51 protein-coding genes, 1 tRNA gene and 2 pseudogenes (1 of these 54 running past the window's edge) are annotated in these 57,041 nt (G+C 60.0%); 34 read left to right on the forward strand and 20 right to left on the reverse strand.

Features of this window, described 5'->3' with window-relative positions:
- Positions 1-247: 247 nt before the first annotated feature.
- Entirely contained in the window at positions 248-937 is a 690-nt protein-coding gene (locus AO064_RS03470) for a tellurite resistance TerB family protein (RefSeq protein WP_064052389.1), read from the reverse strand.
- 125 nt (positions 938-1,062) lie between these two features.
- Between AO064_RS03470 and AO064_RS03475 the strand changes: the two genes are divergently transcribed.
- The 3 genes from AO064_RS03475 to AO064_RS31630 all read left to right on the forward strand — a co-directional run bounded on the left by AO064_RS03475 (position 1,063) and on the right by AO064_RS31630 (position 2,500).
- The gene (locus AO064_RS03475) at positions 1,063-1,590 is read left to right on the forward strand and encodes a DinB family protein (RefSeq protein ID WP_064052390.1); all 528 of its coding nucleotides are present in this window, start codon (positions 1,063-1,065) and stop codon (positions 1,588-1,590) included.
- Positions 1,591-1,785: 195 nt separating this feature from the next.
- Positions 1,786-2,067: a hypothetical protein gene (locus AO064_RS03480; RefSeq protein ID WP_043205329.1), complete on the forward strand. Its 282-nt coding sequence runs from the start codon at positions 1,786-1,788 to the stop codon at positions 2,065-2,067.
- 214 nt (positions 2,068-2,281) lie between these two features.
- Entirely contained in the window at positions 2,282-2,500 is a 219-nt protein-coding gene (locus AO064_RS31630; RefSeq protein ID WP_064052391.1) for a hypothetical protein, read from the forward strand.
- Positions 2,501-3,079: 579 nt separating this feature from the next.
- Here the strand turns inward: AO064_RS31630 and AO064_RS03490 are convergent.
- Positions 3,080-3,502 carry an RDD family protein gene (locus AO064_RS03490; RefSeq protein ID WP_064052392.1) on the reverse strand — a complete coding sequence of 141 codons (423 nt, stop codon included), beginning with the start codon at positions 3,500-3,502 and terminating at the stop codon, positions 3,080-3,082.
- A 71-nt stretch (positions 3,503-3,573) separates the two neighbouring features.
- Positions 3,574-3,999 carry a hypothetical protein gene (locus AO064_RS03495; RefSeq protein ID WP_147469659.1) on the reverse strand — a complete coding sequence of 142 codons (426 nt, stop codon included), beginning with the start codon at positions 3,997-3,999 and terminating at the stop codon, positions 3,574-3,576.
- Positions 4,000-4,448: 449 nt separating this feature from the next.
- On the opposite strand from AO064_RS03495, the gene AO064_RS03500 reads away from it, so the two are divergent.
- A complete protein-coding gene (locus AO064_RS03500; RefSeq protein ID WP_064052394.1) occupies positions 4,449-4,775 on the forward strand; it encodes a DUF2388 domain-containing protein in 327 nt (108 codons plus the stop codon).
- Between the two features lie 148 nt (positions 4,776-4,923).
- On the opposite strand, the pseudogene AO064_RS03505 reads toward AO064_RS03500, so the two are convergent.
- Positions 4,924-5,340 (reverse strand): annotated as a pseudogene (locus AO064_RS03505) (putative metallopeptidase); the annotation flags it as partial.
- Between the two features lie 76 nt (positions 5,341-5,416).
- On the opposite strand from AO064_RS03505, the gene AO064_RS03510 reads away from it, so the two are divergent.
- Both AO064_RS03510 and AO064_RS03515 read left to right on the forward strand, forming a co-directional pair.
- Positions 5,417-5,863: a hypothetical protein gene (locus tag AO064_RS03510; RefSeq protein ID WP_064052395.1), complete on the forward strand. Its 447-nt coding sequence runs from the start codon at positions 5,417-5,419 to the stop codon at positions 5,861-5,863.
- Positions 5,864-5,923: 60 nt separating this feature from the next.
- On the forward strand, positions 5,924-6,271 hold the full coding sequence (locus AO064_RS03515; RefSeq protein WP_064052396.1) for a hypothetical protein: 348 nt from the start codon (positions 5,924-5,926) through the stop codon (positions 6,269-6,271).
- Here AO064_RS03515 and AO064_RS03520 read toward each other — a convergent pair.
- From AO064_RS03520 to AO064_RS03530, 3 genes are all read right to left on the reverse strand, one after another.
- On the reverse strand, positions 6,264-6,674 hold the full coding sequence (locus tag AO064_RS03520; RefSeq protein WP_064052397.1) for a hypothetical protein: 411 nt from the start codon (positions 6,672-6,674) through the stop codon (positions 6,264-6,266). The two genes, AO064_RS03515 and AO064_RS03520, sit on opposite strands and share 8 nt — an antisense overlap.
- 558 nt (positions 6,675-7,232) lie before the next feature.
- A complete protein-coding gene (locus AO064_RS31120; RefSeq protein ID WP_082893868.1) occupies positions 7,233-7,412 on the reverse strand; it encodes a hypothetical protein in 180 nt (59 codons plus the stop codon).
- A gap of 115 nt (positions 7,413-7,527) precedes the next feature.
- Entirely contained in the window at positions 7,528-7,725 is a 198-nt protein-coding gene (locus tag AO064_RS03530) for a hypothetical protein (RefSeq protein WP_043205324.1), read from the reverse strand.
- Between the two features lie 191 nt (positions 7,726-7,916).
- On the opposite strand from AO064_RS03530, the gene AO064_RS03535 reads away from it, so the two are divergent.
- Entirely contained in the window at positions 7,917-8,417 is a 501-nt protein-coding gene (locus AO064_RS03535; protein WP_244159469.1) for a hypothetical protein, read from the forward strand.
- 23 nt (positions 8,418-8,440) lie between these two features.
- Here AO064_RS03535 and AO064_RS03540 read toward each other — a convergent pair whose 3' ends face one another.
- Complete coding sequence (locus AO064_RS03540) at positions 8,441-8,620, reverse strand: hypothetical protein (protein ID WP_064052399.1); 180 nt, start codon at positions 8,618-8,620, stop codon at positions 8,441-8,443.
- 113 nt (positions 8,621-8,733) lie between these two features.
- On the opposite strand from AO064_RS03540, the gene AO064_RS03545 reads away from it, so the two are divergent.
- The gene (locus AO064_RS03545) at positions 8,734-9,309 is read left to right on the forward strand and encodes a hypothetical protein (protein ID WP_064052400.1); all 576 of its coding nucleotides are present in this window, start codon (positions 8,734-8,736) and stop codon (positions 9,307-9,309) included.
- Between the two features lie 6 nt (positions 9,310-9,315).
- Here AO064_RS03545 and AO064_RS03550 read toward each other — a convergent pair whose 3' ends face one another.
- Positions 9,316-9,528: a hypothetical protein gene (locus tag AO064_RS03550; protein ID WP_064052401.1), complete on the reverse strand. Its 213-nt coding sequence runs from the start codon at positions 9,526-9,528 to the stop codon at positions 9,316-9,318.
- A gap of 373 nt (positions 9,529-9,901) precedes the next feature.
- On the opposite strand from AO064_RS03550, the pseudogene AO064_RS03560 reads away from it, so the two are divergent.
- Positions 9,902-10,417: pseudogene (locus AO064_RS03560) on the forward strand (hypothetical protein); the annotation flags it as partial.
- A 110-nt stretch (positions 10,418-10,527) separates the two neighbouring features.
- Here AO064_RS03560 and AO064_RS03565 read toward each other — a convergent pair.
- Both AO064_RS03565 and AO064_RS03570 read right to left on the reverse strand, forming a co-directional pair.
- Positions 10,528-11,148, reverse strand: a complete 621-nt coding sequence (locus AO064_RS03565; RefSeq protein WP_244159471.1) for a hypothetical protein — start codon at positions 11,146-11,148, stop codon at positions 10,528-10,530.
- Between the two features lie 237 nt (positions 11,149-11,385).
- Positions 11,386-11,472: transfer RNA gene (locus AO064_RS03570), tRNA-Leu, on the reverse strand.
- Positions 11,473-11,688: 216 nt separating this feature from the next.
- Between AO064_RS03570 and AO064_RS03575 the strand changes: the two genes are divergently transcribed.
- From AO064_RS03575 to AO064_RS03600, 6 genes are all read left to right on the forward strand, one after another.
- Positions 11,689-12,015: a DUF2388 domain-containing protein gene (locus AO064_RS03575; protein ID WP_064052405.1), complete on the forward strand. Its 327-nt coding sequence runs from the start codon at positions 11,689-11,691 to the stop codon at positions 12,013-12,015.
- Between the two features lie 281 nt (positions 12,016-12,296).
- Positions 12,297-14,729 carry a TonB-dependent receptor plug domain-containing protein gene (locus tag AO064_RS03580; RefSeq protein ID WP_064052406.1) on the forward strand — a complete coding sequence of 811 codons (2,433 nt, stop codon included), beginning with the start codon at positions 12,297-12,299 and terminating at the stop codon, positions 14,727-14,729.
- A gap of 62 nt (positions 14,730-14,791) precedes the next feature.
- Complete coding sequence (locus tag AO064_RS03585) at positions 14,792-16,402, forward strand: ABC transporter substrate-binding protein (RefSeq protein WP_064052454.1); 1,611 nt, start codon at positions 14,792-14,794, stop codon at positions 16,400-16,402.
- Positions 16,399-17,349: an ABC transporter permease gene (locus AO064_RS03590; protein WP_064052407.1), complete on the forward strand. Its 951-nt coding sequence runs from the start codon at positions 16,399-16,401 to the stop codon at positions 17,347-17,349. The genes AO064_RS03585 and AO064_RS03590 overlap by 4 nt, the downstream gene beginning before the upstream one ends.
- Before the next feature lie 3 nt (positions 17,350-17,352).
- Positions 17,353-18,252, forward strand: a complete 900-nt coding sequence (locus AO064_RS03595; RefSeq protein WP_064052408.1) for an ABC transporter permease — start codon at positions 17,353-17,355, stop codon at positions 18,250-18,252.
- Positions 18,249-19,871 carry a dipeptide ABC transporter ATP-binding protein gene (locus tag AO064_RS03600; RefSeq protein ID WP_064052409.1) on the forward strand — a complete coding sequence of 541 codons (1,623 nt, stop codon included), beginning with the start codon at positions 18,249-18,251 and terminating at the stop codon, positions 19,869-19,871. The genes AO064_RS03595 and AO064_RS03600 overlap by 4 nt, the downstream gene beginning before the upstream one ends.
- Before the next feature lie 3 nt (positions 19,872-19,874).
- On the opposite strand, the gene AO064_RS03605 is transcribed toward AO064_RS03600, so the two are convergent.
- Positions 19,875-21,215 (reverse strand): ABC transporter substrate-binding protein, encoded by a 1,341-nt coding sequence (locus AO064_RS03605; protein WP_064052410.1) that lies wholly within the window; start codon positions 21,213-21,215, stop codon positions 19,875-19,877.
- Between the two features lie 283 nt (positions 21,216-21,498).
- On the opposite strand from AO064_RS03605, the gene AO064_RS03610 reads away from it, so the two are divergent.
- Positions 21,499-21,888, forward strand: a complete 390-nt coding sequence (locus tag AO064_RS03610; RefSeq protein WP_012724123.1) for a DUF2946 family protein — start codon at positions 21,499-21,501, stop codon at positions 21,886-21,888.
- Positions 21,889-21,939: 51 nt separating this feature from the next.
- A complete protein-coding gene (locus tag AO064_RS03615; protein WP_122256324.1) occupies positions 21,940-24,015 on the forward strand; it encodes a TonB-dependent receptor in 2,076 nt (691 codons plus the stop codon).
- A gap of 5 nt (positions 24,016-24,020) precedes the next feature.
- Here the strand turns inward: AO064_RS03615 and AO064_RS03620 are convergent, their stop codons facing one another.
- A complete protein-coding gene (locus AO064_RS03620) occupies positions 24,021-27,176 on the reverse strand; it encodes an efflux RND transporter permease subunit (RefSeq protein ID WP_064052411.1) in 3,156 nt (1,051 codons plus the stop codon).
- 306 nt (positions 27,177-27,482) lie between these two features.
- Here AO064_RS03620 and AO064_RS03625 point away from each other — a divergent pair, with 306 nt between their 5' ends.
- Positions 27,483-28,475 carry an aldo/keto reductase gene (locus AO064_RS03625; RefSeq protein WP_064052412.1) on the forward strand — a complete coding sequence of 331 codons (993 nt, stop codon included), beginning with the start codon at positions 27,483-27,485 and terminating at the stop codon, positions 28,473-28,475.
- Between the two features lie 43 nt (positions 28,476-28,518).
- Here the strand turns inward: AO064_RS03625 and AO064_RS03630 are convergent, their stop codons facing one another.
- Positions 28,519-29,265 carry a YkgJ family cysteine cluster protein gene (locus AO064_RS03630; protein ID WP_064052413.1) on the reverse strand — a complete coding sequence of 249 codons (747 nt, stop codon included), beginning with the start codon at positions 29,263-29,265 and terminating at the stop codon, positions 28,519-28,521.
- A 254-nt stretch (positions 29,266-29,519) separates the two neighbouring features.
- On the opposite strand from AO064_RS03630, the gene AO064_RS03635 reads away from it, so the two are divergent.
- The 5 genes from AO064_RS03635 to AO064_RS03655 all read left to right on the forward strand — a co-directional run bounded on the left by AO064_RS03635 (position 29,520) and on the right by AO064_RS03655 (position 34,592).
- Positions 29,520-30,617 (forward strand): alpha/beta hydrolase, encoded by a 1,098-nt coding sequence (locus AO064_RS03635; RefSeq protein ID WP_064052414.1) that lies wholly within the window; start codon positions 29,520-29,522, stop codon positions 30,615-30,617.
- A 13-nt stretch (positions 30,618-30,630) separates the two neighbouring features.
- Entirely contained in the window at positions 30,631-31,353 is a 723-nt protein-coding gene (locus AO064_RS03640; protein WP_082893869.1) for an NADPH-dependent F420 reductase, read from the forward strand.
- Between the two features lie 79 nt (positions 31,354-31,432).
- Complete coding sequence (locus AO064_RS03645; protein WP_064052415.1) at positions 31,433-31,906, forward strand: (2Fe-2S)-binding protein; 474 nt, start codon at positions 31,433-31,435, stop codon at positions 31,904-31,906.
- A gap of 13 nt (positions 31,907-31,919) precedes the next feature.
- Positions 31,920-34,160, forward strand: coding sequence for a xanthine dehydrogenase family protein molybdopterin-binding subunit (locus tag AO064_RS03650; RefSeq protein WP_064052416.1), 2,241 nt, complete (start codon positions 31,920-31,922; stop codon positions 34,158-34,160).
- A 123-nt stretch (positions 34,161-34,283) separates the two neighbouring features.
- Positions 34,284-34,592, forward strand: a complete 309-nt coding sequence (locus AO064_RS03655; RefSeq protein WP_064052417.1) for a c-type cytochrome — start codon at positions 34,284-34,286, stop codon at positions 34,590-34,592.
- 5 nt (positions 34,593-34,597) lie between these two features.
- Here the strand turns inward: AO064_RS03655 and AO064_RS03660 are convergent, their stop codons facing one another.
- From AO064_RS03660 to AO064_RS03670, 3 genes are all read right to left on the reverse strand, one after another.
- Entirely contained in the window at positions 34,598-35,884 is a 1,287-nt protein-coding gene (locus AO064_RS03660; protein ID WP_064052418.1) for an NTP/NDP exchange transporter, read from the reverse strand.
- Positions 35,881-36,237: a hypothetical protein gene (locus AO064_RS03665; RefSeq protein ID WP_064052419.1), complete on the reverse strand. Its 357-nt coding sequence runs from the start codon at positions 36,235-36,237 to the stop codon at positions 35,881-35,883. Before AO064_RS03665 ends, AO064_RS03660 begins: the two co-directional genes overlap by 4 nt.
- 176 nt (positions 36,238-36,413) lie before the next feature.
- Positions 36,414-36,932 carry an SgcJ/EcaC family oxidoreductase gene (locus tag AO064_RS03670; RefSeq protein ID WP_064052420.1) on the reverse strand — a complete coding sequence of 173 codons (519 nt, stop codon included), beginning with the start codon at positions 36,930-36,932 and terminating at the stop codon, positions 36,414-36,416.
- A 167-nt stretch (positions 36,933-37,099) separates the two neighbouring features.
- Here AO064_RS03670 and AO064_RS03675 point away from each other — a divergent pair, with 167 nt between their 5' ends.
- The 4 genes from AO064_RS03675 to AO064_RS03690 are packed head-to-tail and all read left to right on the forward strand — an operon-like array spanning position 37,100 to position 41,755.
- A complete protein-coding gene (locus AO064_RS03675; protein ID WP_064052421.1) occupies positions 37,100-38,284 on the forward strand; it encodes a sensor histidine kinase in 1,185 nt (394 codons plus the stop codon).
- The gene (locus tag AO064_RS03680; protein ID WP_064052422.1) at positions 38,281-38,934 is read left to right on the forward strand and encodes a response regulator; all 654 of its coding nucleotides are present in this window, start codon (positions 38,281-38,283) and stop codon (positions 38,932-38,934) included. Before AO064_RS03675 ends, AO064_RS03680 begins: the two co-directional genes overlap by 4 nt.
- A complete protein-coding gene (locus tag AO064_RS03685; protein ID WP_064052423.1) occupies positions 38,931-41,249 on the forward strand; it encodes an ATP-binding protein in 2,319 nt (772 codons plus the stop codon). Before AO064_RS03680 ends, AO064_RS03685 begins: the two co-directional genes overlap by 4 nt.
- Positions 41,246-41,755, forward strand: coding sequence for a response regulator (locus AO064_RS03690; RefSeq protein WP_064052424.1), 510 nt, complete (start codon positions 41,246-41,248; stop codon positions 41,753-41,755). The genes AO064_RS03685 and AO064_RS03690 overlap by 4 nt, the downstream gene beginning before the upstream one ends.
- Here the strand turns inward: AO064_RS03690 and AO064_RS03695 are convergent.
- Positions 41,752-42,645 (reverse strand): AraC family transcriptional regulator, encoded by an 894-nt coding sequence (locus tag AO064_RS03695; RefSeq protein WP_064052457.1) that lies wholly within the window; start codon positions 42,643-42,645, stop codon positions 41,752-41,754. The genes AO064_RS03690 and AO064_RS03695 overlap by 4 nt on opposite strands.
- A 40-nt stretch (positions 42,646-42,685) precedes the next feature.
- Complete coding sequence (locus tag AO064_RS03700; protein ID WP_064052425.1) at positions 42,686-43,654, reverse strand: XdhC family protein; 969 nt, start codon at positions 43,652-43,654, stop codon at positions 42,686-42,688.
- A 452-nt stretch (positions 43,655-44,106) separates the two neighbouring features.
- Here AO064_RS03700 and mexE point away from each other — a divergent pair, with 452 nt between their 5' ends.
- The 4 genes from mexE (at position 44,107) to AO064_RS03720 (ending at position 52,276) form a co-directional block, all read left to right on the forward strand.
- Complete coding sequence (mexE, locus tag AO064_RS03705) at positions 44,107-45,348, forward strand: multidrug efflux RND transporter periplasmic adaptor subunit MexE (protein WP_064052426.1); 1,242 nt, start codon at positions 44,107-44,109, stop codon at positions 45,346-45,348.
- Between the two features lie 15 nt (positions 45,349-45,363).
- Positions 45,364-48,543, forward strand: a complete 3,180-nt coding sequence (locus AO064_RS03710) for an efflux RND transporter permease subunit (RefSeq protein WP_064052427.1) — start codon at positions 45,364-45,366, stop codon at positions 48,541-48,543.
- Positions 48,540-49,955, forward strand: coding sequence for an efflux transporter outer membrane subunit (locus tag AO064_RS03715; RefSeq protein WP_064052428.1), 1,416 nt, complete (start codon positions 48,540-48,542; stop codon positions 49,953-49,955). The genes AO064_RS03710 and AO064_RS03715 overlap by 4 nt, the downstream gene beginning before the upstream one ends.
- A gap of 1,073 nt (positions 49,956-51,028) precedes the next feature.
- Positions 51,029-52,276, forward strand: a complete 1,248-nt coding sequence (locus AO064_RS03720) for an MFS transporter (RefSeq protein ID WP_064052429.1) — start codon at positions 51,029-51,031, stop codon at positions 52,274-52,276.
- Between the two features lie 140 nt (positions 52,277-52,416).
- On the opposite strand, the gene AO064_RS03725 is transcribed toward AO064_RS03720, so the two are convergent.
- On the reverse strand, positions 52,417-53,433 hold the full coding sequence (locus AO064_RS03725) for an AraC family transcriptional regulator (RefSeq protein ID WP_064052430.1): 1,017 nt from the start codon (positions 53,431-53,433) through the stop codon (positions 52,417-52,419).
- A 130-nt stretch (positions 53,434-53,563) separates the two neighbouring features.
- On the opposite strand from AO064_RS03725, the gene AO064_RS03730 reads away from it, so the two are divergent.
- From AO064_RS03730 to efeO, 3 genes are all read left to right on the forward strand, one after another.
- The gene (locus AO064_RS03730) at positions 53,564-54,958 is read left to right on the forward strand and encodes a J domain-containing protein (RefSeq protein WP_064052431.1); all 1,395 of its coding nucleotides are present in this window, start codon (positions 53,564-53,566) and stop codon (positions 54,956-54,958) included.
- A 114-nt stretch (positions 54,959-55,072) separates the two neighbouring features.
- Entirely contained in the window at positions 55,073-55,918 is an 846-nt protein-coding gene (gene efeU, locus AO064_RS03735; RefSeq protein ID WP_064052432.1) for an iron uptake transporter permease EfeU, read from the forward strand.
- Between the two features lie 10 nt (positions 55,919-55,928).
- A protein-coding gene (gene efeO / locus AO064_RS03740) for an iron uptake system protein EfeO (protein WP_064052433.1) crosses the window boundary here: on the forward strand, positions 55,929-57,041 show its 5' portion. Its footprint extends 90 nt past the window's final position; 1,113 of the gene's 1,203 nt are visible here — the first part of the coding sequence; the start codon lies at positions 55,929-55,931; the stop codon falls past the right edge of the window.

Consider the following 57,041-nt stretch of genomic DNA (forward strand, 5'->3'; position numbering starts at 1 on the left):
TCGCAGCCTCGCTAAAGCTCGACAGCTCCCACAGGGGATCGGCTGTGTAAGTGGGATTTCGGTCGTACCGGCGTGCGCAATTTGAGCCACGACGAAGATCAAATGTGGGAGCTGTCGAGCCCCAGCGAGGCTGCGAAGGCGGCGGTACTGCCAACATTTTCAGCGCCTGACACACCGCTTTCGCAGCCTCGCTAAAGCTCGACAGCTCCCACAGGGGATTTGCTTTAGCCTGGAATTCCGTTTTCCCTCAGGCCTTGGCCTGTTGTTCCAGGTGCAGCTGTAATTGCGGGTCGATCTGCAGTTGCCCGGCCAAGTCGTCCAGGTAGTTGCGTTCGGCGTCCTGCTGATCATCCACCATCATCACACTGGCCAGGTAAACCTCTGCCGCAACAGCCGGGTCACTGGCGAATTCGGCGAAGTCCGCCGCGTCCAGAGGCTTGGCAACCTCAGCGTCAAGCCACTGCTGCAATTGCGGGTCGTCGGTATGCCGGCCCAGTTCACTGGAAATCAGTTGCTGCTCTTTTTCATCAATGCGGCCGTCGGCTTTGGCGGCAGCAATCAAGGCACGCAACACCGCATGGCTATGGGCCTCGGCTTCGGCGCCGTCAAGCTGGTCCACAGTCTGCAAGGCTTGCTGCGGGGCATTGGCTTGCTGGCGCTGCCAGGCTTGGTAGGCCTGGAATGCCGCCATGCCCAGGGAAGCCAGCGCTGCATAGTTCATCCCGCCAGAGCGTCCTTGAGCCGGACGCGCGCCAGTGGCACCTCCCAACAGACCGCCCAGGCCGCCCAACAGACCACCCAAACCACCACCGGCCGAAGCATTGCCAGTGCTGGTACCTTTCAATAAACCGCCGAGCAGCCCACCCAGGCCGCCCGAGGAAGCACTCCCCCCTTGCCCGGCGCGCAAGAGTTGCTCCAGTAAGTCGCTGGTGTTCATGGTGTCACCCTCCCAGGGCGCAGTGTTGGCGTCTACCAACCATAGCCCGCCGCTGTCGGAACACCATGACCGCCGGGCGGGCACGGCCTATCATGGCGTCACCGTGCCTGTGAGAGAAAACCCAAGTGAACCGGATTGAGCACCTCGCATTGATGGCGAGCTATAACCAGTGGATGAACCGCAAGCTCTATGACGCGGCCGGCACGCTGTCGAACGCGGCGTTACTCATGGACCGCAAGGCGTTTTTCGGCTCGATCCTCGGCACGCTGAACCATCTGGCCTTGGGCGACACGGTCTGGCTCAAGCGTTTTGCCGAGCATCCCGCAGGCTACGCGGCATTGGCTCCGTTGAGTGCGATCACAGCCCCTGCCGATCTCAAGCAACTGGCCTTTGCCGATATCCGTGAGCTGTCAGCCCATCGCGCCTGGCTGGATCAGCTGATCGTCGACTGGGCTCACACGGTGCAGGACCCCGATCTGGACCATCGCCTGCACTACCACAACATGCGAGGTGTCGCCGCCGATAAAGACTTCTTCAGCCTGCTGGTGCATTTCTTCAATCACCAGACCCACCACCGGGGCCAGGCAACCACCCTATTGAGCCAAGCAGGGCTGGATGTGGGCACTACGGATTTGCTGGCGCTGATCGACTGAATTCTGCTTCAAACGCGGGAACGCACACGTTCACCGCGGCAGCAGCCCTGGGGTTGAACAGCCCCGCAAACAAAACCGAACGCTGCCTCGCCAATGGGGTCGAAATCCCAGGTGCCGGGATTTTTTACCGCCCCGCCCTCCCCGCGTGCATTGTGGGTCTACCGATGCGCGTACCCCCAAGAAGGAGACGCTTACATGGTCATTCACTTCAAGGTCGCAGGTCACTTAGCCTGTGGCCACCACGGCACCAACCTCCCTTCCAGCACCGAGCTGAACCGAGTCAAATGCCGTACCTGCCGCAATACCGAAGCCTACAAGGACGCGCGCCGCACCCAGCGCAACGCCGCCCGCCGCGCCAACCGCAAGGCCAAGACCCCTACCGCCGTTGATTGGCGCAGTGCATGGACACAACGCCTCACCGACCTGCCCGGTTTGCAGCGTTTGCCACGCGGTTTCAGTGGTCAGCCTTTCGTTTAAGCCACCGATGCAAAAAAACCCCGGATGTTCCGGGGCTTTTTTGCACCCTCCATTAACTTGCTAACGCACCTGTCCTACATCCTATAATTCGTGCCTTAGGGGGCGAGCCTGGTGCCTCTTACGACGAAACTTACTCCGAGGCCAGAGCCCTTCAACGTCGCGCGACCGCGATGAAGTGCAATTAACGTGAATCAACGGACTGCGGGATAGCCCCATGACTGCATGGAGAGAACAGAGCTTCTGGAGCAAGGTTGGAGTGTGGGCTTGGGTAATTTTTGTAACGACGCTCTCCGGCTATGGCGGATCGACGGGATTGGACGCAGACCCACACGGCCGCAAGCGGGTCTTCAGCCCTGGCTTCGTGGTTCTGTGCTTTTTCGTGGGTGTGATTGAGCTGATAGCCCTGAGCTATTTCTATGGTCGGCGCGCATGACATAAGGCGGGACAACTCACAACGCCGTCATCCTCCCTAAAAACACTCATTTGCTCCTGGTATTGGCAAATGAACCTCCCGCCCGCCTTATGCTGCGCATTGGCGCTTGCCAAGACAGTCTCACGATCGTCTCAGCCGAATACGTTTTATCGTGTTGGGTCATAGGCACTGACTGCTGCGTCCCACTGCATTTCATGGTCTTCGACCTGAACATTCCATTCACAACCAGACACCGCGATGCGAATTTCCGATAAACATTTACACCAATGCTGTACGCCAATCCATGTCGCGTCTTCTTGGTTATCGGGGAGCTTGGTAGAGCCCGAAAACACGAGGCCCTTCTTTAGAAAACGGCCCGGCTCTACGTTTATTGAAAAATCGAATGACTCCCAGTTTAGGCCGGAGCCGAAAGAAATAAATCGTTCGATTTGATCGTCTACGCAGTGGCGATGGACAATCGACTCAACGACAGTTATCTCGCTCAAGCTGAGCGGTGCTTTTCGCCGAGCAGTGTAATAGATGGATAGTGCCAAGGTGCGCCCTCAGAGCTGTAACGTTGCGCCGATGTAGCGGTTACAGCTACTTGAACCGGACCACTACCGTGGATGCGAGCATGTCTCCTAGCCGTTTCCGTGAACCAAAGAAAATAAATATCCAGTCAAAAATGCTCAGGATGGGCGTCGTGATGTTTCGCATGAAAGATTGATATAGATTGCAATTCAGGTGGCTGCGCTCGTCAATTACTGACATCCCCAGCAGCTTTTTACCCACGCTTTGACCGTTGGGCATTGCGTCTGAAAATAGGTAATACGCCGCGGCGGAGCCAACAGCCAGAATACCGACCGCGTCTGGAGACACACCCACAAACTCAGCCGTTCTTCCTACGGCAAATAAAACAAAAAGGGTGGTCAAGGAGTCAATCCATTGCCCTCCCAGCCGCCGCCCCAGTCCAGCCAGGTTGGCTGGCTTGCGGTACTCAGTTTGAGTAGTACTCACTTCCATGCGTTGACGCTCCAATTGTATTAAATTTCAAACAAAGCCTAGCGCGGCTCCGGGGTCTGAACTTGTTTGGATTACTTGAGGTAGCCCGTTTTACGCATCTGCAGGCTATAGATCCAAATGGCAACCAGCAGGACTGCTTGCAGGGTTGCCGGCAGCACGAACCAGGCAACCTTCAGGTATAGGCTGGACGTTATCAGGAAAATTTCCGGCAGCACCAACGGAATCAGCGCCGGCCCGAACAGTAATGCGCCCAATAGAAACCACGAGGATTTCGCACTGCGCCGACAAAGCAGCACGCCACTTACGGCCAACAGAATGCAGGTCAGTACCGCCGGGAGCATCAGGATTACCGGAATATCACCCATTCTGGCCTTATCCCAGCCATCGCCGACGAGCCAGTAGCCAATTTTAAGTGTCAGAAAAAAGCAATAGACCGCCGATAACGTAACCACTGCCGGGCTTGAGGGGTTTCGTACCTGAGATGTACTTCTGTCCATAACTGCTAGATCTAGCGAAAGGCCGGACAATCCAGCCAACCATCGCAGTCTACAGGACGCTCAGCGGATCATGAAGTTACCGGTAAACAACTAAATGAACGTGATTCAGCACACGGAAGCATTCAGCGAGCCCTTTGCGAAGCTCAGGGGAAAACAGAGGTTTTATTGCGGACCGAAAAAACAAGGGCTTCCCTTTTATATGTCCAGCCATCACGCCTCGCGTCATTAAACCGGCGACCACTTATGCGGCAGCAATTGATCGATTTCACTCGCCCAACTGGCTTTTATTCGCCACGCCATCATGCACTAGCACCTTCATGCGGTTGGCCCGCTGGTTGGCAAAAAGGTAGGTGTGTTCGCCATCCGCTTACCCTAGTTCCTCCTCCCCGTGCGGGAACTCACTCTGCTAAGGTATCGCCCCAATCGACAGCAAATGGAATCAACGAAGAATGGACTCATGGAAGATTCTGGCGTTAGCCCTACTGGCATCGGTCAACACTCAGGCCGTGTCAGGTGACAACGTCAACCCTGTCGCTGCAGGACTATTTATCACAATTTCCTTCCCAACCATCTTAATTGGAGCAACCACATCGCTCACAACCGAGCCTCCAAAGATTTTCAAGTCAGCCAAGACCGATGCTCTGGCATTCATCGGTTCGGACAGCGAGATTCGTGGTGCAGAGTTTGAGCAGGCGGTGCGCTTTTATCGCACGACTTACACGCCACCGTTGATGACTGACCAGCAACTGGCCCAGGCACTCGCGGCTTCATTCTGAGGTCGGCCGTCAAGCTGTCAGCAGTGCCGAGCTTCTTGGCTTGACGACCCCACAAAACTAATCATCGGGCCCCGCCCACAATGCCTTCCCTAATCCACGCGAATGAGTTCGATATATGCGTATCAATGTTCGATTTAGTGTCTTGGATATCGTTGGCGTGAGCGATGTGGTAAAGCTCATGCTCTACCACGGCGCAGAAGTCGGTGTCACTGCACTGAGCGTAGCAGTCAGCAGCAAAAGTGATGACGTAGGCCAGGACCTCGCCGAACCAATCACGCATCTGTTGCTCCATACGGGCCTTCTGCCAACCCCCAGCGCGAAACGCTGCCTGTTCGGCCTGGCCCAAAACTGTGCGCCCCTGCTTCTCGAAGCTCGACGACGCCCACATGATCCGGATGTCTGCATCCGGTAGGTAGCCGTGGTCTTCGTTGTGAATGCTGCCGGTGTCGGCAAGGATCTCGGCTTGGAGCCATTCCCACAATTCGGTGGCTGGTGTCAGGCGGACACCGAAATCGGAGAGGTCAGACAGCTCAAGAAGTGACGATGGAGGGTTTGGCCTATCCATAAGTTACCTTGAGCTTGAAATAGTGGCGCGTTGCCGGTATTGATGGCGACTTCCCTAAGTAAGGAAGCTCACCTTCATGTCTTTTGCTCTTGTTCGCGCTGCTGCAACCTGCCTATTGGCAGCTACAACTCTCCTCGGATGCGCCTCTGCCCCGAAGGAAACCTGGACCAATAAAGGTCCATCCGAAATTGCCACAGAGCGTGGGCAAAGAGCCTGCTACGCAGACGCCAACATCATTGGCGGCGAACGGGTTTTCGGAATGCTATGTGCGGCGCCAATCAATGGACTTCTTACTGATGGCGATCCAGTGATCATGGCTGGCCCCGCTTATCACCGCCTCTTCAAAGTGCACCTAAGTGAGACGACAAAAGGGATTAATGTGCCGCTCGGCGACAAGACTGGGCTACTTCAATGCGACCCCCTCAAGACCCACGCCGATAAGTCAGCCCCTGAGACCGCCTGCAAAATTACCGTTGATGGGAAGATGGTCGTCAGCACAAAGATTACCTTCGCCGACAAATAATTAAGGCCGTGCCGCACCCACCTGCGGCACACCCTACATAACAACGGCTGGAGATCGGAAATGAGTAATCACCATCTTCCCCACCACCTCTGGGTGGGAGCAATGCACTATGTCGCTGCAAAGCTCGTTCTTTCAGCTCCGGAGTTCAGCCAAGCAGATAAAGACAAGGCGTCAATCGTTGTCGAATACACCGACGACAAGCTGTCTTCGGCTGGCTTTGCACCTAACGAGGGGGCCTGGCTCCCGCCGGAAGAACTGGCCGTAGAGAACGTGAGCGGACCAGTCTACGGAATCCCAATGGCTGATGGTGACCCTGTGGTCCGTGTTACCAGTGACTCGTATCGCAAGGCGATCCAGATTGCGTACAGCTGCCCTCTGATCTCCGACCCATCGAAAACTATCACGTAGCCCGGACAGCCATTGCAGTCTGGCTATACACATCCGACAGGACTACCAGCATTCGAACCTGCCCGCCAGTGCATGTGTCGCGCTTCTGGGCCATCTCAATAACTTCGACAGCGGTTGCCCCCATGTCCATTGCAGTAAGCGCAAACGGCGACCGATTGCCAATGGCGTCGACACGATCAAGCCTGATTCTGTTCTTCCAGAAGCCCGTCTTATCGTCGTGAGCGATCAGCCAGAGCGTGCCGCCATCTACCGCGTATCCGGATGCCTCGACGGGCGCCGACGCAGTAGTACCGAAATAGGCTGCGATCAATGCGTCGAAATCGCACGTCCCACCGGTACGAAAGAAATGCATACCGTTCACCGTCTCCAACTTTTCGCAGTCGTCATCAGTAATGGTCGTCATCGATGTGCTACCCCGCCTTGAATGGGTGAATGGTTCCCGGTATTGATAGTTGTCAAATCACAAGGACGTCCACATGAGTGAAACGCAACAAGCTGGCCCTCTCCGCCCCAAACTAACAATTGCATTTTGGTCATTCGCATTGGGGGTCGCTACAACGATAGCTGGAGCAGCCGCTCACTACGGTCGTCAGGACAGCGACCTAACAAACGTAAGGGAGCGAGTCGAAGACTTCAGAAAGGCAAACGACAGCCTAAATACTTCACTCAACCAATGGATAGGGGCGTACAACAAACAGGCCGCGACCCTCGCAGCTTCAGAAGAGAGAGTGCGTCAGTTGGAAAACGATCGGTGCACGCCCATCAAATCGGATGTCGACGATATAAGGTCCGATATCAGCTCGGCAATGAAGTACTACCCCGAGAGGGTTGGCTCCCTTAAAGAAATGATGGACCAATATCAACAGACTTTGCGCGCTTGCTATGCCGCGTCATCTAGTCCCACTCATACACCGTAAAAATCCAGCGCTGCGATTTTGCACATTCTAAACCGTGGCGTGGATCACTTGACCCGGCGCTCGACGCCACCAGGCGCCTTGTCACAGTGCAGGCAGTGCTCGCAGTGCAGCGTCCGGCACAGCCAGACCTTTACCCCGTCCCTCACCTTCCCGCTCAGTACGCACAAGGTCGCCCAAAACGCGATAAGGCCGCAGGCGATGGAGTTGATCAGCTCAAGATTCAGGGTGGGTTACCGCATCTGAATTCTTTCAACATCTGCACATTCCTTTTGCTGAATCGACCTTTCCATGGGCAATAAAAAACCCGACTCAAAGGCCGGGTTTGCAGGCTGATTTTACTCAGTTGTCAGGATGCTCGCTTGCTACCGAATCAGCGGCGTCTACATCCGACATGTCCTCTTCGAGCGGCGCGTCATCGTCTGGCGGCAACGGGATACCGTCCTCATCGCGCTTCGGGTCGTGCCCTGTCTCGTTGTCAGTGCCGCGAGTTACATCCTGCTGGGAAATATTCCCTGGTGCATTTTCATTGATTTCCATGCTGGCTCTCCGTTCTAACGCTCGGGATATCCGCGCTTAAACATGGGAGTCGGCAGGTCACAGCGAGTGCCGAGCACTGGACGAACGGCAGAAAACGAAAACGCCCCGCACAAGGCGAGGCTTTCATAATTCCTTTCGCTCTACTTTGGGATCAGTAGTGCGGATCAAATGTGCTGGAAACTACCCATCCAATGACCGCGCCAATTACTGTCCAGACGACATCCGCGACAACAGGCTGGCCGTCAAACAAGGCAAGACGAACGCAAAAACAGGAATTGCGTCACACGGCCCCGTACGGCACTCGGCAGATGCTCGATGCGCTGATGCGCTGGCATGAGATAGAGGAAGTCAGTGAGGCAGTACAGCTACTAGTGCTGAATGGCCGGGCCGAGGATCTGCCGCCGGCGCCACCTAAGGTCAAAGGGCCGTCCGAAATCATCCGTCACTACTTTCGTCAGGGAATGCGTGACCGGCTGGCAGCGCTCACCGCTGAGCTTGGCGAGACGAAAGATCGGACGACCATCTGGCGACTGATCGCACAAGCCCATTCACTGGGCGCTGAGAATTCCGCCTCGATGCTCGAAATTAAGCGCCACGAAATCGACATACCGCAAAACGTGGCGCGCAAATTAAGGCAAGCAGGTTTGGCCGAATCCATTCAAATGAACGCCGAAGACGACGCCGACAAATAACCCACTCTGCTCGCTGCATCCGGTTACTTTCGACCGCTCGCACCGAAGAAAGGAAGCACCAGCAAAAAGAGCCCCCCTGCAAGAATGCCAACACCAAAGGTATGCACAAAACCTTCTGAGTTGGTGGAGATGATGGCCGCGCCAGCGATCGCCCCGGCGCAGCCCACTATCCGTATGTTTTTGCTCGGCGACTTCAGTTCCATTGCAGTGATGCTCCCTATTAAGAATGCGCTGAGTTTATCGCAGCGACCTTCAAATAAGAATCTTTCTCGCCGCATCCGGTAACCGGAGGTCGGCGCCTGACTGGAGATAATCCATGGACGATCAGTTCTACCTGCAAGACAGTCGCAGCCACGCCTACGTCGGCAACGGGTTGTCGTACTGGGGCTTTCGCGGATCTGGATATGTCACCGATCTGGCCAAGGCCCAGGTGTTCACCCGGGACGGCGCTTGCGATCACCGCGACACTGACATTGCGTGGCCCAAGGCCTATGTCGATGCCCGGGCGCGTATTGGTGTCGACTGCCAGTATGCGACGTTGAGCGAAGCCCTGGACCAGAACCCCGACGCAGCCGAGTTTTACATCCAGAAGCCGCAGCACTGGAAAGGCAACAACCTGATTTGGCTTTGTGAGGACGGAGTATTCACCAGCGATCTGTCGAAGGCTGTCGTGGTCTGGCCCAGGCCCTACATCGACGCGCATAGCCGCCGGTTGGTCGAGCGCGATGACGTGAGCATCAAGGAAGCCCTGCGCGGCACCGGAATCAAGTTGGCCAAGCCGATAAGGCCGAAAATGATGATGTTGAATTGCGATGGCTGCGGCAGGTTCATCAGTGACGCCCAGCGCTATCGGGAAGACTGTCGGAACTGCGGAACAAGCAACACGCCTTGAGGAGCATCAACGTGAACGCTTGGCGCTGCCCTGCTGGGTGAATTGTTCAAACTCGGCGAGCATGACAACCGCCGTGAACTGCAGCTCCTCGTACTGAGCGGATATATCGTCAGTCTGGAACGGCCAGTTTTTCTCGTAGAAGTCTTCCGCCGCTACCACCGCTTCATCCTTTGCGATTTGAAGCTCGCGAAGGTCTGCTTCGTATTTGTCATCACGCACCTATGCCTCCTTGGTCCGGCTCCATGCCGGTCACCCGTAATACCCCATATCACTAAGCAGTGCCAGCCAGCAGCGCCCTATCGACTTCCTTTCGTATCAGGAATAAAGCCACCCAAAAAAAAGACAGTCGCAGGACCTACGAGCCAAGCGACCGTCGTACCGGGGCTGGCAATGGCCACGGCAATAGCAATTGTAAACAGAACTATTCCTGACCACAGCCGCCTACGCGGCGTGAACCACTCGCGAAGCGCTTCAATCTTTTTACCCGCCATAACCACCTCCTTGTTTGATCAGCAGCAAAGCATATCACCCACTCAAACGAATCACGCCAGCCGGCGAGGCGAAGCGATGCCCATTACCCCGGAATACCTGAAGTCCGATCATCGCCCCGGCAACGCACCAGGGCAGCGATCGCATCAATGACCCGCTCGACCATCCGCCCACGGTGACGTGCGCGAATCGCGGTGAGCTGACGCTGATCAGCCCTTTGATGGTTGGGGTCGGCGGCCCCGAGTATTCCGGCAAGCCGGTCGGCATGGACCAGCCGGTGGGCACGCTGATGACTCAGAACCACCGCGCGCAGGCTTCCGCCTGCATCGTTCAGGCCGGGCACGGAGAGCGCTCTGGCGCAAAGAAGCGCCGCTCCCACGGGGTGAACGACATCTGCGGCCCGATCGGCACCGTCACCGAAGCCGGCGCCCTCCGGGTCGCTGTGTTCTTGATCAGCGACTACGGCACCGAGAACACCAGCGCCTGCGATTCGCCAACACCGGCCATCACCCAGCAAGTGCACATGTGCGGGGATAGCGTGAGCCCTCCGCCAATGGCAGCCATCGCAGAAGCAAACGACCCGTGGCGCGCCGAGCAATGCCAAGCGCACGCCGCATAGATCCCCCGCTCCACCGCCCGGGCATGGCCCGGCAAGGAATGCCGTATGACTAATGAATACCTGATGGGGCCGACCAATAGTGCGGTAACTCAGACTGGCTTACGCTGCTTTCATTTGTCGAGATCTAGCAGCTCGCCCATTCGCCCTCCTAACATTCCACGCAACCACGCACCATGAAACTCAATATTTTCGAGAGAAGTACCGTCCCCTAGACGATGCTCAAAAACCTTGCCCTTCGCTGCGCGATACACGACGCGAAAATGTCCATCATGCGCAGACGATGTCATCACATAAGGGCGGATGGAGATGATTTCGCTGAACGGTACGTGTACTTCAACGGGGCTTCGACAACGACGAGTTAGGGTGAGGGTCAACAGCTGCTGGGTTTCGTCGAACGTGAAGGCCTGCACTTGAGGCTCAGAGACAACCCAGGCAAAGAACGCACCAATGAACACTGCACTGGCCAGCATTATCAGAATGAAGGATGACGCTGTGAGGCTCTCACCCTGGTTAGGCTGCACACCCTGAATGACGTCCGGCCCTGTGAAAAGGAACGTCGCAAGCCCGTAGCCCGGTAAAAGCAGAAGCAGCGCAAGAGAGAAGCCAAAAACACCCATACCATTGCTTCCGATAATTGGTATTTCGGGGCCGTAATACCAAATAGGCGGGTGGGCAGTACTTAGCCCGCCAGCATTGGTTGCTGTGGCGCTAGCGGGTCTTTGATGATTCATCTGGCCGTCTCCAGGGATTGCAGCGCAGACGTTATCACTACTACCGGACAGTCTGGAAACGGATCACAGGGCTTTCTCTGGGCATACCACTGTCGTGATGACCGAGCATTACATCCGCAAACGGATCGGCAAAAAGGTCACGCCAACTAAGTGAGTTGCGGAGCAACATTTGAAATTGCGGAGCGGAAACAAACAAGGGCTTGCATCAGCTTTCGCCCGCAAACCCTTGATTTTAGATGGTGCCCGAACCCGGAATCGAACCGGGACGCCCTTACGAGCGGGGGATTTTAAGTCCCATGCGTCTACCAGTTTCGCCATTCGGGCGGTAGCGCGTGTTGCAGGGTTGGGAATATATAGATCCAGCCGCTTCGACGCAAGTTCGCGGGGCAGCTTTCTTGCACAACGGGAAGGCTGAAAAAGCTTGGTAGATCAGTGATCTAGATACGCGAATAAAGGCAAAGCAACAGGTTTCCGGCTCGAAGAGCCTCCCGCTACTCTGTTAAAGTCACGCCCACCCAAAACGCATGGAAGCGCTGCAGAATGGATTCATTCAAGGTTATCGCAATCGCCAGCCTGGCATTGCTCGGCACTCCGGTCGTAGCGGCCGAAAACAACAACCCGGTTCAAGGCGCGCTGATGCTCACGTCGGTCGCGCCCTTTTTGCTTGTCTCAGGGGCCACAGCCCTGACCTCCGCCATTCCAGAGCAGTTCAAATCGTCCAAGAGTGATGCGCTGGCGTTTATCGGTTCAGGCGGTGAGATCCGTGGGGCACGGTTTGAACAAGCATCACGATTTTATCGTTCCACCTACAACACGCCGCTCATGTCTGACATGCAGTTGGCCCAAGCAATTGCCACGGCGTTCTGACCCACAGCCCCGACATCCGACGCGGGCTGCTTGAGTGAGCCAGCCTCCGCGCGCCTCTTATTCAACGATTCAACTGCCGTTGAATGCCAACCACAATAATAAAAATAGGTAATCTTAAAAATAATATAAATAACATTATCTGATAATTAGCTTATTCCAAAAAAGACTTTCACTCAGATTTTTTATAGGATTATCTTCGCTTCACAGACCGACCCCATACCTGGTGGAGGACGTACCTCCGACCATCAGGAGCCTACCAGGCTTAAGGGATCCTTCTCGCTATGCCACACATCGCCTCTCCCGCCGCGCTCAACAACTTTCACTTGTCGCTGCTGACCAGCTCCCTGCTCCTGGCGGTCGCGCCCACTTTCGCCGAGGCGGCAACCGAGGACGCCAAGCTCGGCACTGTGACGGTGATCTCCACCGGCCTGCGTGGCCAGGAACGCACCGTGGCTGACAGCCCGGCGCCGATCGATGTGATCAACAGCGACCAGTTGCTCAAGACCGGCCGCGCCGAGTTGTCCGAGGCGATTGCCAAGCTGTTGCCGTCCTTCAACTTCGGCACCAACATCGCCGGCTACAACTCGGTGACCCGCCCGCTGAGCAACCGCAGCCTGGGGCCTGCCTACACGTTGGTGCTGGTCAACGGCAAGCGCCGGCACAACGGTGCCACCGGCCAGCGCGGCTCCATCGACAACAGCGGCGCGAACGCGGTGGACATCGACCTGATCCCGGTCAGCGCGGTGGACCATATCGAGGTACTCAAAGACAGCGCGGCCGCGCAATACGGTTCGGACGCGGTGGCCGGGGTGATCAATATCATCCTCAAGTCCACCCATGACGGCGGGCACCTGGAAACCAGTTATGGGCAGCTGTATACCGGCCAGGGCGAAACCATCAAGGTCGCGGGCGACCAGGGTTTCAAGTGGGGTGATGGCGGCTTCTTCCACCTTTCGGCTGATGCGCGCAAACGCGGCAGCGCCTCCTGGAACGACAAGGCCGACAACAGCGTGCGGGCCTTCAATGACCCGGCCAAGGAAGCGGCTTGGGATCGGGTGGCGATCAAGAACGGCGACCCCGACCTGAAGGCCTTCAACCTGGCCTACAACGCCGAACTGCCCCTGGAAGACCTCACGCTGTACTCGTTCTCTACCTACGGTGAGCGTGACGCCGAAGCCGCCAACTACTTCCGCCTGCCCACCGGCACGGCGGCGGTGCCTGAGGTGTTCCCCGACGGTTACTTCCCGCTGAACAACATCAAGGACCGTGACTACCAGTTCCTGTTCGGCGGTAAGGGCCTGGTGGCCGACTGGAACTGGGACCTGAGCACCACCTACGGGCGCAACAACGTGCACCACTCCAGCGACCTGAACATCAACCCGTCGCTGGGCACCGCATCACCGACCCAGTTCGACAACCTGGCAACCTTCCGCTTCGAGCAGTGGGTCAACAACCTGGACTTCACCCGCCGCTACGACAGCCTGTTCAAGCTGACGCCGCCGGTGCAGGTGTCGGCGGGCCTGGAGCATCGCTGGGAGCATTTCAGTACGTTCGCCGGCGACCCCGAGGCTTATCTCACCGGCACCTACCCCGCCGCTTCCGGCGCGCAGGCCGCCGTGACGATTCGTCCGGAAGATGAAGTGAGCCTGATCCGCAACAACTACGCGGGTTACCTGGACCTCGGTTTCGACCTGACCGAGCGTTGGTTTCTCGACGTGGCCGGTCGCGTCGAGCATTACGACGATGACTCCGGCAATACCTTCGGCCTGAAAGTGAATTCGCGCTACGAACTGACCGACACCGTGGCCGTGCGCGGCACCGTGGGCACTGGTTTCCGTGCACCCTCCCTGACGCAAATTGGCTACACCGTGGCCGACAACCGGGTGGCGGTGGATGTGAACGGCAATGTGGTGCCGGCCGTGACGCGCCTGACGCCGTCGGGCAGCAACCTGGCCAAGGCCCTCGGTGGCGATGACCTCAAGCCGGAGAAGTCGCGCAACTTAGGGCTGGGCCTGACCTGGCAACCGGCACCACGCACGAGCATCACCGCCGATGCCTACCTGATCGACATCGACGACCGTATCGCCCTGACCAGCAATATCTACGACCGCGGCAATGGCGCGATCAACGCCATCCTCGCCGCGCAAGGCGTGCCCACCGGTACCTGGGTCAACTATTACACCAACGCCTTTGACACGCGCACCAAGGGCCTGGATGTGGTGGCTGACCACACCACCCCGCTGGACGCCTGGGGCGAAGTGCGCTGGAGCCTGGGCTTCAACTGGAACAAGACCACCATCGAAGGCACCCGCGACACGCCGAGTGCGCTGGCCGGTTCCGGCGTGACCCTGGTGGGCCGCGACCGCGAAGGCGACCTCACCGACGCTTCACCCAAGACCAAGTGGATCCTGGGCGCCAACTGGAAGGTCGAGGACCTGGCCGTCAACCTGCAAACCGCCCGCTATGGCGCGGTCAAGACCCTGGCCGTCAACCCCAGCGGCGACCGCAGCTTCGGCGCCAAATGGATCACCGACCTGGACATCAGCTACACCTTCGTCGACAGCGTCACCGTCAGCATCGGCGGTACCAACATCTTCGACGTACGTCCCGACAAAAACGCCGTGTACAGCAACCTCGGCCTGGCGGCCTACGGCAACCCGCCGTTCTACCCAGGCGGCGGCTATTGGTACACCAAGCTGGCCTACGACTTCTGATCCACACCGTGCATGCACCCGAAACGCCACATGAGGGCACCCCATTGAATACCTCCAACTTGATGAGCCGTCTGCTGGCCCCGTGCGCCTTGGCGCTAAGCCTCGCCGCTTGCTCGCCCGGGAATGACACCCAGGCCGGCAAAACCCTGAACATCGCGTTCTTCGGCGACAACACCACCCTGGTCAGTGTCGACCCGTTCCAGGTCTATTGGCTGGAACACCGCGTGCTGCTGCGCAATGTCGCCGAGTCCCTGACCGACCAGGACCCGCAGACCGGCAAAATCATTCCCTGGCTGGCCAAACGCTGGGAAGTGAGTGACGACGCGCTGACCTACACCTTCCACCTGCGCGATAACGTCACGTTCAGCAATGGCGAGCGCTTCGATGCCAAGGCGGTGAAGATCGCCTTCGACAGTGACAAGGCCCTGGCGACCGAGCTGCCGGCGACCTTCGGCGCCACCTACCTGGCGGGCTATGACCATGCCGAAGTGGTGGACGACTTCACCGTCAAACTGGTGCTCTCGAAACCCAACGCCGGCTTCTTGCAAGCCACGTCGACGACCAACCTGGCGATCCTCGCGCCCGCCTCCTACGCCCTGACCGTCAAGGAGCGCTCCCTGGGCAAGATCATCGGCACCGGGCCCTTCGTGCTGGCCAGCTACACCCCGGAAGTCGGTGCGCACCTGACCAAGCGCAAGGGTTACGCCTGGGCCTCGGCCAACATGAAAAACCAGGGCGAAGCGCACCTGGACGCCGTGGACATCAGCTATATCCCCGAAGAAAGCGTGCGCAACGGCCTGTTCCTGCAAGGCAAGGCCGACATCCTGTGGCCGCGCAACCCGTTCTCGGAAGTCGACCTGAAACTGTTCCAGTCCAAGGGCGCAACCATCCAGAGCCGCTCGCTGCCAGGGCCTGCGCTCAACCTGTACCCCAACACCCGTGGCGAACGCATCCTCGCGGACCCGCACGTGCGCCTGGCCGTGCAAAAGGCGCTCGACCGCAAGAGCTACGCCAGCACCGTCTACAACGCCGAGTTCCCGGTGGTGGACGGCATTTTCGACGTGACCACGCCTTACTTCAAAAGCCAGGGCAATAAGCTCGCCTACGACCCGGCGGGCGCCGAGCAACTGCTGGATCAAGCCGGCTGGACCAAGGGTGCGGACGGTTACCGGCACAAGAACGGCAAGCGCCTGAGCCTGAGCTACAACATCAGCCCAGCGGAAACCGCGGGCGACGTGCTGATCCAGGACCAACTGCGCAAGGTCGGGATCGAGCTGAAACTCAGCGTGGTCACCCGCGCCGAATGGGTCGCCAACAACTCCGCGGGCAATTACGACCTGACGATCAACTACATGACCCGCGCCGACCCGTTCATCCTGCAAACCATCCTGGACCCGCGTAGCGCCAACAGCTCGACCCTGGCCACCAACACCTACGAGCCGGCGGCGCTGGACAAAGCCAAAGCCTTGTTTGATGCCGGTATCACCGCGACCCAAAGCCAACAGCGCGCCGCGGCCTACGGTGACCTGCAAGACCTGCTGATTGATGAAAGCTCGGCATTCCCGGTGTATGAACGCGTGTGGCAGGCGGCGACGTCGCCCAAGGTGAAGAACTTCCGCTGGACCGCCGAAGGCTTTGCGCTGCTGGGTGATATCGAGATCGGCACGCCATGAGCCGTTACCTGATCGGTCGGGTGGGCCAAGCGCTGCTGGTGCTGTGGGGCGCCTACAGCATCACGTATTTCATCCTTTATCTGCTGCCGGGCGACACGCTGTCGATCATGCTCAGCGCCTCGGGCATGGAAGCCGACTCGTTGTCGGTGCAAGACCTGGCCAAAGCGCGGGCTTACTACGGCCTGGACAAGGGCCTGTTCGAACAGTATTTCGACCTGCTGCTGGGCGCACTGCGGGGCGACTTTGGCCAGTCACTCTCGCTTAACCGCCCGGTAGCCGAGCTGCTCGCCGAACGCCTGCCGCAAACCTTGTCCCTGGCAGGCCTGGCCATCGTGCTGTCGCTACTGGGTGGCATCGGCCTGGCCTACCTCACCGCCTATATCCGCTGGCAACCGTTGAAAAAAGCCCTGGCGCGCCTGCCGTCCCTGGGCTTTTCGGTGCCGGTGTTCTGGATGGGCCTGCTGTTGATCCAGGTGTTCGCCTTCGGCCTCGGCTGGTTCCCCGCCACCGGCAGCCGGGGCGTTGAAAGCCTGGTGCTGCCCGCCATTACCCTGGCGATTCCGAGCGCGGCGGTGTACGCCCAGGTGCTGCAACGCAGTTTCCAGGGGGTCTGGAAAGAGTCCTACATCACCACCGCCTACGCCAAGGGCCTTAGCCGTGGCCAGGTGCAGGCGCGCCACGGGTTCAAGAATGCCGCGCTGCCGATCCTCACGCTGATCGGCCTGCAGGTCGGCAACACGGTGTCCGGCGCGGTGCTGGTGGAAACCATCTTCGCCCGCTCCGGCATTGGCCGCCTGGCCCAGGAGGCGGTGTTGCGCCAGGACATTCCAGTGGTGCTGGCGATTGTCGCGGTGTCGGCGGCGGCGTTTGTCCTGGTCAACCTGTTGGTCGACCTGCTCTACCCGTGGCTCGACCCGCGTATCTCCCACACGCCAAAGGTGTCCTAGACCATGACCATCCTTGAGCAGAACCTGGGCCGCAAGGCCATCCCGGCCAGCCCCGCACTCTGGCGGCGCCGCAGCCGCCTTCAACGCGCGACGGCGGTGGTGTTGCCGCTGCTGCGCCGCCCGGGGTTCAGCCTGGCGCTGTTGGTGGTGGTGTTTTCCCTGGTGGCGGCCATCGCGCCGCACCTGTTGAGCAACTTTGACCCTTACGCCACGTCCCCCCTCGACAAGCTGCGCGCCCCCAACCTGAGCCACTGGTTCGGCACCGATGAGCTGGGCCGCGACCTGTACACCCGCGTGGTATACGGCGCCAGCCTGTCGGTACTCGCGGCGTTCCTGGCCGTCGGTATCGCGCTGTTGGGCGGCCTGGGCCTGGGCATCCTGTCGGGCTTTGCCGGCGGCCGCACTGATGCCGTGATCATGCGCTTCGTCGATGTGCTGCTGGCCCTGCCCGGCCTGCTGCTGGCCCTGGCAATCGTCACGGCCATCGGTTTCGGTACCGTGCCAGTGGCCATCGCCGTGGGCATCGGCATTATTCCAGGGTTCGCCCGCACCACCCGTGCCGAAGTGCTGCGGGTCAAGACCCTGCCCTACGTCGAGGCCGCGCGCCTGGGCGGCGCCAGCTGGGCACGCACCTTGCTGCGGCACATCTTGCCCAACGCCTGGGGACCGGTGGCGGTACTCGCGACCCTGGACTTTGGCGCGGCCATCCTGGCCACTGCCGGCCTGAGCTTCCTCGGTTTTGGCGCCGCGCCACCGGCCGCCGAATGGGGCACCTTGATCGCCAACGGCCGGCACTTTCTGATCACCGCCCCATGGGTGTCGCTGCTGCCCGGCCTGTTCCTGGTCGCCGTGGTGTTCAGCCTCAACCATATCGCCCGTACCTTTGAGGAGATCCAGCGATGAGCGCTTTAGTGGATGTTCGCCAACTCAGTGTCACCTACCGTTCCGGCGGGCAAGTCAACCAAGCGGTGCGCACGCTGTCGTTCGCCATCGCCCAAGGCGAGACCGTGGCGATTGCCGGCGAGTCCGGTTCGGGCAAGTCGACCCTGGCCAACGCCATCCTCGGCCTGCTGCCCGACACTGCACAGATCAGCGCCGGGCAATTATGGGTCGACGGCAACGACCTGACCCACGCCAGCGAGCGGCAGAAACGCACCCTGCGCGGCCGCACCGTCGGCCTGGTGCCACAGGACCCAATGGTCAGCCTCAACCCGACCCTGCGCGTCGGCCAGCAAATCGCCGAGGCGCTGATATTGGCCAAGGGCAAACGCTACCCCGCGGTGGATGCGGACATTGTCGAGTTGCTGCAACAGGTCGGCATCGACAAACCGGTGCTGCGCGCCCGCCAATACCCCCATGAGCTGTCCGGCGGCATGCGCCAGCGCGTGCTGATCGCCATCGCCCTGGCCGGCAACCCGCGCCTGATCATCGCCGACGAGCCCACCAGCGCGTTGGACGTCACCGTGCAGCGCAAGATTCTCGACCACTTGCAACGCCTGGTCAGTGAACGCGGGATTTCGCTGCTGATCATTACCCACGACCTGGGCGTGGCCACCGACCGCGCCGACCGGATCCTGGTGATGCAACAAGGCCAAGTGGTCGAGCAAGGCCCGCCACGGCAGATCCTGAACGCACCGCAGCATGACTACACGCGCGCATTGATTGCCGCCGCACCGGCGTTCGCCAAGCGTCGCGAACCCTTGATCAAGATTGACCCGCTGCAAGCGCCGATCCTGCGCCTGCAAAACGTCGGCAAGACGTTCACCTTGCCCAAGGTCAAGGGTGAGGACTCGACCTTTGTGGCCCTGGAAGACCTGAGCCTGCAGGTGTTTCCCGGCCAGACGTTGGCCATCGTCGGCGAGTCGGGCTCGGGCAAGAGCACCGCGCTGCGCATCGCCCTGGGCCTGGAACAACCCACACGGGGTCGGGTCTGGTTCGAACAGCAGGACGTCACTCACCTGAGCTGGCGCGAATTCCGCCCGCTGCGCCAACGCCTGCAACTGGTGCAGCAAAACCCGTTTGCCGCCCTCGACCCGCGCTTCAGCGTGTTCGACAGCATCGTCGAGCCGCTGGTGTCGTTCGGTGTGCTCAAGGGGCCGGCCCTGGAGCAGGCGGCACGGGAGTTGATCAGCCGCGTGCACTTGCCGGTGAGTTTTCTGGATCGTCTGCCGCGCGAACTCTCCGGCGGCCAGTGCCAACGGGTCGCCATCGCCCGCGCCCTGGCATTGAAACCCGACCTGCTGCTGCTCGACGAGCCGGTCAGCGCCCTGGATGTGTCGGTGCAGGCGCACATTCTCGACCTGCTGGAAGAGCTGCAACGGGAGATGGGGATTGCCTATGTGCTGGTGTCCCACGACCTGTCGGTGGTGGCTAACTTTGCGCATGAGGTGCTGGTGCTGCGCAATGGCCGCGTGGTTGAGCAGGGTTCGGTCGCACAGATCTTCAACCAGCCGGCCAGCGACTACACCCGTGAACTGATTGCCGCCATCCCTGGCCGGCACGTGACCGCCACCGCCGCCTGAGGGTTACGGCGCCGAACAGTCCCGCGCCACGATGCCCTTCTCCTGGGCATACGCGGCGGACTTGGCCTCGATCAGCGGGCGCAGGGTGGCGCGGTCGGCTTGCAGCCAGTCGGTCACCAGCACCCACTTTTGCCCGTCCCATTGCTGCACGCGGGCCGAACCGCCACCTTCATGATCGGCGCAGGTCAACTTCAGTGGCGCCAGCAAACCTTCAAGGCCCAATGCTTTGATGCGCGCGGCGTCGATGTCCAGGTGTTCGAAGGCCCAGCGGGTTTCCTCGCCATTGAGCGCACGGTGACCAAACTTGGCCTGGCCGGTGCGCAGCGCTTCGACCGCAATCGCCGCGTTGATCAGGCCGATGTTGTAGTAGACCTTGCCGAAGTAGCTGGCGTCCTTGAGGTTGCTTTTGCCGGGATCGAGAATGAACTGCTTGAGCTTCTTATGAATGTCAAAGGTGTCGCCTCCGGGGAATGGCGCCAGGGCCTGGTAGCCTTTGGCGGCAGTGCCGGCGGGAATCACATCGGCTTCGGAGCCTGCCCACACATCACCGATCAGGCGGTCCACCGGCACGCCAAAGCGCACGGCGGTCTTGATGGCGACCGGCGTGGACACGCCCCAGGTGCGCAAGAACACCCAGTCCGGGTTGAGCTGGCGGACCTGGCGCCATTGGGTGGACTGCTCGTTGCCGGGGTCGGCGACCGGGATCTGAATGTTCTCGAAACCGTACTTTTCGGCAAGCAGCTGCATGGCCGCCTGGGTTTCACGACCGTAGGCGGAATCGTGGTAGACCGTCACGATTTTCTTGCCCTTGAGCTTGTCCAGGCCGCCTTCGCGTTGGGCGATGTAATTGATCCCCACCGACGCCTGGCCGTAGTAGTTGAGCAGCAGCGGGAAGGCGTAAGGGAACACGCGGCCATCGGTCGACTCGGTACGCCCGCCCGCGCCGTCGATCAGCGGAATGTGATCAACCGCCGCACGGTCCATCAACGCGTAGGACGCCGGCGTGCTGTGAGTGAAGAAGAATGCGGTGGGGGCGCCGTCCAGGCCGCCTTTGTAGCGCTCGTAGCATTCGATGATGCGGTCGGTTTTCCATTCGGTCTCGCATTCCTGCCAGACCAGCTTGACGCCATTCACGCCGCCCTCGACTTCGTTGATGTAGCGGAAATAGTCGATCTCCCCTGCCCACCACGGAATCCCGCTGGAGGCATAGGCCCCGACGCGGTAGGTGGCCAGTGGGATGAACTGTCGGTCGTTGGCCGCCTGGGCGAGCGTGGACAATGGCCCGCCCAGGGCGCCGAGTGCCAGCAGGCTGGCGAAAACAGTGCGTTGCAAGACGTTGTGCATGGGTGTGGTTTCTTATGAAAAGGTTGGGGATTTCCCTCCCGTGGTCGGGTCAGCGCCAATCACCTCACAACACAATCCATGCCAACCCCTCAAGCCCTCAAACTCAGGTGCTCACGCGCGACCGTGGGAGCCCTCGGCCCGCAAAATCGGGCACTTTATTGAATGTCTGTTGCGCCACCAACACTGCATTCGCCAGGCCTGCGGCGAAATGGCGCGGGAAAGCACTTTTACTTCATCCCCGAACTGCGGCTAAATATCCGCCCCCCTTGCGTCGACTGCTCTGATGGCTACGTTCAAACGCATCAGCCCCTGGATCGCCTGCCTGGCCCTGCTGCTGAACATGCTGGCCATGCCGCTGAGCCGTGCCATGCAGACGCCGGATACCGGCTTGATGCTGTGGGGTGGATTCTGTTCCGGGGGCGCCTCCCAGGCCCTGCCGCCAGGGTTTGACCGGCTGATCGACCTCTCGCAGTCCGGCCCCGCCAAACCCGCGATGAAGCACAGCGACTGCTGCTGTGGTCATGCCGGGCTGGCCGCACTGCCGTCCGACTATTACCGGCACTGGCTGCCGCGCTTCACGCCGGATACCGTCCTCGATAACCCGACACTGCCCGCGCTGCACCCCAGGGTTCGCTGGCCGAACTTGACCCCGCGCGCCTCCCCTGTGGCCTGATCGACCCCACCTTCGTTGTGTTCGTCTTTTGGTCATCAAGAGGTCTGGCTTATGCCTGCTCCATTCCCTGTGCCCGGCGCAAAACGTCGCCCGGGTTCGCGTTACCTGTGGCCGCTGCTTTCCACCGGCCTGTTCACACTTCAGCCGCTTGCCGCCGTCGGCAACACTGAGGATTCGACCCTCACCCTCGGTACCGTCACGGTGCAAGGCGCAACGGGTGCCAGCGGCCCGCTGAGCACCGGCAGCGTACTCAGCTCGGTGGATATCCTCGGCGCGGACATCCTGGAAAAGATGCCGGTCAACTACAGCTGGGAGCTGTTCAGCCGCGCGCCGGGGGTCATGCTCACCGAGTTCAACCAGGGCACGACGTCCGGCAAGATCTCCTTTCGCGGCTTCAATGGCGAAGGCGAAGTGAATGCGGTGAAGCTGCTGATCGATGGCATCCCCAGCAACAGCAACGACGGCAACATGCCGTTCTTGGACATGATCTTCCCGCTGGAGCTCGACAGTATCGAGGTGGTGCGCGGCACCAGCGATGCGCGCTATGGCCTCAACAATATCGCCGGCAACGTCAACATGCTCACCCGCACAGGCGGCCAATACACCCGGGCACGGCTGCGCTATGGCAGCTACAACACCCAGGAAGCTCAACTCGCCAAAGGCATCCAAGGCAGCAACTGGACGCAGAACTACTTCTTCGCTTACCAGAAGGCCGATGGCTACCGCGATCATGCCGAGGCGGACAAATTCTCGCTGTCCGGCAAATGGTTCTATACGCCGGACGACGACAGCTACCGTATCGGCCTGATCGCCCGGCATTATGAAACCGAGGCACAGGAGCCCGGCTACTTGAGTGAAGAGGATGCCCACCAGCATCCGCGCATGACCAACAGTTACAACGCCACCGACAAAGGCACGCGGCGCATGAACCAGCTCAGTGTGCATGTCGACACCGAACTGGCCGAGACCCTGGCCTGGTCGGCGAAAACCTACGTGAACACCTTCGACGACCGGCGCTGGACGCAATACTGGCGCACCAGCGCCCAGCAGGAACGCGACGCCTACGAAACCCAGTACGGCGCCCTCACCTCCCTGACCTGGCGCCCGCAGGTCAGTTGGCTGTACGACTTCGCCCTGGAAGGCGGCGCGGACATGCAGCAGCAACAGAACAAGAGCGAGCGCTACCGCACCCGTGACCGGGCGCGCCAGGCACAAACCCGCGACCAGCCATTTGACTTCGACACTTACGGTGCCTATATCCAGGCCGAGATCAAACCGTTCGAGTCGCTGAAGATCATCCCGGCGTATCGCGTCGACAAGATCCAGGGGGACTTCACCAATGAAATGACCGGTCTGGATTACGACATCAATGACTATGGGTTGATCAAACAACCCAAGCTCAGCGTGGTGTATTCACCCTGGGAGGTGGCCAGCGTGTACGCCAACTGGGGACGTACCTTCCAGGTGGGCACCGGCGCGGCGGCCTACAAGATTCCGCCCAGGGACACCGACTTGGCGCCGTCGATCAATGAAGGCTGGGAAACCGGCATTAAATTCACCCCTGCCGACTGGATCGACGGCCGTGTGGCGTATTGGCAACAGGACGCCAGTGGCGAAGTCAGCCGCCGGCTCAACGACCCGAGTGGCGAGTCGGATAATGTCGGCGAAACCCGCCGCTGGGGCTACGACGCCCAGTTGAACCTGCACCCGAACGCGCACACCGACATCTGGATGGCCTACGCCTGGCAGTACTCGAAAATCCTCAAGGCCAGCGCCACGCTGCCCAACAGTAAAGGTCAGGAAATCGACCACATCCCCCATCACCTGTACAACGCGGGCGTCAGCTACAAGGCCACGCCGTCGCTGCAACTGACCGCCTGGATGAATGGCCAGACGAACTACTACCTGGAGCGCGAGAACACCAAGGGCACCTACGGCGGCTATGTCCTGATGAACCTGGGGGCGACGTATCAGGTGACCGAGTCGGTCAGCGTTGACCTGCAGCTGAAAAACCTCACTAACCGCTACTACGAGTACGTCTGGTATGACCCGGACGGTGCGCGTGCGTCGCTGCACTCACCGGGTGACGGGCGTGCGTTGTACAGCGGGGTGACGCTGGATTTCTGATCGGTTCACCGTCCGGTCTCCTCTTCCGTCTCCGTGCGGCGTTGTTTCATAAGCGTGCCTTTGAACAACGACGACACGGCGACGAAGAACAGCGGCACCCAAAACACTGCCAGCACCGTGGCGGTGATCATGCCGCCGATGACGCCGGTACCGATGGCGTGTTGACTGCCGGAGCCGGCACCGCTGGAAATGGTCAGCGGCAACACGCCGAGGATGAAGGCCATTGAGGTCATGATGATCGGGCGCAAACGCATGCGACTCGCCTCGACAGTGGCTTCGAGCAGCGGCTTGCCTTTCTCATGCAGTTCCTTGGCAAACTCAACGATCAGAATCGCGTTTTTTGCCGCCAGCCCTACGGTCACCAACAGCCCGACCTGGAAGAACACGTCGTTGGATAGCCCGCGCAAGGCGGTGGCCATCAAGGCGCCGATCACGCCAAGGGGCACCACCAACATCACCGCGATCGGAATCGTCCAGCTTTCATAGAGCGCCGCGAGACACAGAAACACCACAAGGATTGATAACGCATACAACGCCGGCGCCTGCGAGCCGGAAAGGCGCTCTTCATAAGACAAGCCTGTGAACGAGATGCCCACACCTGGCGGCAGCTCGGCAGCGATACGCTCGACTTCGTCCATGGCCTCCCCCGAACTGTAACCGGGCGCAGGCGTGCCGAGGATCTGTTCGGCGGGCACACCGTTGTAGCGCGACAATTTCGGCGAACCGAACCCCCACTCGGCGCTGGCGAATGCGGAGAACGGGACCATTCGGCCCTGGCTGTTACGCACAAACCATTTGGACAGGTCTTCGGCCGAGTTACGTGAGTCCGGGTCACCCTGCACGTACACCCGCTTGACCCTGCCACGGTCAATGAAGTCGTTCACGTAGCTGCTCCCGTACGCCACCGACAGGGTGGTGTTGATGTCGGTCAGGGAAATCCCCATCGCCCGGGCGCGTTCATCGTCGATAGTCAGGTGGTACTGCGGTTCATCCGTCAGGCCATTGGGCCGAACGGCCGCGAGGATCGGGCTTTGCGCGGCCAGTTCAATGAACCTGCCGCGCGCCTCCATGAGTTTCTCATGACCCACGTTGTCCTGATCTTGCAGGTAGAAATCAAAACCCGTGGCGTTGCCCAGCTCCCGCACGGAAGGCGGCACAATAGCGAACACCATCGCGTCGCGGTACTTCGAGAACGCCTGCTGCGCACGCTGTGCAACCTTGAACACTGTGTTGTCATTGTCGCGCTCACCCCAGGGTTTGAGCAGTACAAACGCAATCCCTGAGTTCTGCCCTCGGCCGGCAAAGTTGAAACCATTGATGGTAAACACCGAACTCACGGCCTTGCCCTCACCCTGCTCCGTATCGAGTAGAAACCGAGTCATGCGGTCGAGGACTTTTTGCGTGGTTTCGGCCGAACTGTTGGCCGGTGTCTGCACCTGCGTAAAGATCACACCCTGATCCTCGGCAGGCAAGAACGAGGCTGGAATCCGCGCAAACAACCAGACCATGCCGGCTACGATCACCAGGTACACCACAAAGCCCGGTACCTTGTTACGGATGATCTGGCCCACCCCACGCTCGTAGCCATTCACAAAGGCATCAAAGCCACGGTTGAACCAGCCGAAAAAGCCGCGCTTGGGCTTGCCGTGCTCAAGTGGATCAATCGGCTTGAGCATCGTTGCGCACAATGCCGGCGTAAAGATCAAGGCCACGAACACCGAGAGCACCATGGCCGACACAATCGTGATGGAGAATTGACGGTAGATCACCCCGGTGGAACCGCCAAAGAATGCCATCGGCAGCAATACCGCCGACAGCACCAGCGCGATACCAATCAGGGCGCCCTGGATCTGCTGCATCGATTTGCGTGTGGCCGCCTTGGGCGACAAATGTTCTTCAGCCATGACCCGTTCGACGTTTTCGACCACGACGATGGCGTCATCCACCAGCAAACCAATGGCCAGGATCATGCCGAACATGGTCAGCGTGTTGATTGAAAACCCCGCCACGGCCAGTATTCCGAAGGTGCCCAGCAGTACCACCGGCACAGTCATGGTGGTGATGATCGTGGCTCGCAGGTTCTGCAGAAACAGCAACATCACCAGAAACACCAGTACCACCGCCTCCATCAGTGTGTACACCACGCCCTTGATCGACTCAGTGACCACCGGCGTGGTGTCGTAGGGGTAAATCGCCTCGACCCCTGCCGGGAAAAATGGCTTCAGGCGATCGACTGTCGCGCGAATGGCTTTGGCCGTGTCCAGCGCGTTGGCGCCCGTGGCCAATCGAATCGCAATGCCCGAAGCGGGCCGGCCATTACTTTGTGCATCAATGCTGTAGTTCTCGCTGCCCAGGCCAATGCTTGCCACATCACTCAGGCGAACTTGGGAACCGTCGCCGTTGACTTTCAGCAAGATGTCACCGAATTGCTCTGAGGTTTGCAGGCGCGTCTTGCCGATGATGGTCGCGGTGAACACCGTGCCACTGCGCGCAGGCAGGCCGCCAATCGCACCTGAAGCGACCTGCACGTTCTGCGCCTCAATCGCTTCAGTCACATCCACCGGTGTCAGCTGGAACTGGTTGAGCCTGGCTGGATCGAGCCACACACGCATCGCGTATTGAGTGCCCCATACTTGGAAATCACCCACGCCGGAGGTTCTGGAAATCGGGTCCTGAATGTTCGAAACGATGTAATTGGACAGGTCTTCCTTGGTGTATCGACCGTCAGTGGACACCAGCCCGATAAACATCATGAAGTTTTGCTGGAACTTGGTGACCCGCAACCCCTGTTGTTGCACCTCACGCGGCAGCAGCGGCGACGCAAGGTTTAGCTTGTTCTGCACCTGGACCTGGGCGATGTCCGAGTCGGTGCCTTGGTTGAAGGTCACGATAATCCGCATGCTGCCGTCGGAGTTGCTCTCCGACGCAATGTAGCGAAGGTTATCGATACCGTTCATTTGCTGTTCGATCACCTGCACCACGGTGTCTTGCACGGTTTGGGCGGAAGCACCAGGGTAGTTGACCTGAATCGCAACAGCGGGCGCCGCGATGGTGGGGTATTGGTTGATGGGCAGGTTAAGAATCGACAACGTGCCCACCAACATCACAATCAGCGCCAGTACCCACGCAAAGATCGGGCGTTCAATGAAAAACTTCGACATGTATCACTCCGGTTCAACGCGGGCGGTTTAAAGCGCGCTTATCTTCGGCGTTGCACCCAACTCGCGACTTGCCTGATTCAAGGCAAACACTGCCCGTTCCGGCGAACTTCGAGCCCGCCAGGGCTGAATGTTCGCGGCCGTTGGAAAATCGTCAGTTCAGGCAAGGCTTCCCCCGAATCGAGCAAATAGCCAACAGCAAAGGCGCCCAACATAGAGACGTTTCTTGGACGCACACGCGTGCCAAGCGGTGCGCACTGCGATTGGAAAATGCAGTGGCGCTTATGGGAATCAACAGCGGAGAACAGCATGAAAACCAGGACACTCGGTACCCATGGGCTGGTCGTTTCAGAACTGGGTTACGGCTGCATGGGTTTGAATACCACCTACGGCCAACCGTTGGACAAGGCTGCGGGCGTGAGCATGATCCACGCTGCGGTCGAACGCGGCGTGACCCTCTTCGATACCGCAGAGGTCTATGGCCCGTTTATCAATGAGTCACTGGTGGGCGATGCCCTCGCCAGCTATGGAGATAACGTACACATCGCGACCAAGTTCGGCTTCGGCTTGAACCCGGATGGGTCGCGCTACGGCTTGGACAGTCGCCCCGAGACCTTGCGCAAGGCCTTGGATGGGATGCTGGCGCGGCTGAAGGTCGACAAGATTGACCTGCTCTACCAGCATCGAGTCGATCCCAACGTGCCCATTGAAGACGTTGCGGGAGCGGTCGGTGAGTTGATCGCCCAAGGCAAGGTCAAGCATTGGGGCCTGTCCGAAGCGAGCGCGCCAACCATTCGCCGCGCGCATGCTACCCAACCGGTGGCTGCGGTACAGAGCGAATACTCCCTGTGGACTCGGGATGTCGAACATAACGGCGTACTCGCAGCATGCGAGGAACTGGGTATCGGTTTTGTGCCATGGAGCCCGCTGGGCGCGGGTTTCCTGACAGGTTCCATGACCGCCGACACCCACATTGACGAGCGTGATTTCCGCAGTGCGGTGCCACGCTTTTCAGCCGAGGCGCGCCTGGCAAATATGGCGCTGGTGGATGCCTTGAAGCGAATTGCCGTGGACAAGGATGCAACCCCGGCCCAACTCGCCCTGGCCTGGTTGCTGGCACGCAAGCCCTGGATCGTGCCGATACCGGGCACGACTAAATTGCATCGACTGGAAGAAAACCTCGGTGCAACGACTGTTCGGCTGACCGAGCAGGACCTGCACACCATCGAAGAGGCGCTCGCGCGCATTCCCGTACAAGGACAGCGCCTGCATCAAGCGGCACTTGACCTGGTCGACTCCTGAAGTGAGCGTGAGAGGCGACGCACCCACGTCGCCTGTCGACCGTCTAGATCCGGTGAAAAATATAGCCACCCTGGCTCTGCTCAGCCAATGCCACACCGAGCGCATGCAGTTGCGCACGCAACGCGTCGTCATCCGCGCGCACCTTCCACGCCTGAGCGGCTGGAGAATGCTCCCCCGCATCGTAGCGATTTATCGCCGCCAGCAGCGCCGCGTGCGACGGCAGATAAACCGCCAACGCATTGCCTTTCCACGCGGCAACGTTCAGCCCCAGGTCTTCACACACGGCGATCTTCGCCTCGGCATCGTCGCGGTCGGCCTGTCGGGAGCGCTCAACCTGGTCATTGAGCAGCGGGTCGACGATCCGGTCCGTGAATAACACCTCACCCGTTTCCCAAACCTGCGGCGCACAGGCCTTGTCTTCCGGGCGCAAGGCAATGAATGGGTTGATTTCCATCGGATAGATACGGCACACCAGCGGACGCTGGTCATAAATACCGCACCGATCATCCGCCCCCAGGTTCGGGCATTGCCCAAGCGCATTGGCGGCCATTATCGCAACTACACGAACGGGTGCACGCCCACTCACCACTTCAACAGCACGCTTCGCGCTGTGAGCATATTGGCCGGGCTGTGCCGTCCAGGTCGACTCATCGAACGCTTCCAACAGCACGGCCACGTCGTGGCCTCGCAGCAGCCATTGCCGGGTTTCACTCAACGTCAGGGGAATCAGGCGGCCCTTGCAGCAAACGCCGCAGCCGTTGCAGGCAAATCGAATTGGGTTGTTGTTCATAAAACCTACTCACACGGGGCGGGAATGCGCTGGCGCTCGGTGAGTATGAAAAGTTAATCGCGCCTGATATTGCCTGATCCAGCGGCATCATTGCCTGATTCAAGAGGTTTGATGCCCAGCTGTTTGCACGGTCACGGCAGGCACTCAATATCGCCATATCAGGCAATCATCTCCACCGTTTGAGCAACCGAGCGACCAGGGCGCCCACTTATACTTTTTTACGATCCACACCCATGCCGCCCCCGGAGTCAGCCATGAAAAAAAGTGACGTAGACGAAAATCGCCGTATTTTCATTGGTACCTCAGCAGTAGCGCTGTGCAGCGTTGCCATTGCCGGGTCTGGATTGCTCGCACCGGGCTTCGCGTCTGCTCAAACGAAAGCCTCCTCAGGCCCCGCCGTCATTGGCCAGCCTGACACACAGGGTATTTTGATCGAGCGCGTGAGCTACCCCAACCGCAATACGGGCAGTCATATCACTGGCAACCTGTTCAAACCCGCCAACTTCGATGCCAACAAGCAGTACCCCGCCATTGTCGTCACTCACCCCATCGGCGGCGTCAAGGAGCAAACCGCGGGCTTGTACGCGCTGCGCCTGGCCCAGCAAGGCTTTATCACCTTGGCCTATGACGCCTCTTACCAGGGCGACAGCGGCGGTGAGCCACGCTTGATGGAACTACCTACCGCGCGCGTTGATGACATCAGCAGTTCGGTCGACTTCCTCAACACATTGGCCCAGGTAAATGCCAATCGCATCGGCTCCCTAGGCATATGCGGGGGCGGTGGCTATGTGCTGAACGCGGCCCAGACAGAGCAACGTATCAAGGCCGTGGCCACCGTCAGCGCAGCGGATATTGGTGACCTGCGCCGCAACGGCTTGGCCAGTTCACGTAGCTACGAGGAGCGTATGAAAATGCTGCAGGACGCCTCGGCGCAGCGCAGTCGCGAAGCGCGTGGCGAGCCGATTCGGCTGACACCCACGGTGCCGGAATCAAGCAAGGATTTTACCGCCAGCACGCCGGTCATGTACCGCGAAGGCTACGAGTATTACCGCACCCCTCGCGGCCAGCACCCAAACGCCCCCGGCCGCTCGGTGTTCTCCGCCCTTCCCGCGCAAATGGCGTTCTTCGCGTTTGATCAGATAGAGACTATTTCACCCCGGCCTGTGCTGATGATCGCTGGCGCTGACGCCGACAGCCTGTACTACAGCGAAGTGGCGTACAAGAACGCGAAGCAGCCCAAGGAACTTCACCGGGTGCCCGGCGCAACGCATATCGACATGTACGACAAACCGCAATATGTAGGCCCTGCCGTCGAAAAATTGTCAGGATTCTTTGGTCAGTATCTGGTTTAAAAGGACCTTTCACATGCCTGTATTTCTACGCTCCGTCGTATTTACACTCGTTGCATTCTGGACGCTCGGGCTATGTCCCATCACCGCCAATGCGACAGAAAAACTGCGCATCGCGATAATCGGCGCGGGCTCACACGGTGGCACCATCGGCCAATTGCTGGTCAAGGCAGGCCATGGCGTGATGTTCTCCTCACGCAACCCGGCAGAGCTTGAGGCGATGGTGAAGGCGCTCGGCCCGCTCGCGTCGGCGGGTACTCCCCAGCAGGCCGCCGCGTTCGGATCGGTCATTCTGTTTGCAGTGCCTTATAACGCCCTGCCCCAACTCGGACGCGACCTGGGCCCGCAACTGCGCGGCAAAATAGTGCTTGATGCGACCAACCCTCCGCCGGATGAAGGCAATCCCCTCTCGCGTGAAGCCTACGCCAACGGTGTCGGCGAAACCTCGGCCAAGTACTTGCCCGGCACCCGGTTGGTCAGGGCCTTCAGTGCGGTGGATGCCACGGCGGTCAATGCGTCCGCTCGCGGTAACGGTGAAACCTTAGGTGTGCCCATCGCCAGCAATGACCGCGAGGCGCTTCAAGTTGCTGCACAACTGGTACGCGATATCGCCGGTGAGCCGGTCATCACTGGCGATCTGTCCACGGCGCGCAGCTTTCAACGTGGCGGCGTTGGCTTCAGAGCCAACACAGACGCGCCAGCATTGCGACGCTTATTGAATTTACCGCCTGATGCATGACCCGGTGACCGCTGTCGCCAGGGCGCGCGCCCCAGGTTGAAAACACTGACCCGATTGATGATCAAGAGAGCTGTCAACCATGAGCGTCCTCACTATCAATGGCCGTGACTACACCGTCGACGTCGACCCCAGCACTCCCATTCTCTGGACCCTGCGCGACGCGCTGGGCATGACCGGTACCAAGTTCGGCTGCGGCGCCGCCCTGTGTGGCGCATGCACCGTGCACCTGGATGGCCAGGCGATTCGTTCGTGCCTCACGCCGATAACCGCCGCCGAGGGGCGCAGGATCACCACGATCGAAGCGGCAACCGACGGCAGCGACCCGGTCGGCACGGCCGTGCACGAGGCGTGGGTCAAACATGACGTGGCGCAATGCGGCTACTGCCAGAGCGGCCAGATCATGAGCGCGACAGCCTTTCTCAAGGCTCAGCCCAAGGGCAAGCAACCCACGGCGGCCGAGATCGACTCGGCGATGATGGGCAACATCTGTCGTTGTGGCACTTACGTGCGCATCCGCGCTGCGGTGGCTGATGCCGCCAAAGCCCTTGCCTGACTGGAGCAGCCCCATGTTGAACGATCTTTTTCCAGAGGAACTGCCTCGCGCCTTGCAACATATGCTGGAGCGCGATCAGGTCGACGGCCCTGCCACCTACGCGCGGCGAAGCTTTTTGAAGATACTCGGTATCGGCGGCCTGGCGCTGGGCGCCTTTCCTCACCTGGCCCTGGCGCAGCAGGCTAACGGCGTTGCGGTGGAGCCGCTGAAACCGACGCAACAACCCAACGCTTTCGTACAGATCGCCGCCAATGGCGAAGTGACGGTGACCATTAACCGGCTGGAATTCGGCCAGGGCGTACAGACCGGCTTGCCGATGATTCTTGCCGAAGAATTGGATGCCGACTGGAGCCTGGTGCGCAGTCGCAACGGCACCAGTGACATCGCCTATCAGGACCCACGCTTTGGCATGCACCTGACCGGCGGCTCCAATTCCATCAAGAACAGTTATACCCAGTACCGCGAACTCGGTGCCCGTGCCCGCGCCATGCTGCTGGCGGCTGCGTCAGCGCGCTGGAACGTCGACGTGTCCCGTTTGAGTACGCGCGCCGGCCACGTGCTCGGACCGGGGGGCCGCACCGCGAGCTACGGCGAACTGGCCGATGCCGCGATGGCATTGCCAGTACCGGACCAGGTCAGCCTCAAGGACCCCAAGGATTTTCGCATCATTGGCCAAGCCACTACGCGCATCGATGCCAAGGCCAAGAGCAGCGGCCAGCAGGACTTCGGCATTGACATGCGCCTGCCGGAGCAACTCACCGCCGTGGTGGCGCGCCCTCCGGTATTCGGCGCCAGGCTGGCGGCTCTGGATGACAGCGCAGCACGCGCCATTCGTGGAGTAAAGGCGGTCTATCGCGTACCGCTTGATGGCGGTGCGGAAGGCGTGGCGGTCGTGGCTGAAGGCTATTGGCAGGCGAAACTGGGGCGTGATGCCCTCAACGTTCAGTGGGATACGTCGACGGTGGAAAAGGTCGACAGCGAGCGGCAACTGGCCGACTACAAAACCCTGGCCGCCCGCCCGGGGCCCCACCATTTCGACGCGGATATGAGGCCGCTGGCAACGTCGCCGCATACCCTCGAAGCCGAGTTCGTGTTTCCGTACCTGGCCCATGCCCCAATGGAGCCGCTGAACTGCACCGTCCAACTGTCGCAGGACCGCGCCGAATTATGGGTCGGTACCCAGTTTGCCGGTGCCGATAACGCGGCGGCCGCACGCGTGCTGAATCTCAAGCCCGAACAGCTACGGATCAACGTACAGACGGCCGGCGGCGGTTTCGGCCGGCGCGGCATCGCCACCAGCGACATTGTGGTCTTGGCCTGTGAAGTGGCTAAGGCGGCACGAACAGCGGGGTTAAACGTCCCCGTGCGGACAGTGTGGAGCCGCGAAGATGACATCAAGGGCGGCTACTACCGCCCCATGCACCTGCACCGCGCGCGCATCGGTTTCGACGACAGCGGCAACGTCCTGGCCTGGGATCACGTTTTGGTCGGGCAGTCGATTGTGACGGGCACCATGTTCGGTGGACGGGTCAAGAATGGCATTGATCCCACGGCCACCGAAGGTATGCGCGACCCTTATCCGATTCCGATGCGCCTGACGGTGCATCACCCCAAGCTCAACGTCCCAGTGCTGTGGTGGCGCAGTGTGGGTTCCACCCATACCGCGTTCGTGATGGAGACCTTGATTGATGAAATTGCCCGAGCCACCCAGCAGGATCCCGTGGCTTACCGGATGAAACTCTTCGCCGACAAAAGCCCGCGCCATAGCGCGGCGTTGCAATTGGCGGTGGACAAGAGTGAGTACGGCAAGCGCCAGCTGCCGGCGGGTCGCGCCTGGGGTGTGGCGGTACATGAGTCGTTCAGTTCGGTAGTGGCCTATGTCGTCGAAGCCTCGGTACAGGACGGCCGTCCGGTGTTGCACCATGTGACCGCAGGCGTGCATTGCAACCTGGTGGTCAACCCTCGCAGCGTGGAAGCCCAGGTACAGGGTGCAGCCTTGATGGGGCTGTCGATGTGCCTGCCAGGCGGCGCCATCACCCTTAAGGACGGTGTCGTGCAGCAAAGCAATTTTGCCGACTTCAGCGTGCCGCGCATCGTGGACATGCCGGAGTTTTCGGTGCACACCCTGCCGAGTGCGGAGCCACCCACAGGCATGGGCGAACCGGGCCTGCCGCCGCTTGCTCCGGCTTTCGCCAACGCCATAGCGCGGATCACCGGCACGCCTTTGCGTGAATTGCCCTTCAAGCTCGCCTGAGCAACGCGGTGCAGTCGACTGCACCGCCTTTTTGATTGATGAGAGAGTGTCCCATTGAACCAGTACCTGAAATTACCGGGGATTCCCCAGTCACCCCTCCTGGCACACAGCGCCAGGCTCGCCATGCTTGTTCTATCACTGGGCACACTGACCAGCGCCTTGTGGCCGACGCAGGTGGTGGCGAGCCAGGCACTGGTCCAGCGTTACGCTTGCGTGGGCTGTCATCAAGCCAATGCACAGGTCGTTGGCCCCTCCTGGAAGGGTATCGCGCAAAAGTACGCTGGCAGCGATACCACGACTGAGCAACTGGCAGCGAGTATCAAGGCCGGTGGCACCGGCAAATGGGGGCCGATGCCGATGCCGCCACAAGCTCAGGTGTCCGACGCCGATGCGAAGTCAATCGCCCAATGGTTGCTGGACGGCGCACAATAATTGCCCTATTCGGCATCAGTTCGTCGAACTGATGCCTTGGCAGTCATCTGTCGCTGACGCCTTGCCAACCCATAGCACACCCCACCCCACACGCCTGCGACCGGCACAATCAACACGGCGACCACGCCAAACCCGGCACCCGCCGCAGCCAACCCGACCGAAAGCCAGCCGCTGAGCGCATCCCCACCTCGATACACCAGGGTCTCGATGACATTCTTGGCCTTATACTTTTCCTCTCGGCTGACGACGGTCCAGAGCACTTCGCGCGCCGGACGCACCACCGAAAATTCAATCGCGCGACGCAAGCCCTGTGCCAACGCCACCGTCGCCGGCACGGGTGACAACGCCATTGCAGTGAATGCCACCAGCGTCACCACGGGCAATGCCACCAGCGCGCCACCGACGCCAACCCGGCGAATCAATGGTCCCGTGAGCAAGAGTTGAAAGGTCAAGGTCAACGCCGAAACGATAAGATCGATGACCGCAAAAAACTGGGTTCTGCTGGCCACATCCGCGTACCTTCCAGCGACTATGCGACCCTGCTCGAAGTACAGAAAAGTGGCAGCCGTGGTGTGCAGGAGCATAAACAGCACCAGCCCCAGCAGATAGGGTGAACGAGCAATCAGCGTGAGGCCGGCGAGCATGCTGCCGCCCATCCGGCGATGCCTTTGCGCCAGGCAGGTCGCCTGCGCTTCGGTGTGTGACAACAATGCCCGATAGCAACGCACCGCCAGTTCCAGCAGCAGTGCTGCCACCAGCGTCAATGCAATCGGCCCAAGCCGGGTGGCCAGGGTGGCGGCCAGCAGCGGGCCGATGAACGTCCCCAGCGTCCCGCCCGCTGCAATAAAGCCAAACAGGCGCAAGCCTTGCTCACTGGAAAAGCGGTCGACCAGAACGCTCCAGAAAATCGAGACGATGAACAGGTTGTAGACGCTGATCCACACGAAAAACACCTGACCGACCTGCACAGGCGCAATTTTTGCGGCAATCAACACACCAAACAGCAGCATGGTTACTGCCACGAATCGATAGATCAGCGGGATAAACCGCGTCGCCGGCAGCCGTGAAACCAACGCGCCGAACAGCGGAACCATCAGCAGCATCACCACAAACGTCGCGGAAAACAGCCACTGCAATTTGTCTGCGCCGCCTTCCAGGCCCAAAGCGTCACGCAAAGGCCGCACCAGGTAGTAGCTCGCCAGCACGCAGAAATGAAAGGCGACCCCCAGCAGCAGCGCTGTTCTTTCCGCCGGCAAGACGTGCGCCCACTTGAGTGTCCCCGCAGGCGTCATTGCCCCCTACCTTCGACGGCCGGTACTGCGCACACCTGCGCTACCGCATTGAAGGTGCTGAATAACAGCGCACTGGCGTGATGTTGGCGGGCCAGATGCAACAGATCGGGCTCAGCTGTTTGAGAACGCTCAATCGCCAGCTCGCTGTATTGCCTGGAGGGCCACGACAGTTGCATCAGCACCCTGTCGCCAGCCTCGCTGACGTGCACCTGCGCGCTGATGAACCCTGGGCAGAGACAGGTAAAGCGCTCGACGCGTGCGATCAGAGCCGTCACCAGATCCTGCACATGAAGAGGGTCGACGACGAACTCAACGAACTGGCTGAACGGGGTGCAGGGGTCAGACGAACGCATGAGTGTTCTCCAAAAAAGGCGCACTTGACGCTTATCGATTGGGTAAGTCCTCACCAGTATGCTGTGCCCCCGGCACGCCACGTTTGCCTGATCGACGCGATTGCTTGCCCGAACTGACGTGGCGAAAACGCAAAAAAGTCCACACCCGCAGGGGCGTGGACTGTTCAAACACGCGATTACTGCTTGGCGTGTTTCACCTGCACTTCAGGCATCGCCGAGGAGTGGTGGTTGAGGATTTTCCACTCGCCGCCAACCTTTTCGTAGACGAAGGTGTAGCGTGCCTGAACGTGGCGGATCTTGCCGTTGCCCTCGGTCAGGGTGAACGTGTAGACCCCGCTGTCCATCGCCACGTTAGTGCCAAGCTGACGGATCTCACGGTAGTTGATCTGGCCTACCGGCTTGAGCACCAGGAAGTGATCGAAGTAGTCCGTGATTTGCTCCGGCGTGCTGCGCACCTGGTTGGACACGGTCGGCTGCAGCACCGCGCCCGGTGCATACAAGTCGACCACCGACTTGACGTTACCGGTCTGCAGCGCGCTGTTCCAACGGTCAAACAACCCGGCAATCTCGCGGTCTTGCGCATTGGCCGGCGCCTGGGCCACGTCGCGGTAGACGTAGGGAGCGGTCTGGGCCGCCTGCACAAAGGGGGTGCTCAAGGCAAAAATCACGGCGATCGACACGGCTTTAACGTTCATTGGGATGCTCCTGTTGTGAGTGAGTCCACTTTGCCAATCGCCTGCCCGGCCTACATCGGCCAACCGGAGCCATTTAACTATGCCATTTGGCAGATGGCGCCCTACCCGCTCAACAAGGTTTAATAGCCTTCCTCGCGCCTGCGAGCCTGAGACACCGGAGACCACGCATGCAAAACACGCCACACGATCCCGGCAGTGCCCTGGCTATCCGCGCGCATTATCGACAATCAGAAAGTCGCACCGCGCGATTGCGGTTGCTGGTGGACACCGGGCAGGCATTACCACAACTGGCGCCTGATGCCATGCGCGAACGCGTGCTGGCGCGGGCAGGCGCGTTTCTTGCGATGGATCACGGGCTGATTCAGGAGTGGGATGCCGAGGGATGCGCCACTGTCACGGCACGCCATGGCAGCCTGGATCGACTGAGCAGCCTCACCGCCGTCGCCGATCGCCGCTTACGCACACCATGCTGGCTGGAGCTGCCGGGAAGCGCCCTGCCCAGCGTGTTACAAGTGCCGCTGCGCGGCGGCGATGGCGATGCCTTTGGCGTACTGGTGCTGGGCAACAGCGTCAGCCTGCGTGCGCCCGACCACGAAGACAGTGAATCGCTGCAATTGCTCGCCACGCTGCTGGCCGCGCACCTGCAGAACGATCGGCTGCTGACCACCCTCAAGGCGCGGGACAGGACGCTGTCCGACCTGGTCAACCGGCTGCTGCGTGCCCAGGAAGACGAGCGCAAACGCGTGGCCTACGACTTGCACGACGGGTTGGCGCAAACCCTCGCGGGGTTGCATCAGCGCCTGCAAGGGTTTGCCGGGCGCTGCCCGACGCTGCCAGGCACCTTGAACGCGGACCTGCAGGCGATTCTGACCTTGGCCCAGCACTCGGTGGGTGAAGGCCGGCAACTGATCGCCGGCCTGCGCCCGACTGTGCTGGACGATTTCGGGTTATTCAAGGCGCTCGACAAAGAGGCTGACCGCCTGCGCGAAGCCACCGTCAGCGTGCAGTGGACCGCCGCCTACGCGGGGCGCTTGCCCAGCCAGATGGAAACCGCCTTATTCAGGATCGGCCAGGAAGCCATCAACAATGTTCTCAAGCACGCGCAGGCCAGCCATGTGCAACTGGCCCTGGCACTGCACGACGGCCAGGCTTCGCTGCAGGTGAACGACAACGGCCAAGGCTTCGCCCTCGACCAGCAGCTCGACACCCAGGGTGCCCAGCACCTGGGCCTCGCCACCATGCACGAGCGCGCCAGCCTGCTGGGCGGCCAGTTTACCTGCACCAGCGCGATCGAGTGCGGCACCCAAGTGCACGCCCGCGTGCCGGCCCACCTGAATGGAACACCTCAATGAGCCAACTCTTGCGCCTGGTGCTGGCGGACGATCATGAAGTCACACGCACCGGGTTTGTCGCGCTGCTGGCCGGTCACCCGCAATTCGAAGTGGTCGGCCAGGCCCGTGATGGCCAACAAGCAGTTGAGCTGTGCGAACAGCTACTGCCCGACATCGTCATCCTCGATATTCGTATGCCGGTGCTCAATGGCCTCGGCGCTGCCCGCCTGCTCCAACAGCGCCTGCCGGCCGTCAAGGTGGTGATTTTCACCATGGATGACAGCCCCGACCATCTGGAAGCCGCGATGAATGCCGGGGCGGTGGGCTACCTGCTCAAAGATGCCAGCCGTAACGAGGTGATCGAGGCGTTGCAACGGGTCGCTGCCGGTGAAGAAGCGCTCAACAGTGCGGTGAGCGCTCGCCTGCTACGGCGCATGACCGAGCGCAACGCCAATGGCGCGGCGGCAATGGAAAACCTGACCCCACGAGAGCGTCAGGTGCTCGGGCTGGTCGCGAACGGGATGAGCAACCGGGAAATCGGTGAGCGCCTGGGGATTACCACCGGCACCGCGAAAGCCCACGTCGAACGGGTGATCGGCAAGCTCGGTGCAGCCGATCGCACCCAGGCGGCCGTGCGGGGTATCGCGTTGGGCCTGGTGACCCACCCATGAGGCGCTTGTACGCCAGGCGCTGGGCGGACCTGCCCTTGCGTGGCAAGGCGCTGGTGGTGATTTCGCTGCCGCTGGTGGTGCTGTTGTTGTCCTTGGTACTGATCTACATCACCGAACGGCAAACCGCCCGCGCTGAAGAAGACGTGCGCCGGGTGCTTCGCGTGCAAGGCGATATCCGCGCCGTGCACACGCTGCTGGCCGAAGCCGCCGCCAGCGTGCGCGGCTACCTGCTGACTCGCCGCGATGATTTCCTGCCGGGGTACCTCAACGCCAAGCCGCAGATTGAGTCAGCCCTGCGCCGACTCGACCATAATGTTCGCGATCAACGGGTGCGCGAACAGCTCGCGTCGATCACGCCGCTGATCAACAGCAAGATTGATGGACTGGAGGACATGCTCAACGACCCGACGACAAGCCCTGAGTCGATTACCAGCATTCTCGTTAGCAACAAACACATCCTGGATGCCTTGCGCCAGCATATCGGCACCATGCTCACCCTTGAGGACTCGTTGCTCGCTGAGCGCACCGCGGCCGCGGCCGAAACACGCCAGAGACTGCTGCTGTCCACCTGGCTGGCGGCCATCTGCGGACTATTTGGGGCCATCGTCGCGGTGCTGTTTCTGTCCAAGGGTATTGTCGCGCGGGTGCAGCAAGTGCAAGGAAACGCGCAACGCCTGGCCCTCGGTCAGCCGCTGCAGCCGCAACCGCCGGAACACGACGAGATTGGCCAGTTGGGCACGCGCCTGGTGGAGGCCGGGGTGCTGCTGGCCGAGCGCGAACGCGCATTGCGCGAGAACGAAGAGCGCTTGCGGCTGATCATCGACGGGGTCAAGGACTACGGGATCTTCGCCCTCGACAGCGCAGGCCATGTCACCAGTTGGAACAACGGCGCCGAGCGGATCAAGGGCTACACCGAACAGGAGATCCTCGGCCAGCACTTCTCGGTGTTCTACCTGCCCGAAGAGTGCCCACAACATCCGGACATGGCGCTGCGCGAGGCCACCCGCGACGGTGACTACACCGAAGAAGGCTGGCGTTGCCGCAAGGACGGTACGCGCTTCTGGGCCAGTGTGGTGATTACCGCGCAGTACGACAGCACCGGCGCTTTGCGGGGTTTCTCGAAGATCACCCGCGACATCACCGACCGTCGCGCGGCGGAAATTGCGCTGGGCACCGCCCGTGAGGAGGCCGAACGCGCCAGCCGAGCCAAGAGCGAGTTTCTCTCACGCATGAGCCACGAACTGCGCACCCCGCTCAACTCGATCCTGGGCTTTGCACAACTGCTGGACATGGACTCGGTTGCGGGGCAAAAAACCCAGGTCGGTCACATCCTGCGCGCCGGCCAGCATCTGCTGACGCTGATCAACGAAGTGTTGGACATTGCCAAGATCGAGGCGGGACGCTTGCCGTTGAACATCGAACCGATCCCCTTGGCGGGCACGCTGCAAGAAGCCCTGGCGCTGGTATCACCCATGGCCGCCGAAGCAGGCATCCAGTTGCAAACGCTGCCCACGCTGGCGGCGGATATCGGCATCGCTGCCGACCGACAGCGCCTCACCCAGGTGCTGCTGAACCTGCTGTCCAACGCCATTAAGTACAACCGACCTCAGGGCCAGGTGAGCATTGAAGTCAAGGTCGAGGGGCAACGCATTGGCGTGTCCGTCTGCGATACCGGCAAGGGCATCGCGACCGATCACATCGGGCAGTTGTTCAAGCCGTTCGAGCGCCTGGGGGCCGACCCGAACGTGGAAGGCAGCGGCCTGGGCCTGGCACTGAGTAAAAGCCTGCTGGAAAAGATGAATGGCAGACTGAGCGTGCACAGCCAACACGGTATCGGCTCACGCTTCACCCTGGAACTGCCCTTCGTGCGCGTGCAGCCCTGCGGCGACTTGGTCGCTGCCATGGTTGATACCACGCCGGTACGCCCTGCCCCCGCGATCCAGGGCAAGGTGCTGTATATCGAGGACAACCTCTCCAGCCTGGCACTGATCGAAACCTTGCTGCACCGCAGGCCGGGAATAAAGCTGTTGTCCAGCATGCAAGGCCAACTGGGCCTGGACCTGGCCGCACAGCATGTGCCACAGCTGATTCTGCTCGACGTGTCACTGCCGGACATCGACGGCCTGGCCGTGCTGCAGCGCTTGCGCCGGTCTGCGATCACCCGGTACACACCCGTGCTGATGATCACCGCCGACGCGAGCGATCTCACTCGCCAGGCCCTGCATGATGCGGGCGCGACGGCCATATTGAATAAGCCGATTAACATCCCCGAGTTTCTTGCCCACCTCGACCAGTACTTTCCGGAGCCCGTGTGAACCTTGACCTGCGCATTCTGATCATCGACGACCAACGCCCGAATCTCGACCTGGTGGAGCAATTGCTGGCGCGCGAAGGGCTGAACAACGTGCTCAGCAGCACTGAGCCATTGCGCACGCTGGAGCTGTTCAACAGCTTCGAACCGGACCTGGTGATTCTTGACTTGCACATGCCCGAGCTCGACGGCTTTGCCGTGCTGGAACAACTCAACCGGCGCATCCCCAATGGTGAATACCTGCCGATCCTCGTGCTCACCGCCGATGCCACCCGCGACACTCGTCTGCGCGCCCTGGCACTCGGCGCCAGGGATTTCATCAGCAAGCCCCTGGATGCGCTGGAAACCATGCTGCGGGTATGGAACCTGCTGGAAACCCGCGTGCTCTACAAAACCTTGCGCACGTTAGTGCCGGCCGATCAGATTGAGTTGTTGCAACGGCGCGGCTCAACGGGCGGCACCGGGAACACCCACGCGGCGATGCCCCCCTCCACTATCCGACGCTGCTAGACACGGATTCGCTTGATGTCGCGTTGCGGCGGTTCGCCAAACAGGCGGCTGTATTCACGGCTGAACTGCGACGAGCTTTCATACCCCACGATGCCACCGGCACTGCTTGCGTCCACACCCTGGCTGAGCATCAACTGCCGTGCGGCTTGCAACCGCAGTTGCTTCTGATATTGCAACGGACTCATGCCCGTCAGGGCGCGAAAATGCTGGCGAAACGTCGACGGGCTCATATGGGCGTGGGCGGCCAGGTCATCCATGCGCAGGGCCTGGCGATAGTTGAGTTTAAGCCAGGCAACGGTCCTGGCAATGTGCTGGCTGGGTGACCCGGCAGCGATCACATGCAGTAACTGTGGGCCGTGCGCACCGCTCAACAGTCGCGCAATCAGTTCTTCCTTGATCAGCGGGGCCAGGGTCTCAAGCAATTGCGGCTCGCCAAGCAGGTCCACCAGGCGGCGCACGGCATCCAGCACACCAGCGTCCAGGGGTTGTACAGTCACCGCTCGAAACTCTTCCTCCCGCATGCGTTGGGACAGTTTCATGCGGTCAGCGACGTGCATCACGGTGGCGTTGTCCAGCGCCAACATAATTCCCAAAAACGGTTGCGCCGCACTCGCCTGGCTGACCTGTGAAATGACCGGCAGATCAACACTGGTGACCATGGACTGGCCGGGGCCGTAGGTCAGCACTTCACTGCCGACCAATACCCGCTTGCAACCTTGCAACGTGACGCCAATGCCCAGGCCATAAATACAGTGCATGGGTGCCGTGATGTCGGGGCGCCTGTACAGGTTCAGGCCAGGCAGTGCGCCAATCCTGTCGTCATCGCTGCCCAATGCCAGGTCAACCGCGCCCGCAAGGCGGCTGACGGCGCACGCTATCGGTTCTTTCATGAGCACAGGTTGCACATAGGATTCCTTGATCAGCACAGGTCTAGAGTTGGTCACGAACGACTCCGTTGCTCAGGCGAACAATATCCGCCATGACGGCGAGGGCAATCTCGGCTGGGGTCTTGCTCCCTAAGTTAAGTCCAATCGGCGCATGAATGCGCTCGAGCATCTGCGGCGCCAACGCGCCAATGCGCTTGACCCGCTCAAGACGCTTTTCGCTGGTCCGTCTGGAGCCCATGGCGCCGATGTAAAAAGCGCGGGTCCTCACGGCCTCCAGCAGCGTCAGGTCGTCCATGCGCGGGTCGTGGGTCAACGCCACAATCGCGGTACCGGCATGGCATCCGCCTGCGGCGATGAACGTGGCGGGAAACACGTTGAGGACTTCCACCCCGGCCATGCTGAAGGCGGTGGTCAACTCTGCGCGCGGGTCGCACACGACCACCTCATAGCCCAGGGCCACCGCGAAACCGGCACAGAACTCGGCCACCGGGGACAGGCCGGCGATCAACAATCGATGGGCTGCCCCCATACGAATCCGCACCTGATCGCCATCAACGACAACCGGCGCAGTGGCACCGGCATCGCTCTGATCATGTCGGGCATGTGTTCCAAGCGTGACATGCCGCACCACGCGCTGGCGCCCTTGCAGCGCGCCCAACAGTACTGCGAAGTGCGCTTTCGCCACGCAATCGGGTTCGAACTTTTCGACCAGTACGTCGAGTACGCCGCCACACGGCAGCTCCAGTGACGGTGCAAGCCCGCCCTCACCGTAGCGCACCACATGGTTGTGCTCGACGAACTCATGGCGCCCCAACCGTTCAAGGAAGTCTTCCTCTACACAGCCTCCCGAGAGTGAACCGCAGAACTCGCCTGTCGACAGGGCGGCCAGTAAAGACCCCGGCCCTCGCGGTGCCGAACCAAACGTCGCAAGCACCGTGCACAGCCAAACGCAGCGATCTTGTTCGAGCCACGTCGTGGCTTGCTGGATAACTTGGAGATCAAGGTTTTTCATGAAATGCGAACCGGCCCGGCCTTCCTCCGATGAGTGTCCCAGCGTGATCGGTAGGCCTTTTCCGGGCCGGTACCGTGGGTTGAGGTGCAGGCCTGTTGAGTACGGCCTCACGATGAGCGGAGTATGTGGAGTTAGCCGGTAGAGGTGATTGCCTGATCAAGGGAATTTATTGCCTATTTCAACAGAAGTCGGCATATAGCCTTGCATGTGACAAATTGTTTCTGGTTTAGACCGTGCTCAAACTGATCAAGGGCGCATAGTCGTTGCGTTGGCAGCAACAGTCTTTTGTCATCATTCCTATTGATAGCCCCCTAACGAAACCCCCATGCTAGAGGGCTAACACCTCGCTTATATCATTCCGAATGATAGTTACCTTTGCTTCATTCGATTCGTGACATACCCCCTCGCCGCGCATGATCCGCCCATCTCAAATACATTGGCGGATACACCTCATGGAACAGTCACTCAAACATTTGCGCTTCCCCCTGGCGATTTTGGCCGTGGTGGTGATGAGCGCGTGCGGCAAGACCCCGGACCAAGCGGCCGCCATGCCAGCGGCCAAAGTCAGCGTGGCCAAGGTGCTGGAACAACCGGTCAACGAGTGGGATGAATTTACCGGTCGCCTGGAAGCGCCCGAAACCGTACAGATTCGTCCACGGGTCTCTGGCCAGATTGACCAAGTCGCTTTCACTGAAGGCGCTTTGGTCAAGAAAGGCGACCTGCTGTTCCAGATCGACCCACGCCCGTTCCAGGCCGAAGTGCGTCGCCTTGAAGCCCAGTTGCAACAAACCCGCGCCGCTGCCACCCGTAGCGACAACGAAGCGCAACGTGGCGAACGCCTGCGCCAGAGCAATGCGATCTCCGCCGAACTGGCCGACTCGCGCACCACCTCCGCCCAGGAAGCCCGCGCCGCCGTCGCCGGGATCCAGGCGCAATTGGACCTGGCCAAGCTGAACCTGAGCTTTACCCGCGTGACGTCGCCGATCAGCGGCCGCGTCAGCCGTGCCGAAATCACCGCCGGCAACCTGGTGACCGCCGATGTCACGGCGCTGACCAGCGTGGTCTCCACCGACAAGGTCTACGCCTATTTCGACGCCGATGAGCGCGTTTTCCTCAAGTACACCGAACTGGCTCGCCAAGGCCGTCGTGGTGCGACCACCCCGGTGTACCTGGGCCTGTCCAACGAAACCGGCAACCCGCACCTGGGCCAGATGAACTTCGTCGACAACCAGGTCAACCCGGCCACCGGCACCATCCGCGGTCGCGCCGTGTTCGATAACAGCAAAGGCGAATACACCCCTGGCCTGTACGCCCGCTTGAAGCTGGTCGGCAGCGGCACCTACTCCGCCGTATTGATCAACGACGAAGCGGTCGGCACCGACCTGGGCAAGAAGTTCGTGCTGGTGATGGAAGGCGACAAGCCGGCTTATCGCTCGGTGGAGCTGGGGCCGAAGATCGAAGGTCTGCGCATCGTGCGCAGCGGCTTGAACAAAGACGACACCATTATCGTCAAGGGCCTGCAGCGCGTGCGCCCTGGCTCGCCGGTCGCCCCGGAAACCATTCCGATGGCCAGCAAGGAAACCCTCGCCGCCTTGGCCCAACAACGACAAGCGCTTGAAGCCAGCAACCTGGAACAAGTGGCGCCGGAAAAAACCGCGTCCAAACTTGCCAGCGCTGCGACTCCACGCGGTTAAGGGATACGACTCAAGATGAATTTTTCCAAGTTCTTCATTTCGCGGCCGATCTTCGCAGCGGTGCTCTCGCTGTTGATCCTGATCGCCGGTGCGATCTCGCTGTTCCAATTGCCGATCAGCGAATACCCGGAAGTGGTGCCGCCGACGGTGGTGGTACGCGCCAACTTCCCGGGCGCCAACCCCAAGGTCATCGGTGAAACCGTGGCCGCGCCGCTGGAACAGGCGATCACCGGCGTCGAGAACATGCTGTACATGTCCTCGCAGTCGACCGCCGACGGCAAGCTGACGCTGACCATCACCTTCGCCCTGGGCACCGACCTGGACAACGCGCAGGTGCAAGTGCAAAACCGCGTGACCCGGACTCAGCCGAAATTGCCTGAAGAAGTGACGCGCATCGGTATCACCGTGGACAAGGCCTCCCCCGACCTGACCATGGTGGTGCACTTGACCTCCCCGGATCAGCGCTACGACATGCTGTACCTGTCCAACTACGCCTTGCTCAACGTCAAGGATGAGCTGGCGCGGCTGGGCGGTGTGGGTGATGTGCAGCTGTTCGGCATGGGCGACTACTCCCTGCGGGTGTGGCTGGACCCGAACAAGACCGCTTCGCGCAACCTCACTGCCACCGATGTGGTGACCGCGATCCGTGAGCAGAACCGTCAAGTGGCCGCGGGTGCGCTGGGTGCACAACCTGCGCCGACTGCCACCGCGTTCCAGTTATCCGTGAACACCCAAGGTCGCTTGGTGACCGAGGAAGAGTTCGAGAACATCGTGATTCGTTCAGGCGCTAACGGTGAAATCACCCGCCTCAAAGACATCGCGCGGATCGAGCTGGGTTCCAGCCAATACGCCCTGCGTTCGCTGCTCAACAACCAGCCGGCCGTGGCGATCCCGATCTTCCAGCGCCCAGGCTCCAACGCCATCGAGATTTCCAACGAAGTCCGCGGCAAGATGGATGAGCTGAAAAAGAGCTTCCCGCAAGGGATGGACTACAGCATCGTCTATGACCCGACCATCTTCGTGCGTGGTTCCATCGAAGCCGTGGTGCATACCCTCTTCGAAGCGTTGATCCTGGTGGTATTGGTCGTCATCCTGTTCCTGCAAACCTGGCGCGCCTCGATCATTCCGTTGGTGGCGGTGCCGGTATCCTTGATCGGTACGTTTGCGGTGATGCACCTGTTTGGCTTCTCGCTCAACGCGTTGTCGCTGTTCGGCCTGGTACTGGCCATCGGTATCGTGGTGGACGACGCCATCGTGGTGGTGGAGAACGTCGAGCGCAACATCGAGCTGGGCCTGGAACCGTTTGCGGCGACTGAAAAAGCCATGAGCGAAGTGACCGGTCCGATCATCGCCACGGCGTTGGTGCTGTGTGCGGTGTTCATTCCGGCGGCCTTTATCAGCGGCTTGACCGGGCAGTTCTATAAGCAGTTCGCCTTGACCATTGCGATCTCGACAGTGATTTCGGCCTTCAACTCGCTGACCTTGTCCCCGGCCCTGGCCGCCGTGTTGCTGCGCAGCCATGACGCGCCGAAGGATCGCTTCTCCAAAGTTCTCGACAAGCTCTTCGGCGGATGGTTGTTCAAACCCTTCAACCGCTTCTTTGACAAAGCCAGCCACGGCTATGTCGGCACCGTACGCCGTGTGATTCGCGGCAGTGGTATCGCGCTGTTCCTGTACGCCGGGTTGATGGTGCTGACCTGGTTTGGTTTCGCCCATACCCCGACCGGTTTCGTGCCGGCCCAGGACAAGCAATACCTGGTGGCCTTCGCCCAGTTACCGGACGCCGCCAGCCTGGACCGCACCGAAGACGTGATCAAGCGCATGTCCGACATCGCGCTGAAACAGCCGGGCGTGGAAGCCGCCGTGGCCTTCCCAGGCCTGTCGATCAACGGTTTCACCAACAGCCCGAACAGCGGCATCGTGTTCGTGACCTTGAAGCCGTTCGACGAGCGTAAAGACCCGAGCATGTCCGCCGGTGCGATTGCCGGCGCGTTGAACGGCAAATACAGCGACATCCAGGAAGCCTACATGGCGATCTTCCCACCGCCGCCGGTTCAGGGCCTGGGGACGATCGGCGGCTTCCGCCTGCAGATCGAAGACCGTGGCAACCTGGGTTATGACGAGCTGTACAAAGAAGTGCAGAACATCATCACCAAGAGCCGCACCACGCCGGAGCTGTTCGGCCTGTTCACCAGCTACACGGTCAACGTGCCCCAGGTCGATGCCGCCATCGACCGTGAAAAGGCCAAGACCCACGGCGTGGCGATCAGCGACATCTTCGACACCCTGCAGATCTACCTGGGTTCGTTGTATGCCAACGACTTCAACCGCTTCGGTCGGACCTACCAGGTCAACGTGCAGGCTGAGCAACAGTTCCGCCTGGATGAAGACCAGATCGGCCAGCTGAAAGTGCGCAACAACAAAGGCGAGATGATCCCGCTGGCGACCTTTATCAAGGTCAGCGACACCTCGGGCCCGGACCGCGTGATGCACTACAACGGCTTTATCACCGCTGAAATCAACGGCAACGCGGCACCGGGCTACAGCTCCGGCCAGGCCCAGGCGGCGATTGAAAAACTGTTGAAAGAGGAACTGCCCAACGGCATGACCTACGAGTGGACCGACCTGACCTATCAGCAAATCCTCTCGGGCAACACCGCACTGTTCGTGTTCCCGCTCTGCGTACTGCTGGCGTTCCTGGTACTGGCGGCCCAATACGAAAGCTGGAGCCTGCCGTTGGCGGTGATCCTGATCGTACCGATGACGCTGCTGTCGGCGATTACCGGGGTGATCATCTCGGGCGGCGACAACAACATCTTTACCCAGATCGGCTTGATCGTACTGGTGGGCCTGGCGTGTAAGAACGCGATTCTGATCGTCGAGTTCGCCAAGGATAAACAGGCAGAAGGCCTCGACCCGCTCGCTGCGGTACTGGAAGCCTGCCGTTTGCGTCTGCGGCCGATCCTGATGACCTCGTTCGCCTTCATCATGGGTGTGGTGCCACTGGTGTTGTCCAGCGGTGCCGGTGCCGAGATGCGTCATGCCATGGGCGTGGCGGTGTTCTCCGGGATGATCGGTGTGACCTTCTTCGGTCTGTTGCTGACGCCAGTGTTCTACGTACTGATCCGTCGCTATGTGGAGCGCAGCGAAGCGCGCAAAGCGGCCAAGGCCTTGAAGCTGGAGACACAGCAATGAGTGTGAACGTCTTTCTGCCGAGCTTGCTGGTACTGGCGCTGAGCGCCTGTGCCGTAGGCCCGGACTACAAAACCCAGACCCCGGAGGCGGCCAATATCACGGCCGCTGCCGATGCCAAGCAGTACGATCACGCCAAGTTCGAAGGCATCTGGTGGCAGCAGTTCGAGGACCCGACGCTCAACCAGTTGGTCACGCAGTCACTGCAAGGCAACCGTGATCTGCGCGTCGCCTTTGCCCGCCTGCGGGCCGCACGGGCGATCCGCGATGACGCCAGCAATGACGCCATGCCGACCATCACCAGCCGGGCCAGCAGTGACCAGGGCAAAGGCCAGATTCCGGGCCAGACCACTCGCCGCGTGAAGACCGAGCGTTACGACCTCGGGCTGGACATGGCCTGGGAACTCGACCTGTTCGGCCGCATCCAGCGCAACCTGGAAGCCACCGACGCAGACCAGCAGGCCGCCGAGGCTGACTTGTACCAGCTGCAAGTCACCCTGATCGCCGAACTGGTGGACGCCTACGGTCAACTGCGTGGCGCGCAACTGCGTGAACGCATTGCCCTGGACAACCTGAAGAACCAGCAGGAATCGCGCACCATCACCGTCAGCCTGCGCGATGCCGGTGTGGGCGACCAACTCGACGTGGAGCGTGCCGACGCACGCCTCGCGGCGGTTGAAGCCAGCGTGCCGCAACTGCAGGCCGAACAAGTGCGCGAGCGTAACCGCATCGCCACCCTCCTCGGCCAGCGGCCCGATAAGCTCACCGTAGACCTGGGCCCGAAAGACCTGCCGGCGATTGCCAAAGCGCTGCCGATCGGCGACCCGGGGCAACTGCTGCAACGTCGCCCGGACATCCTCAGCGCCGAACGCAAATTGGCCGCCGCCACCGCGCGTATCGGCGTGGCCAAGGCCGACCTGTTCCCACGCGTCAGCCTCAGCGGCTTCCTCGGCTTTACCGCCGGGCGCGGCTCGCAGATCGGCTCATCCGCCGCGAATGCCTGGGCCCTGGGCCCGAGCATCACCTGGGCCGCGTTTGACCTGGGCAGCGTGCGCGCCCGCTTGCGCGGCGCCGATGCCGAGGCCGATGGCGCCCTGGCAAGCTACGAGCAGCAAGTGTTGCTGGCGCTGGAAGAATCCGAGAACGCCTTCAGCGACTACGGCAAGCGTCAACAACGCCTGGTCTCGCTGATCCGCCAAAGCGAATCCAGCCGCGCCGCCGCCGACCTCGCCGCGATCCGCTATCGCGAAGGCACAGTGGACTTCCTGGTATTGCTCGACGCGCAACGCGAGCGTTTGGCAGCCGAGGACTCCCAGGCCCAGGCCGAAGTGGACCTGTATCGCGGGATTGTGGCGATCTACAAGGCGCTGGGGGGTGGGTGGAAGCCGGATACAGTGGTCGCTACCGCCAAGTGATGTAAAGAGCTCCTTTGGTTGGTCGCATCCAGCCAATTTTTAGCCCCGTGGTCCATTTGGTCACGGGGCTTTTTTTGGTGACTGAAAAGAGCCGAGTCAAACAATCGGCAAGCGCAGGTCTCGCTGGCCGGTGACTAACGTTGAAAACGCTCAAACAAAGAAAGCCCCGAACCGTTTAAGGCCACTGGTACAGACCTGTTAGAAATGACAGTTGAAAAACATTAAGCCGCGCCTTTTACTACCACCCATTCAGCCTTCGCGTTAAACGACAAAGAGCCAGGATTAGTTTGTGGAGCAATTCCAGACACCGTTAACTTTTCACGTACTATTTAATGTACGTCTTACAAAACCAAAAAAGAGACCATCATGAAAATCACAGTTCTGTTGTTATTAGTTGGACTCTCATTCGCTCAGTGAGCTTTTCCTGCGAGAACGTACGCCCAGCCTTTAAAGGGTTACGATGGGTGTGCAGGCTACAACGCCACCTATGCTCCACGCTTAAGCTTTTTAAATTTAAACAGCACTAATTTCAACTCATGGAAAACCGTAAAACGCTGTTTAGACTTCACTACCAAAGGCAACGGCGAAATCAAATTTTATATATATTAAACTCAAAATTCTCAGGGTAAACCTTCTCCCTTAATCAGAAACCGTGTTTATCCGACATCTGTCATGCGCGACTAACGGGCCGCGCGTGTTCGCTATCAATTGTGCCTTTGGTTGACAGCATCCAGCGATTTTTTAGCCCCGCGGTCCATTTGGTCACGGTTTTTTTGTTTGGAACGTCCTAAAATGCTGTAGGTTATTTCCGTAAGACAAACCAGAAGTCCTCAGCAAGTAATTTCCTAATACCGCACTGAGCCTTTCGAACAGAGTGAAATGTTTTCTATCGCAGCGGCCACTTCTCCGATTGGAGACGCACAGATACATAGAATTACAAAGTGCACATTTGCGTAAGAATGACAACATAGCCTTTAATCAAGGTGCGCCGATTAGCTCAGGAGTCGACGAACGCATCTTCAAACTTAAACTTCAGGTCTTTTGAGCTTACAAAAAACAGGTATTTAAATAAAATGGGTATCTCAAACATACTAAAAAACAAGAACGATAGCTTATACTACTCCTTATCAATATTCATGAATCTTGATGTTCAAAGAAGTTTGTTTGTACTTTACCTGCTGCAGCTTGGTATCACACAAGGAGAGATAGGTATTCTTCAATCTTTTCTGTTCTTTTCTTCAGTAGCGTTAGAGATCCCGTCTGGTTTACTCGCCGATCGATACGGCCGCAAATTTTCTCTTATCATTAGCTTTTTAGGATTATTTATAAGCGGCATTGGATTTTTGTTATTTTCCTCTTTCACTCCTTTCGCAATTATATTTTGCTTATTCGGCGCCAGTATCGCTATGGGCTCCGGGTCAGACAGAGCACTATTGTATGACAACTTACTAGCTGAGCATCGAGCGGAAGACTACCCTAAAACAATATCGCGGGCGCGTGCCATTGGCGCGATTTCGTTAGGTTTATCTATGCTTCTTGGTGGCGTATTGCAAGATACTTTTGACTGGAATAGCGTATATATATTTTTTGCGCTATCCAAGCTTATCGGAGCTTTTGCTGTAACACTCATCCCAGAAATAAAACTCCCGCACACGTTACTTAACCCGATCAAACAATCAGGTATAAACAATAAAAAAACAGAGGGGATTTTTACTCTACTCATTAATTTTTTCCGCTCTAAAAAAGGTGCCTTCCTTATACCTTTGTTTATTGGATATTCTTTATTTGAGCTTTCAACAATTCCTTTGTTCATCTACGGCCAGCCATTTTTCTCCCTGCAGGGTTTAGACGTGCCTGTGATCGCCGGTATTTATGCTACGGTTGAAGCTATATCTGCATTAATGTTCATGGTTGCTGGTTACGTTTGTTCCAGGCTCTCTCTCGGCACAATTGCTCTCACTACGACCTGCGCCGTCACCTTTCTTCTTTTTGTTTTATCTTTAAATATCGGAGTAATCACTTCAATTGCAACCTTTCTTCTAATAATGTCGCTCCCTGCCATATATGAAACCGCATATGAAACCTATATTCACGACAATATTGAGTCACGTATCCGAGCGTCTTGTCTCTCAGTTGCAAATCTAGTTAACTCAGTCATCATCGGTATCTCCTACACTGTTTTCGGAGGACTATTAGATAGGTATGGCTTCTCGCTGACTTTGATCATAGTTGCAGCCACCTGTTTTGTTGGCTTATTTGGTGTTAGCACAACATTGCTCTTAGGTGGCAAAAAAAACGATTTAACAAGACAAGAAGCCTGAATATGGATTTTGGAAATCCATCCGCAGCTTGGCGGTCTTGGTCGAATTGGACATCAAATTTGCCGTGTTCGACCTTGTGATGTTTTTTTCTGAACCGCGACCGCATGAAGGGAGTAGAGCCTTATCCGCGCGCGAATGCTTTATGTAGCATCACTCAATATCAAACTCCGATAATGCCCAGGATTAGACCCACTCCACTTACGAAACGCCTTATAAAACGAGCTCGTATCAGCAAACCCCAACCGCTCCGCAATCTCGGTAAAACTGATCTGCGGCTCTGCCAGCCACACAATCGCCAGCTCTTTGCGCACACTGTCCTTGAGCCCCTGATACGTCTGCCCTTCTTCCGCCAGACGGCGGCGCAGGGTGGAGGCGGAGATGCACAGGCTGGCGGCGAGGCCTTCGGTTTCCGGCCAGGTGTCGGGGGGTAGTTGGCGCAGGTCGTGCTTGATGCGGGTGGCGAGGCTGTCGGGGTCGCGGTATTTGACCAGGATGTTGGCGGGCGCGTGGGCCAGGAAGCGTTTTAGTTCTTCAGCGGTGCGCTTGATCGGCAGGTCCAGGCAGTCGGCGGAGAAGATCATGCGGGTACGCGGCCGATCGAAACGCAGGTTGTCGGAGAACATGATCTGGTAGTCGTCGCAGAAGTCCGGTTTCGGACAACGCAGTTCAATCGCCAGGATCGGAATCCGCCGTCCCGCCAGCCAACAGGCAACGCCGTGCACAATCATCCAGTAGGTAAAGTAGGTGAAGGCACGGTTAGGTTCAGACTCGGGTTCGAGCAACACAATCTCCGCCAGACTTTGTTGACGCACCAATTCAGCGGGCAGGCGTTCGAGCATCAACGACAGAAACCCCAGGCCGGTTTCCAGGCCAGTGGCCAAGGTCGGCTGCGCCATCGCCGCATGGCAGAGGAACGCCAAGCTGCCGGACTTGAGCTTGCGTGGGTCCATGCCGAAAAACTCATCATCCAGACGCCGCGCCAGCAGGCGCCACAGGCGTGCATAGGTCGTGGCCGAGACCCGCGCGCCGGGCTCGGCCAACCGTTGCGGTTCGATCCCGGCTTTAAGCAGCGCGTCGGCAGTGGCCGCCCCAGGGGCGCAGCTTTGCAACAAGGCTTCGCGCACGAGGTGGAGGGAGATGGTGTCTTTTTCCGACATTGGCGCGGTCCGTGCCCTGGGTGGCGTGAAATGCCGCCATCTTAGGCAGTCACGCGACAAAAGAGTAGGCGCCGCGCAACCGGTCTCGGGTATTCTGCGCCAGGATTTTTACTGACAGGAAGTTGCACTGATGAGTTGTTGGGAAGTACTTGGGCTACCGCATGACGCTGACACTCGCACAATCAAGCGTCAGTACGCCGTCTTGCTCAAGCAGCATCGTCCGGATGAGGACCCCAGCGGCTTCCAGCGCTTGCGCGAGGCGTATGAGCATGCCCTCGAGTGGAGCCGTTTCGAGGCGCCCGCTGACACACCGCAGCCGGTGCCCGTCGACAGCGTGCAACCTGCCCCGGCCGAACCGGACACGCGTGTCGAACAGGCCCGAGCCTTGGTGGCGCAGGCCACTCCCAGTGATCTGCGTCACCTCTATCAGCAAGCCAGGGACAGTGAGTGCGCCGACGCCTTTGAGGCCCTGCTGTTGCAGCGCTGCCTGACGTCGACAGACCCCGCCATCAGCGAGTGGGCCGTCACCCACCTGCATTGGCTGACCCCCTGGTTACGCGAAGCCCCCGCACGCTTGCCCGCATACCGCCTTGATGCGCTGCTGGAACAGATGTTTGCGCACGTCGAACAGCGCTTGGTCGGGCTGCTCGATCAACAACAGGTCGAAGCCTTCAAAGCCGCATTGAGCGAAATGAACCACACTGAATGGCTGAAGCCGCTGCCTCGCCACGCGCGGATCAACGACCTGCTCGCCCGTGCCCTACTGGCGAGCCGATGCTGGTCCGAGGACCTGTTCGACACCTTGTGCGCCCAACAAGCCTGGTCCGATAAGGACTTGGAAAACCCCTGCCCCGAGCCTGAATGGTCGCAGCTCCAGGCGCGCAATACGCTGGAGCGTTTCAAGGCGCATACACTCGCGCAGGCCAGCCTGGACTCGCGCGATGCGGAGTGTCGCGCAGCCAAATTGCTGTTTGGCGACATGCCACTGGCGCAACGGCAACGTTTCGCCCGGCGCTTTGGCGAGTCCGACTGGAACGCCTGCCGTACGCTCAGCGAAACCATCCTCAGCCAGTACCCGTCACTCTGCGCCCTGATGCCCGGCGGCGATCCGTATTTCTGGCGCGACTGGGAACGTGCCACCCGACCGTGGCCGATGTTCGTAGCCTTACTGGGCATGGCCGCCGGCTGGACGATCCACGACCAACAGGTGACCGACCATACCCTGATGGAAACCCTCGGAATGGCGCCAACCTGGGCCTTCCTGATTGCCATTCCAGCGTTGTTGATCCTGGCGATCTGGCGTCCCGCCACCGATGGCTACGGTGAAATCGACGACGGACTCTCGCCGCTGTCGCGCTGGCTGAGCTTTCGCCGACCCTCGCCCTTGTTCATCCGCGAGATTTTGCCGTGCTGGCTGTTGGGTGCGTTGATCTGGATCATCCTTGGCCTTTACGCCTTTATCGGCTACGTGGCGACGCTGCAGGGCCTGGGTCTCGCACAGCGGTTGTTCGGCAGGCGTGGCTGACAGGCCTTCAACAGCTGTTCAGCCAAGGTTCAGCAAATGTCAAGATTGCCTGTTTAGTAATGAGTATCATTATGTTACAAATTAGCATCCTATCTAATTCTGATGCGGTGCCGAATGCTCGTTCCTTTTCTCATCATGCTGCGCGAAGGCATTGAAGCCGCATTGATTGTTGGCATTATCGCCAGTTACCTGCAGCAGACCGGCCGGGGCCAGTGGATGCCCGCCGTGTGGATCGGCGTGTTTCTCGCCGCTGCGCTGGCCCTGCTGGTCGGTGGCGGCCTGGAGTTGGTCAGCGCCGAATTCCCGCAAAAGCAGCAGGAGCTGTTCGAAGGCATCGTCGGCCTGGTCGCCGTGGGCATCCTGAGTTCCATGGTGTTCTGGATGCGCAAAGTGGCGCGCTCCATCAAGCACTCGCTGCACGAATCCCTTGATCACGCGCTGGCGGGCTCCAAGCATCAAGTCACCGCCCTGATTCTCATGGTGTTTTTCGCCGTGGCCCGTGAAGGCCTGGAAACCGTGTTCTTCCTGCTGGCGGTGTTCCAGCAGAGCGAAGGCCCAGGCGCACCGATTGGCGCCCTGCTCGGCCTGATCCTGGCGATCATCGTGGGCTTCCTGATCTACACCGGCAGCATGCGCCTGAACCTCGGTGCGTTTTTCCGCTGGACCGGCCTGTTTATCCTGGTGGTGGCCGCCGGCATCCTCGCCAATTCAGTGCAAGCGCTGCACGAAGCCGGCGTGTGGAATCACCTGCAGACCGTGCTGTTCGACTTCAGCGCCGCGCTGCCAATGGACAGCCCGCTGGGCTCGGTACTTGCCGGCATGTTCGGCTATCAGGAAGCCCCCACCATCAGCACCCTCGGCGCCTACCTGATTTACCTGGTGGTGGCCCTGGTGATGTTCTTCCTGCCCGCCGTGCCGTCCAAGCCTGCCGCCGCTCCCTCTTCCGTTTCCAGCCAGTAAGGACCGTCCCTTGTCCAACCCAACTCCTCAACCGGCTTCGCCACCCCGCGCCCTGCGCTGGGCCTTGGCGGGCTCGGTGGTCGTGATGATCGCCGCCGGTGGCTTGTTCTATTACGCCTCGCAGTTGGCGGCCAGCAAGCGCCAGACCAACCACAATGAAATTGCCGTGACCATTCATGGCCACGCCTGTGAGCCGAATGAACTGACGGTACCGGCCGGCCGCGCCAGCTTCCGCATCATCAACCGCTCCGACCGTGCGGTGGAATGGGAAATCCTCGACGGCGTGCTGGTGGTCGAAGAACGGGAAAACATCGCCCCCGGCCTCAGCCAGGTGATCAATGCCAACCTGTTGCCCGGCGACTATGCAATCACCTGCGGCCTGCTGAGCAATCCACGTGGCACCTTGCACGTGACGCCCACCGCCGAGTCCGACGCACAGGCCAAGGCCAAGCCGTCGATGGTGGCGTTTATTGGCCCGCTGTCGGAGTTCCGCGTGTACTTGAGCAGCCAGGGCAGCGCGCTGATCAAGGCGGTGACCGCCTTGCAGCAAGCCATCGACAGCGGCGACCTCGCCCAGGCTCAAGCGCTCTATGTTCCCGCCCGTGAGGCCTACCAGCGACTGGCCCCGGCGTCTCAACGCCTGGCGGAACTGGACAATGCGATCAACGCCCGCGCCGACTACTTTGAAAAACGCGAACAGGACCCGGCCTTCAGTGGCTTCCACCGCGTGGAATACAGCCTGTTCCAGCAACGCAGCCTCGACGGCCTGGCGCCGATTGCGCAGCGCCTGGTAACCGACGTCACCACCCTCAAGCAACAACTGCTCGCCCAGTCGCTGCCGCCGGAGCAACTGGTGAGCATCGTGGTACGTAACCTCAACAGCCTGGCCGATGTACGTGCCATCAGCGGTGAAGAGGAGCGCTACAGCCACGTCGACCTGAATGGCTTCGCCGCCAACCTGGAGGCCGCCCACAAGGTCGTCGAGTTGATGCGACCGCTGCTGAGCAAATCCGCCGCCGACCTGTTGCCCAAGGTCGACAGCGCCCTCGCCGCCTTCGATGCCGAACTCCAGGGCTTCAAGGTCGACAAGGGCTATGCCACCTACGACAGCATTACCGCCGAT

It is taken from the genome of Pseudomonas marginalis (genome assembly GCF_001645105.1).
In the GTDB taxonomy this organism is placed as follows: domain Bacteria; phylum Pseudomonadota; class Gammaproteobacteria; order Pseudomonadales; family Pseudomonadaceae; genus Aquipseudomonas; species Aquipseudomonas petroselini.

Coding starts and splice junctions, on each gene's coding strand:
- AO064_RS03515 (WP_064052396.1), top strand. CDS start 5,924: ATGAGTAATCACCATCTTCCCCACCACCTCTGGGTGGGAGCAATGCAC.
- AO064_RS03680 (WP_064052422.1), top strand. CDS start 38,281: ATGAGCCAACTCTTGCGCCTGGTGCTGGCGGACGATCATGAAGTCACA.
- AO064_RS03670 (WP_064052420.1), bottom strand. CDS start 36,932: ATGAACGTTAAAGCCGTGTCGATCGCCGTGATTTTTGCCTTGAGCACC.
- AO064_RS03625 (WP_064052412.1), top strand. CDS start 27,483: ATGAAAACCAGGACACTCGGTACCCATGGGCTGGTCGTTTCAGAACTG.
- AO064_RS03470 (WP_064052389.1), bottom strand. CDS start 937: ATGAACACCAGCGACTTACTGGAGCAACTCTTGCGCGCCGGGCAAGGG.
- AO064_RS03640 (WP_082893869.1), top strand. CDS start 30,631: ATGCCTGTATTTCTACGCTCCGTCGTATTTACACTCGTTGCATTCTGG.
- AO064_RS03580 (WP_064052406.1), top strand. CDS start 12,297: ATGCCACACATCGCCTCTCCCGCCGCGCTCAACAACTTTCACTTGTCG.
- AO064_RS03480 (WP_043205329.1), top strand. CDS start 1,786: ATGGTCATTCACTTCAAGGTCGCAGGTCACTTAGCCTGTGGCCACCAC.
- AO064_RS03545 (WP_064052400.1), top strand. CDS start 8,734: ATGGACGATCAGTTCTACCTGCAAGACAGTCGCAGCCACGCCTACGTC.
- AO064_RS03495 (WP_147469659.1), bottom strand. CDS start 3,999: ATGGACAGAAGTACATCTCAGGTACGAAACCCCTCAAGCCCGGCAGTG.
- mexE (WP_064052426.1), top strand. CDS start 44,107: ATGGAACAGTCACTCAAACATTTGCGCTTCCCCCTGGCGATTTTGGCC.
- AO064_RS03655 (WP_064052417.1), top strand. CDS start 34,284: ATGCTTGTTCTATCACTGGGCACACTGACCAGCGCCTTGTGGCCGACG.
- AO064_RS03710 (WP_064052427.1), top strand. CDS start 45,364: ATGAATTTTTCCAAGTTCTTCATTTCGCGGCCGATCTTCGCAGCGGTG.
- AO064_RS03490 (WP_064052392.1), bottom strand. CDS start 3,502: ATGGAAGTGAGTACTACTCAAACTGAGTACCGCAAGCCAGCCAACCTG.
- AO064_RS03720 (WP_064052429.1), top strand. CDS start 51,029: ATGGGTATCTCAAACATACTAAAAAACAAGAACGATAGCTTATACTAC.
- AO064_RS31630 (WP_064052391.1), top strand. CDS start 2,282: ATGACTGCATGGAGAGAACAGAGCTTCTGGAGCAAGGTTGGAGTGTGG.
- AO064_RS03650 (WP_064052416.1), top strand. CDS start 31,920: ATGTTGAACGATCTTTTTCCAGAGGAACTGCCTCGCGCCTTGCAACAT.
- AO064_RS03595 (WP_064052408.1), top strand. CDS start 17,353: ATGACCATCCTTGAGCAGAACCTGGGCCGCAAGGCCATCCCGGCCAGC.
- AO064_RS03715 (WP_064052428.1), top strand. CDS start 48,540: ATGAGTGTGAACGTCTTTCTGCCGAGCTTGCTGGTACTGGCGCTGAGC.
- AO064_RS03725 (WP_064052430.1), bottom strand. CDS start 53,433: ATGTCGGAAAAAGACACCATCTCCCTCCACCTCGTGCGCGAAGCCTTG.
- AO064_RS03675 (WP_064052421.1), top strand. CDS start 37,100: ATGCAAAACACGCCACACGATCCCGGCAGTGCCCTGGCTATCCGCGCG.
- AO064_RS03685 (WP_064052423.1), top strand. CDS start 38,931: ATGAGGCGCTTGTACGCCAGGCGCTGGGCGGACCTGCCCTTGCGTGGC.
- AO064_RS03620 (WP_064052411.1), bottom strand. CDS start 27,176: ATGTCGAAGTTTTTCATTGAACGCCCGATCTTTGCGTGGGTACTGGCG.
- AO064_RS03510 (WP_064052395.1), top strand. CDS start 5,417: ATGTCTTTTGCTCTTGTTCGCGCTGCTGCAACCTGCCTATTGGCAGCT.
- AO064_RS03590 (WP_064052407.1), top strand. CDS start 16,399: ATGAGCCGTTACCTGATCGGTCGGGTGGGCCAAGCGCTGCTGGTGCTG.
- AO064_RS03700 (WP_064052425.1), bottom strand. CDS start 43,654: ATGAAAAACCTTGATCTCCAAGTTATCCAGCAAGCCACGACGTGGCTC.
- AO064_RS03585 (WP_064052454.1), top strand. CDS start 14,792: ATGAGCCGTCTGCTGGCCCCGTGCGCCTTGGCGCTAAGCCTCGCCGCT.
- AO064_RS03665 (WP_064052419.1), bottom strand. CDS start 36,237: ATGCGTTCGTCTGACCCCTGCACCCCGTTCAGCCAGTTCGTTGAGTTC.
- AO064_RS03615 (WP_122256324.1), top strand. CDS start 21,940: ATGCCTGCTCCATTCCCTGTGCCCGGCGCAAAACGTCGCCCGGGTTCG.
- AO064_RS03645 (WP_064052415.1), top strand. CDS start 31,433: ATGAGCGTCCTCACTATCAATGGCCGTGACTACACCGTCGACGTCGAC.
- AO064_RS03565 (WP_244159471.1), bottom strand. CDS start 11,148: ATGAATCATCAAAGACCCGCTAGCGCCACAGCAACCAATGCTGGCGGG.
- efeU (WP_064052432.1), top strand. CDS start 55,073: ATGCTCGTTCCTTTTCTCATCATGCTGCGCGAAGGCATTGAAGCCGCA.
- AO064_RS03630 (WP_064052413.1), bottom strand. CDS start 29,265: ATGAACAACAACCCAATTCGATTTGCCTGCAACGGCTGCGGCGTTTGC.
- AO064_RS03605 (WP_064052410.1), bottom strand. CDS start 21,215: ATGCACAACGTCTTGCAACGCACTGTTTTCGCCAGCCTGCTGGCACTC.
- AO064_RS03500 (WP_064052394.1), top strand. CDS start 4,449: ATGGACTCATGGAAGATTCTGGCGTTAGCCCTACTGGCATCGGTCAAC.
- AO064_RS03520 (WP_064052397.1), bottom strand. CDS start 6,674: ATGACGACCATTACTGATGACGACTGCGAAAAGTTGGAGACGGTGAAC.
- AO064_RS03635 (WP_064052414.1), top strand. CDS start 29,520: ATGAAAAAAAGTGACGTAGACGAAAATCGCCGTATTTTCATTGGTACC.
- AO064_RS03535 (WP_244159469.1), top strand. CDS start 7,917: ATGACCGCGCCAATTACTGTCCAGACGACATCCGCGACAACAGGCTGG.
- AO064_RS03610 (WP_012724123.1), top strand. CDS start 21,499: ATGGCTACGTTCAAACGCATCAGCCCCTGGATCGCCTGCCTGGCCCTG.
- AO064_RS03600 (WP_064052409.1), top strand. CDS start 18,249: ATGAGCGCTTTAGTGGATGTTCGCCAACTCAGTGTCACCTACCGTTCC.
- AO064_RS03730 (WP_064052431.1), top strand. CDS start 53,564: ATGAGTTGTTGGGAAGTACTTGGGCTACCGCATGACGCTGACACTCGC.
- AO064_RS03540 (WP_064052399.1), bottom strand. CDS start 8,620: ATGGAACTGAAGTCGCCGAGCAAAAACATACGGATAGTGGGCTGCGCC.
- AO064_RS03695 (WP_064052457.1), bottom strand. CDS start 42,645: ATGAAAGAACCGATAGCGTGCGCCGTCAGCCGCCTTGCGGGCGCGGTT.
- AO064_RS03660 (WP_064052418.1), bottom strand. CDS start 35,884: ATGACGCCTGCGGGGACACTCAAGTGGGCGCACGTCTTGCCGGCGGAA.
- AO064_RS03575 (WP_064052405.1), top strand. CDS start 11,689: ATGGATTCATTCAAGGTTATCGCAATCGCCAGCCTGGCATTGCTCGGC.
- AO064_RS03530 (WP_043205324.1), bottom strand. CDS start 7,725: ATGGAAATCAATGAAAATGCACCAGGGAATATTTCCCAGCAGGATGTA.